Genomic DNA, 56,628 nt, shown 5'->3' on the forward strand with positions numbered 1-56,628 from the left:
GCGCCGGACGTTCGCGGGCGGTGAACTCCTGGGCGAAGAACGGGCCGGTCTCCACCACGTCGACCTCGACGAAGTCGGGCCCGAAGTAGACCCGCCGCGGCAGCAACCGGGTGGTCGGTAGGAACTGCCTCGGCACCTTGCGTACCACGTACACCACCAGGGCCGGCTCGTCCGTGCGGCGGCCGCTGACCTCCCGTCTGCCGTAGGCGAGCCCGCTGACGTTCGGGTCGCCGAGCAGCCCGGCCAGTGGTCCTCCACGGGCCGCCCGGGCCAACGCCCGGGCCTTGACGTAACTGTCGTCCTTCGGATTGGACATGGCCGCCTCCTGCCGATGGAACGGGGTGTTGGATCAGGTTCGGCGGGCCTCGAACGGCCCGGTGAGCACGAAGCGCAGCGCGACACCGTCGACGCGCTCGCTGGTGAGGGCCACCAACACGGGGTCGGTGACGTAGACGGTGATGACGTACGGTCCGGCCGGGTCCGGCCGACCGATACCGGTGCCGACGGCGGCGAACCGTCGGGTGAGGTCGGCTCGGTGCGCGGCCAGCACGGCACGGACGGCATCGAGCGAGCCAGGCTCAACCACAGCAGCCACCACGGAACGGCGGATCGGATCGGCGCGGCGGGCCGGTGGCACCAGGGTCGATCGGAACCGGGTGCGACGTGGGGTCGCCGTGTTCGTCAGCGGAGTCGTCGTCCGGCCCGGGCTCGTCGGCGTAGTCGGCGCAGAGCCGGACCAGCAGCCCTTCCGCCGACCGCCCGACGATCCGGACGGCGACGATGCCGGGACCGGTGAGAGTCACCGTCGCCGCAACCGGTGGCGAGTTCGCCGGCACGTCGACGCGGTCGAGTGGCGCACCGTCGTCGTCGAGCGCGGTCAGCTCGACCGGTTTGCCGCCCTGGTTGACCAGGGTGACGATGACCCGGTCCGCCGGGTGGGGCAGTTCGACCTGGACGCCGGCGCCGAGTTGCAGGGCCGTACCGCCGGTGGGCGGCCCGACCGTGACGACCACCCGGCCGACGCCGTCCACGGAACGGATGAGGAACTCGTGGTCCGTCCACTCGGCCGGGAACTGGGTGCCGGGCTGCCGGCCGGCGAAGTCGAGGCAGTCACGCGGCCTTGGCGGCGGCGGCTCCGTCGGGCAGTACGGCTGCACGGCCAGCAGGTCCACGTCGTCGAACCACACCCGCCCGCCGCCCCTTCGGGGTTCACGCCCGTCGGCCACCGCCTCCAGGAAGACGGTCAGGGCGGCGGCCTGGGCAGCGACGCGTACCGTCAGCGGGCTCCACCGCTGGGCGCTCGTGCCGTCGCTCCAGACGACGGCGGCGGCGGTCGGGTCGGTGCCGCCGGTGGGGTCGACGCCCAGCCGCGCCGTCGCGGGTTCGGCCTGGTCGAGGTCGTACCAGGCGGTGAGCTGGTAGGCCCAGCCCGGGTTGGCCCCGATCTGCTGCCGGACGCCGACCCGCTGCTGCGGCCCAGCCACCAGCCCCTGTGCCCGGCGACCACCGTGCACCACGAAGTTGCTCGCGGCGTGCTGGCCGGTGCCGCCGGCCGCCGAACCGGCCAGCACGTACGGCTCCCAGCCGTTGGCGACCTGTCCGGTGGTGCGCTGGGCGAACCCGTCCTCGAAATGCCGGTTGACCACGTCGACGGCCCGGACCACCAACTCGTCGACCCCGGTTCCCCCGTCGTCGTCGATCACCGTGCACCGGGTCAGGAACGTTCCGCAGTCCGGGTAACGGTGGGACAGCACGGCGGTCCCCCGGCCGGCCGGCGGCTCGTGCGTCTCGGCGACCACGGCCGGCAGCGGCGGGGTGCAGTCGCCGAAATCCCAGACCGCGGTGTGCGTGTCGCACCAACCGGGGTCGGTGAACCGGGCGGTGAGGGTCAGGACCGTGCAGGGGTAGGTGAACAGATCGGGGCCGGCATCGACCGTCGGCGGGACGTTACGCACCGTCACGGTTCGGGTGTCCGTCGCCATACCGCCGTTCTGGTCCCGGACCCGCAGGGTCACCTCGTACACACCGTTGTCGCACCAGGCGTGCCGTACGGTGCTGGTGCCCTCGGCCCGGGGTGGGGTGTTGGTCTCCACGACCGTGCCCGGTTCGGTGGTTTGGGCGTCGCCGAAGTTCCAGGTGGTCTCGTGGGTGTCGACGTACTCGACGTCGCTGAACCGGCCGACGAGCGTCACCACCTCACCCTCGTCGACGGTGAGGTCCGGGCCGGCGTCGACCGTGGGCGGCACGTTGGCGACGTACACCAGCGCGAAGTGGCGGCTGGTGGCGCCGCCGGGCTGGTTGATCGTCAACGAGTGCGCTGCCAGGTAGGTGCCGCTGGCCGCGTAGACATGGTTGACGTCCGCGGTGGCGGCCGGTGCCGCGCCGTCGCCGGTCAGCCAGGTGTAGCCGGCCGCGGCGCTGGTGTGCCCGGCGGCCAGCAGGAGTGCCGACTGGGCAGTCCCGGTGTACGGCCCGCTGCTGCGGGCGGCGAGCACCTCGGTGCTCTCGCAGGAGCTGAGCACCTCCAGGTCACCGGCGAGGAGGAGCCCGTCGGCGTTGATCACGATTGGGTCGAAGAAGACAGCCCTGACCCGCCCGATCCGGGCCAACTCGGGCGGCCACCCGGTGATGCCGCTGACCGCTCCGGTGATCGGGTCGACAAGGCGCGACCCGCCGATGTTGTTGACCACGGCCGTGATCACCGCGGCGACCACGATGATGATGATCCCGATCAGGATGCTCCCGGCGCCGAAGCTGATGATCGCCAAGATGATGGCGATGACCCAGAACAGGACCGACTCCTCGGGGTCGACGTCCGGCTCGCCGATCAGGTGGTTGTCCATCCGCTGGACCCCGTCGGGATCGAGGTCGCCGCTCGGGGTCCAGTGCAGTCCCACGTCGGCCCGGAAGCTGGCGTCGACGTCGATGCTGCCGAGGATCGCGTCGATGACTGTCAGCTCTCCGGTCATCCGGATCGACCCGTCGCGGAGTACGACGTCCAACTCACGGACGTCCGCCTTGTCGTCGCCCTGGTCGACGCGGCGCGGCAGGTCGCTGTCCGCCCAACCGTTGGTGACCCGGGCGGAGTCGATGTTCTCCTGCACGATCGTCCCGTCGAGCAGGATGGCGAAGTCCCGACCGGCCGGTACGACGTTGGTCATCGCCCCGATGTCGGCGCCCTCGCCGGCGTTGATCGCGATCACCAGCAGATCGGCGAAGACCCGGGTGGCGACGTTGTCGGCCTCGAACACCTCGCCACCGACCTCCGGCGTCCACAGTGCCAGGAAGCCCCGCCCGGCCAGGTTGTCGAAGAGCAGGTCGCCGATGGCCGTCTCGATCTGCGCCACGGTCGGCACCACGATGCTCTGCGCCCCGAAGCCGTGCACCAGCGCCGCCCCCTGCTGGTTGAGCTGGGCTTGCAGCGCGTTGTCGAGGAACCCGAAGAGGGTGGCGTTGTTTGTGGTGAAGTGGGTGCCCTCGATGCCGGGCGCCGGGCTGATCGGTCCCGCGACCACTGTCGCCGTGTCGAACCGCAACGTGTACGCCCCCGGCGGGGTTTCCAACGGCACAGTGATGGCGAGCCGGGTCTCCACAGCCATCGGGTCGGCCAGCGAAGGCGCAGCGCCACTACCCACGATGTGGAACATCCGCAGGTAGATCGGCATGCTGATGAGGACGTGCCCCGGATCGGGCTGACTGACGTCGATCCGGTGGGCCGGGTCGGCCTGGTCGTCGTAGATCTCCAGGTGGGTGTCGAGGGTGTAACTGCCGACGCCCAGGCCCAGTACCAGCCCGGTGTCGTCCTGCTCGTGCGGGATCGCCGGGATACCGGGATGCAGCACGCCCCCGAGGCCGCCGTTCTCGTAGGCGAAATGGACGTACTCGCCGAGGATCTGGACGAGCTTCGGGGCGAGAGGGTCGCCGCTGGTCAGGGTCGCGGTGACCGCGCTGCGGGGCAGGCCGTCGAAACGCAGCCCCACGTTCTTCGAGCCGGGCAGCACGCCGATCGGTGCGACGGCATGCGCGGTGGCGGTGAGGTCCAGCAGTTGCGCCGATGGCACCGGCGGGTCGGCGACGATCACCTGGATGATCAGGCCGAAGGTGAGGTCGCACCCGTCGACGTCGGGTCGTGGGGTGGCGTCGAGTTGGTCCCGGGGGATCTCCACCTGGCCGCCGGCCGTGGTGAACCCGCCGATCCCGAGGCCGGCCGGGACCGGCAGGTATTGCGGGATACGTCCTTCGTCGGTGCTGGTGTCGCCACACTCGGCCGACTTCCAGGCGCCCTGCAGGGCCTTGCGGAGAACGGGCGGGGTCGCCTCGATGACGACCTCGAAGCCATGGGTGTCGGCCATTGGTCCCCCTTCGGGGCCGGTGTGGTGGAGGCCGGAGGGTGTGGACGGCCGGATGCCGGGCCGGACGTCGGGAGTTGCTTGGGGCCGTCGCCGCGCGACGGGCCGCCTGTTGGTCAGCGGGGGTGGGTGTCGGGTTCCGTGTCCGGCGCTGGCGACTGGAGCCGGCCGGTCACGGCCGTCAACGGTGTGGTCACCGCACCGCTGAGGATCGCGGCGAAGGCCCGCGGGGGCGCGAACCTCGGCCGGCGGGCGGAAACCCTCCGGTACTCCAGCAGCGGTTCCATCACCGGGTGCCGGTCCCGGAACGGTTCCAGCGGGTCGGGTCCGGCGCCGCCGGGCTGCCAGCGCGGCGGGTTGGTGTCCGGTTCATCGCCGTCGGGGCAGGCCGGGAGCACGCCCAGGTCGGTCAGGAGCCGGCGGACGGTGGGGCCGTCGTCGGGGTCGACCTGACGATCGACAAGCCGGGCGATCGTGGTACGCAGCTCGGCGAGCTTCTCGGCGGCGGTCGGTCCGAGTCGGATGCGGTCGCCGATGCCGGTACGGGTGTCGGGGTTGAACTCGTAGCCGAGGTGCTCGACAGCGAGCAGCGGATTCGTGGCTGCCGCGATCGCGACGGCGGGGGCGGCATTCAGCCTGGCGAGGATCACGCCGGCGCGGGCCTGCAGGTCGGAGAAGGTGTTGATCTGGTCGGCCATCGGGCCTCCCACTACTGGTGGTGACGTTGCCTGAACCCTAGGCCGCCAAGTCGCGCACGCACGCTCTATGTCCGCAGGATGACACCGAGTAATCGGCGCAGGTCAACGGACTGGTGGTCGGTCCCAGCCGGCGGGCAGCCCGTCCGGTACACCCCAACCCGGCGGCGCAGTGTAGTCCCACCAGGTGCCGTCGAACGGGAACTCGCCTGCCTCGGCCAGCGCGATGACCCGCTCCCCCTCGGCGCGGACGGCCTTCTCGTCGGTCACCCAGTAGTCGGCGCCGAAGGCGAGCCGTTCGACGAACTCGCCCTCGTCCTTCCACTCCCAGCTGCGGTCCGGCCACACCACGACGTCCAGGTCCTGGTCCACCACGTCGACGCCGGCCACCGGACCGTCGTCCCAGCGGACGCCGGGCTCCTCCAGGTTGACGTACCAGTGGGTGAACCGGCCCTCGGCGTCCCGGAACCACCAGACGGAGTGCGCCGCCCCCGTGGGCAGGAACTTCAGCAGCGGCGGACCGTTCCAGCGCCCGTGCGCCATCCGGTAGTCCGAGGCGACCCACTCGGCGAACGGCATCGCCCGCATGTTGAGCCCGGCGTCGGTCACCTCGTGGGCCACCGGCGAGTCCCGGGCGATCCACACCAGCAACCCACGATCGTCGTCGCTGACCACGCGGGCCGGCCGGACCCACCCGATCCGGCCGTGCCGCACGTTCCGATGCATGATCAGCCGGCCCGGCTCGAACCGGTCGACCGGGTTGCCCGGCCGCACCTCAGTAGGCGCGGGCGAGGATCGCGACCAGGTCGGGCTCGTCCTCCGAGTCCGGTACCGACCCGTCGGCGCGCAGCAGGCAGCGCACCGTGACGCCCTGACCGTTCGCCTCCGCCTCGCCGGCCACGCCGACCGCCGACCACGGCACCCGCGCCCAGCCGGTCGCGGCGGCCTCGATCGCCTCCGCCAGGGTGGCCACCTCTACCGTGCGCGACTCGCGGTTGGCCAGCGCCTGGTCGTGCAGCACCTGCTGATCGGTCTCCAGGGCGGCCAGCACCGCGGCGACCACGTCCGCCACCGGCGTCGGGGTCTTCGAGCCGTCGGTCCGGCGCACCACCGTCGCGTTGCCCACGGCCAGGTCACGCGGGCCGACCTCGACGCGTACCGGATAGCCCCGCAGCTCGGCGTCGACGGCCCGGCGGCCGAACGGGGTGTCGGTCCGGTCGTCGAGCGCGACCCGGACACCGGCGTCGCGCAGGCCGTCGCGCAGCTTGGCCGCCGCCTCGCCGACGCCGTCACCGTCCTTGACGACCATGACGTACGCCTGGATCGGCGCCAGCCTCGGCGGCACGCGCAGGCCGTTGTCGTCGCCGTGCGCCATGATCAGGCCACCCAACATCCGGGTGGACGTGCCCCAGGAGGTGGTCCAGGCGTGCTCCCGGCCGCCCTCCTTGGAGGAGTAGCTGATGTCGAACGCCTTGGCGAAGTTCTGGCCCAACTCGTGGCTGGTGCCCAGCTGCAACGCCTTGCCGTCGCCCATCATGCCTTCGCAGGTGTACGTGGCCGTCGCCCCGGCGAACCGCTCACGCGTCGTCTTCAGGCCGACCACCACCGGAATGCCGATCACGTTGACCATCAGGTCCTCGTACGCCTCGTGCAGGATCCGCCGCGCGTACGCCCGGGCGTCCTCGCGGGTGGCGTGCGCGGTGTGCCCCTCCTGCCAGAGGAACTCGCTGGTACGCAGGAAGATCCGCGGACGGAGCTCCCACCGGACGACGTTCGCCCACTGGTTGAGCAGCAGCGGCAGGTCCCGGTACGAATCGATCCACTTGGCCATGAACTCGCCGATGACCGTCTCGCTTGTCGGACGCACCACCACCGGCTCGGCCAGCGGCTTGCCACCACCGTGCGTGACGACCGCCAGCTCCGGCGAGAAGCCCTCGACGTGCTGCGCCTCGCGCTTGAGGTAGCTCTCGGGGATGAACAACGGGAAGTACGCGTTCTCCGCGCCCGCCGCCTTGATCCGGGCGTCCATCTCGAGCTGCATACGCTCCCAGATGGCGTAGCCGGCCGGTCGGATGACCATGGTGCCGCGAACCGGGCCGTTGTCGGCCAGCTTCGCCTTGGCGATCAGGTCCTGGTACCAGCGGGGGAAATCCTCCGCACGGGGAGTGAGCACGCGTGCCATGACCGCACATCCTATGCGCCACGCGGGTGGCCACCGCGTCCGGGAGTCGCCACGCGTTGCGGTGCCGCACTCGCCGGGGGGTCCACGGCGCCCGGGCGGGTCTCCAGCGCCGGGCGGGTCACGACGAGGCCGGGCGGGTCACGACGACGCCGGGCGGGTCACGACGACGCCGGGCGGGTCACGACGACGCCGGGCGGGTCCACGACGCCGGGCGGGTCACGACGACGCCGGGCGGGTCACGACGACGCTGGGCGGGTCCACGACGCCGGACGGGTCACGACGACGCTGGGCGGGCCGAGGGCACGCCCGTAGAATTCGACCACCATGGCTACCTCGACGGACTCCCCGCGCCAGCGGCTGCGGGACACAATCGTGGACGCCGCCCGCGCGCGCACCATCGCCGCCGGGTGGGACGCGGTCCGGATGGGTGGAGTGGCCACCACGGCCGGGGTGAGCCGGCAGACCGTCTACAACGAGTTCGGTAGCAAGGCGGGCCTCGCCGAGGCGCTCGCCCGCGCCGAGGTGGACCGGTTCGTCGGCGACGTTCGCGACGCGCTGCTCGCACACGGCTCCGACGTACGGGCCGGCGCGTACGCCGCCATCGCGCACACCCTCTGCACAGCGGCGGACAACCCGCTGGTCACAGCGATTCTGACAAGCGCCCGGGGTGGGTCCGACGAGCTACTGCCGTACCTCACCACAAGGGCCGAGGTGGTGCTCACCGAGGCGTCCGGCGCGCTGATCGACTGGGCCGGCGACCACCTGCCCGGGGCGGACCGGGCCGCACTGGCCTTCGCCGCCGACACCACCGTCCGCCTGGTGGTCAGCCACATCGTGCTCCCCCGCGAACCGATCGAGCAGACCGCCACGGCCCTCGCCAACCTTGCCGTACACCTCTTCAGCGCCGCCGCCCGCCCAGCCCCCTGACCCGCACCAAGATCCGAGCAACGTCCCGGATGTTGTTGCCTCGGGTGCGCGACAGGCAGCAACATCCCCGATGTTGCGCGGATCCTTTGTTGCCCACCACACCTCCATGATCGGCGCGGTGGTGCCGGAACGACGTTGACATTCTGGTTCGAGGGCGATCCTGCGGCGCGCACGGCGCAGATTGGCGCGGCCGACACGACGCTCGCGGAGGTCAGTGGATGACGCGGCCGCGGAGGATCGTGCGGGACGGGGCGCGGACGACGCGCAGGTCGCTGCGGGGGTCTTCGGGGTAGACGGTCAGGTCGGCGAGGCCGCCCTCGACCAGGCCGGGAAAGCCGAGCCATTCGCGGGCGCCCCAGGAGGCGGCGGCGAGTACGTCGGTGGGGGCCATGCCGGCCCGTTCGTGCAACAACAGCATCTCCTCGGCGGCCAGCCCGTGGTCGATGCCGCCACCGGCGTCGGTGCCCACGTAGATCGGCACCCCGGCCTCGTGCGCGGCACGTACCACCTCGGGGAAGCCGTCGCGCAGCGCGAGCATGTGCTCGGCGTACCCGGGGAACTTGCCCCGCGCCTGTTCGGCGATGCCCCCGAAGGTGACGATGTTGATCATTGTGGGAACCAGCGCGGTGCCCTGACGGGCCATCTCGTCGATCAGGTCGAGGCTGAGCCCGGTGCCGTGCTCCACCGAGTCGACGCCGGCCCGCACCATGATCTCGACGGCCGACTCGGAGAAGGTGTGCACCGCGGCGCGTACCCCGGCGTCGTGTGCCGCCCGCACGGCGGCGGTGAGGGTGTCCGCGTCCCAGGCCGGTGCCAGGTCACCGACGCCCCGGTCGATCCAGTCGCCGACCAGCTTGACCCAGCCGTTGCCGGCCCGTGCCTGCGCGGCCACCGTGGCGGCCACCTCGGTCGCGTCGACCTCCACGCCGATGTCGCGCAGGTAGCGCTTCGGTGGGGCGACATGCTGGCCCGCGCGGGCCAGTCGCGGCAGGTCCGGCGCGTCGTCCAGTTCGGGGTACGGGTACGGCGAGCCCGCGTCGCGGATCGCCAGCACCCCGGCGTCCCGGTCGGTGTGGGCCAACTCGCGGGCCTGGTCGAGTGAGGTGATCGGGGCGCCACCTCGGGCGATGCCGATGTGGCAGTGCGCGTCGACCAGCCCCGGCAGGACGAAGCCGCCGTCGACGACGGTCTCCGCGCCGGGCACCGGGGTGAACGTCACCCGGTCGCCGACCAGCCAGAGGTCCCGGACCTCGTCGTCGGGGAGCAACACGCCGCGCACATGAAGAGCCATGCGCACAGTCCTACCCGATCAGTCCCCGTCTGGGGCGAGCAGGTCGTTCTTCCGGGAGGTCAGGGCCGGCAGGTCCACGGAGACCTTCCACGGCCGCTCGGTGACGAACAGGTCCTCGGTGTGAGCGACCTGCTCGTACTCCCGGTTGGCGCCGAGGGCGTACTCGGTAAGCGTCACGCGCTCCTGCAACGGGTCCACCACCCAGTAGGACTGGACGCCGGCGTGCGCGTAGACCTTCGCCTTGTCGTACATGTCGCGGAAGGTGGAGGTCGGCGAGACGACCTCCGCGGCGAGCAGGGCGTCCTCGACCGGGACGGGTGACCGGCCGGCGTGCTTGCGGCGGATGACCACCACGTCGGGGCGCGGCTCGTTGCGCCGGTCGACCCGCATCGACAGGTCGATGCTGACCAGGTACTCCGGCGGGCAGTTGACGCGGAGCGTGAGCAGCAACTCGACGCAGAACTCTTGGTGCACGGCAGTGGGGGACGGCACGATCAACCTTCCGTTGATCAGTTCGTACGGAAGGTTCTTCGGCAGTTCGCCGAGGTCGTCGACCGTCCACTCGTGCCGTTCGGGCAGGATCGGGGCTGCGGTCATGACATCTCCTTCCAGGGGGCACATCACCCTAAGCAAGGACGATATCGCCCGCCGTCACCGACACACCTCAGCGGGGGCGGTTGTCGCCGCCCTTGCCGAGCTTGTTGAAGTCGATCTTCGGGAGCTTGAAACCGGGCGGCAGGCCCTGGCCACCGGCGAGATCGTTCGGGTCCATCCCCGGCGGGAGCTGCGGCATGCCACCCGGGAAACCGCCCGGGAGCCCGGCGCCGGCCCCGGTACGCGGACGACCGCCGCCCTTGGTGCCCTTGCGCTTGTTCTTCGGCGACTTGGTCGCCTTGCGGCGGCCACCACCGGGCAGGCCCATCATGCCGCCCATCTGCTTCATCATCTTCTGCGCGTCGGCGAAGCGGTTGAGCAGCTGGTTGACGTCCATCACGGTGACCCCGGAGCCGTTGGCGATGCGCGCCCGGCGGGAGCCGTTGATGATCTTCGGGTTGGTCCGCTCGCCCGGGGTCATCGACCGGATGATCGCGGTGACCCGGTCGAAGTGGCTGTCGTCCAGCTCGGCGAGCTGGTCCTTCATCTGCCCCATGCCGGGCATCATGGCCAGCACGTTCGCGATCGGGCCCATCCGCCGCACCGCGATGAGCTGGTCGAGGAAGTCGTCCAGGGTGAACTGCTCACCGCCCATCAGCTTGGCGGTCATCTTCTCCTTCTGATCGGAGTCGAAGGCCTGCTCGGCCTGCTCGATCAGAGTGAGGACGTCGCCCATGCCGAGGATGCGGCTGGCCATCCGGTCGGGGTGGAAGACGTCGAAGTCCTCCAGCTTCTCACCGGTGGAGGCGAACAGGATCGGCTGCCCGGTGACCTCGCGGACCGACAGCGCGGCACCACCACGGGCGTCGCCGTCGAGCTTGGAGAGGACCACACCTGTGATGCCGACGCCGTCGCGGAACGCCTCGGCGGTGCGCACGGCGTCCTGACCGACCATCGCGTCGATGACGAAGATGACCTCGTCCGGCGAGACGGCGTCGCGGATGTCGGCGGCCTGCTGCATCATCTCGGCGTCGATGCCGAGCCGGCCGGCGGTGTCGACGATGACGATGTCGCGAGCGGCGCGCTTCGCGTGCTCGATCGACGCGCGGGCCACCTGCACCGGGTCACCGGTGCCGTTGCCGGGCTCCGGGGCGTACACCTCGACGCCGGCCCGGCCACCGAGCACCTGGAGCTGCCCGACGGCGTTGGGGCGCTGGAGGTCGGCGGCGACGAGCAGCGGCTGGTGGCCCTGGCCCTTGAGCCAGCGGGCCAGCTTGCCGGCGAGGGTCGTCTTACCGGAACCCTGGAGGCCGGCCAGCATGATCACCGTGGGCGGCTGCTTGGCGAACTGGAGCCGCCGCCCCTCGCCGCCGAGCACCTTGATCAGCTCTTCGTTGACGATCTTGATGATCTGCTGGGCCGGGTTCAGCGCCTGGGAGACCTCGGCGCTGCGCGCGCGCTCCTTGACGGCCGCGATGAAGCCCTTGACCACCGGCAGCGCGACGTCCGCCTCCAGCAGCGCGAGACGGATCTCGCGCGCGGTGGCGTCGATGTCGGCGTCGGTGAGCCGCCCCTTGCCGCGGAGCTTGGTGAAGATCCCGGACAGGCGGTCACTCAAGGTGTCAAACACGCGAACATCCCGTTTGTCAGTGTTCCGGCGGGCACAACGCGGCCGGCACTGCGGAGTCCGGCCACCGCTAGGGTAACCGCCCGGCCGTAGGGCCGCTGTCGCCCGGCCCGGGCCTCACCCCGACACCAACCCCGACTGGTACGCGAACACGACGAGCTGGGCCCGATCCCGGGCTCCCAGCTTGCCCATCGCCCGGCTGACGTGGGTCCGCGCGGTCGCCGGGCTCACCACCAGCTGTGCGGCTATCTCCTCGTTGTTCAGGCCCTCACCGACCAGGCCGACGACCTGACGCTCCCGGTCGGTGAGCGCGTCCAGCCGGGGGTGCGGACGGAGCACCCGAGACGGCCGGGTGGCGAACTCCCGCACCACCCGCCGGGTCACCGACGGCGACAGCAGCGCCTCCCCCTCGGCGACGAGCCGGATCGCGCGCAGCAGCTCGGCCGGTCTGGTGTCCTTGGTGAGGAACCCACTCGCACCGTGCCGGAGCGCGTCGAAGACGTACTCGTCCAGCTCGAAGGTGGTGAGCACCACCACCCGGGTACCGGTCAGGTCGGGGTCGGCGACGATACGGCGGGTCGCCTCGATGCCGTCGATGCCGGGCATCCGGATGTCCATCAGCACCACGTCCGGTCGTTCCCGACGCGCCAACTCGACAGCCCGCAGCCCGTCGGACGCCTCGCCGGCCAGCGCCAGGTCGTCCTCGCTCTCCACGAGCGCGCGCAGCCCGAGCCGGACCAGGTCCTGGTCGTCGGCGATCAGCACCCGGATCATGTCGCCGGCTCCACCGGCAGCCCGGCGTACACCCGGAACCCGCCGCCGGCGCGCGGCCCGGTGGTCAACCGCCCGCCCAGCGCATCGACCCGCTCCCGCATCCCGGCCAGACCGTGACCGCCCTCCTCGTCGGCCGGGGCCGTTCCGGCGCGGCCCGCCCCCATCCCCCGGTCGGTGACCTCGACGGTCACCTCGTCCGGGCGGTAGTCCACGGTCACCTCCGCGCTCGCCACCCCCGCGTGACGCAGCACGTTCGTCAACGCCTCCTGCACCACCCGGTACGCGGCGAGATCCACCGCGGCCGGCAACTCCCGGGGGTCACCGACCACGCTCACCTCGACCGCGAGACCTGCCCCGGCGAGCCGGTCGCGCAGCGCGGAAAGCCGGGCCAGGCCGGGTACCGGCTCCCGCTCGGCACCCCGCCGGACCGCGCCCAGGGTGACCCGCAGCTCGTCCAGCGCCTCGCGACTGGTCCGGCTGATCGCGGTCAGGGCCACCTCTGCCTGCTCCGGCCGCTTCGGCAGCAGGTGCAGGGCGATCTCCGCCTGCATGCTGATTGCGGCGAGCCCGTGCCCCACCACGTCGTGCACCTCCTGCGCGATGCGTAGCCGCTCCTCGTCGGCCTGCCGACGCGCCTGCTCAACTCGACTGCGGGCCTCTTCGGCACGGGTGCGCGCGGCCGCCTCACGACTCACCCGCACCACCACCCCCACCGCGAACGGTACGACCACCCAGGCCGACGCGGGCAGCACTCCCGTCCACCCCGGCGCGGGCCCCCGCCCGAAGAAGACGTGCGCCAACAACAGGACGAACGCGCCACCGGTGGCGAGCGCCGCCGGTCGCACCGGCAGCCACGCGGCCACTGTGTAGACCGCGACCAGGAACGTGACCAGAATCGGCCCGTACGGGTAGCCGATCAGCAGGTACGTCGAGGTGGCCACCGTGACCACCGCGAGGGCGACGACCGGAGCACGCCGCCGGACCAGCAGGGCGAGCGCCGCGACGGCGATCAGCACCCGACTGGCGGCGTCCACCGGCGTCGACCCCGGCTGGTTGTCCCCGGCCAGACCGGTGGCGAGCAACCCGAACCCGAGCAGCACGAGGGCGAGCGCGGCACCCGCCGCCACCTCCGGCCACCGCCACTGCCCGCCTCGTCGCATGGCCGTCATTCTGCCCGCGCAGGTGCCGCTCGACGTGCGTCCACGAGCGGCACCGCCCCTACGCCCCCGGACGTACCCGCGCACCGGGCCTCTGATTGCGCCGCGTCGGCGGCGGCGGACGCCCGCACGAGCCTGATGACACTCCCGACCGCAACCCGCAACGGCGGCGGACGCCCGCACGAGCCTGATGACCGTGCGGCATCAAGATGACTGTGGGGCATCACGCTCGTAGGAGTGACCCGGCTGGCACGCGCGGCCAACGGCCGAGCAGCACCCGACCGCGCCAGCCGGCAGGGCAGTCAGGCATCCGGGGTCCGAGCGGCCAGGCAGGCGGCCGTGCAGCGTGCCGCAGCCGGACGGCAACCGCCGACGGCGTCGTCGTCGTGGGTCAGACGGCGGCGAGGACCGCGGCCTCCAGACGGGCCCGGGTGTCGTCGTCGGGCCAACCGCCGACCAGGTAGAAGGCGTCGACCACGTCGGCGCCGAGGGTGGAGATGCGGGCCGCGCGAACCAGGGCGCCGGCCTCGTCGAGCGCACAGGCGACCCGGAAGAGCAAGCCTGCGGCGTCGGCGGCGCGCAGTTCCAGTAGTACGGCGTCGGTGGCCGCCTCGCGATGCCAGACCACTCGTGGAGCCGCGCCGCCGCCACGGCTGGCGAGCGCACGGCCGCGCAGCCGTTGGGTGACCGACACGTCGCCGGCGACCGCCCGGCGCAGGTCGGCGCGGAGGGGGACCGGGTCCGGCGGGAGGCCGTAGCGGGGCTGCACCCGGCACTCGACCAGGGCCCGGCCGTCGACGGCCGAGGCGTCCGCGGAGATCACCTCCAGCCGGTGCAGCGCCAGACAGCCGGCCACCGTGGCGAGCAGACCACGCCTGTCGGCCGCCGCGACCGACACCCGGTCGCCGGTCAGGTGGACGACCGGCAGTGGCCCGGCCAGCAGCTCCGGGTCCGGGGCGGGCGGCTCGGGGAGTACGCCGGTGTCCAGCGCGGTACGAACCCGGGCGACAAGCTCGGCGACGAGTCGGCCCTTCCAGTCGGACCAGGCCGCCGGCCCGGTCGCCGCCGCGTCGGCGCGCACCAACGCGTGCAGCACGTCGAGGGTGCCGGTGTCACCTACCGCGTCGGCCACCGAGGCGATGGTGACCGGATCGGCCAGGTCCCGGCGGGTGGCCACGTCGGGCAGCAGCAGGTGCAGCCGGACCAGCTTGCCGATCAGCTCGACCTCCTGGGCGGGCAGACCGACAGTGGTGGCCACCGCCTGGGCAACCGGCACGCCGACGGTGCTGTGGTCACCGGGGAGGCCCTTGCCGATGTCGTGCAGGAGGGCGCCGAGGAGCAACAGGTCGGGACGCTCCACCTCGCGGGCGTGCCGGCTGGCCTCGTACGCGGTCTGCACGAGGTGCCGGTCGAGGGTGAAGCGGTGCACCGGGTTGTGCTGGGGCAGGCTGCGCAGCCGGGTCCACTCGGGCAGCCAGCCGTCGACCAGCCCGTACCGGTCGCACGTCTCCCAGGCCGGGACCAGGCCGGGACCGGCGCCGAGCAGGGTGATCAGCGCGGCCCGGGCCTCGGGCGGCCAGGGAGCGGGCAGGGGCGGGCAGTACGCCGCCAGCCACTCGCAGGTGGCCCGCGCGATGGGGATTCGGGTCGTGGCCGAAGCGGCGGCCATCCGCAGCGAGAGGCTCGGGTCGGGGCGTGCGCCGATCGCCGTGCGGGCGAGCACCAGCTCGCCGTCGTGTTCGACCACGTCGCGGGCGACCGGGCGGCGAGCCGGGCGGCCGTTCCCGCCCCGGGAGCGGCCGGACCGCAGCCGGTCGGCGGCCCGGAAGGCGTCGTCCAGGGCGTGGCTGACCGTACGCGCGTCACCGGCGACCCGACGCAGCAGCGCGTCGCCATCTTCCAGGTTGAGCAGGGCGGCCACCCCGTCGCGCTCCTGGGCGACCAGACGGTCGACCCGTCGGCCGACCTGCTGGTGCAGGGCGTCGCGGGTGTCCAGCAGGCGCAGGTGGGCGGCGCGTACGGCGGGACGCAGCGCGTCGGTGATGCCGGCGGCGGAGATCGCCCGCAGCAGCCCCACGTCGCGCAACCCACCGGCGGCCTCCTTGAGGTCGCCCTCCAGCAGGAATGCCAGCTCACCGTGGGCCTGCCAGCGGGTTTCGGTGACCTCCCGCAGAGCGGGCAGGTGCCGGACGGAGGTGCGCCGCCAGTGATCGGCGGCGGTGCGGATCAGCGCGTCGGCCAGCGCCTGGTCCCCCACGACCAGCCGGGCGTCGAGCAGCCCGAGGGCGACCTTGACGTCGTCCTGAGCCACCGAGAGCGCCTCGGCGACGGTGCGTACCGAATGGTCGAGCCGCAGGCCCGCGTCCCAGATCGGGTACCAGACCGAGGCGGCCAACTCGTCGATGCCGGACACCCCGGCGTGCACCAGCACCAGGTCGAGGTCGCCGTACGGGGCGCACTGCCGCCGACCCAACCCCCCGACGGCCAGCAGTGCCACCCCGTCGCGCGCCGGCAGCAACCCGTGCAAAAAGCTGTCGTACGCGGCGGCCCGCCCCCGCCGGGCCGCTTCCCCGATCCCCCCGGGAACACCGACGACCTCGTTGATCAAGAGGTTCGCGTCGCCGTCACCGGTCTGTCCTGACGCGTTCTTCTTGATCAACGAGGTCATGTCAGTCGTGGCCGAGATCAGAGGGCGTCGAGGCCGCGTTCGCCGGTACGTACCCGGACGACCTCTTCGACACCGGTGACCCAGACCTTGCCGTCACCGATCTTGCCCGTGCGGGCCGCGCCGACGATCGCGTCCACCACCTTGTCGACGTCGATCTCGTCGGTGAGCACCTCGACCCGGATCTTGGGCAGGAACTCGACCGTGTACTCGGCACCCCGGTAGACCTCGGTGTGCCCCTTCTGCCGCCCGTACCCCTGAACCTCGCTGACGGTCAGCCCGGCCACCCCGAGGGCGTGCAGGGCCTCCTTCACCGCGTCCAGCTGGTACGGCTTGATGACTGCGGTCACCAGCTTCATGTCCAACCCCTCCATCCCAGGAACGTTAACCGGCGACCTTTTCGCTGACTGGCTCGGCGGACTCCGCCTCCGGCTTGGCGCCACTCGTCGCGCCGCCACCGGGGGTGCCGATGCCGGCCATCGCGAACGCGCTGCCCGTGCCGCCGCCGGCCGGGGACAGGTCGTAGCTGCTCTCGGCGTGCTCGCCGATGTCGATGCCCTCGACCTCGGCCTCGGCCTTCACCCGGAACCCGATCGTCTTCTCGATGACGAAGGCGAGCACCCAGGCGATGCCGAACGACCAGGCGGTGACGATCAGGCCGGCGAGGGCCTGCCGCCCCAGCTGGGCCGCGCCGCCGCCGTAGAAGAGGCCGTCGGAGGCCCCCACCACGTCGGTGATCGCGGCGTTCACCGAGTTGGTGGCGAACAGACCGAGCCAGAGCGAGCCGATCCAACCACCGACGAAGTGCACGCCGACCACGTCGAGCGAGTCGTCGTAGCCGAGCTTGTACTTGAGGCTGACGGCGAGCGCGCACACCACGCCGGCGACGATGCCGAGCAGGACGGACGCCCACGGTGCGATGAAACCACAGGCCGGGGTGATGGCGACCAGACCGGCGACGGCGCCGGACGAGGCACCGACCATCGTCGGCTTGCGGTCCTTGACCCACTCGACAGCGATCCAGCCGAGCACCGCAGCCGCCGTGGCGAGCTGGGTGTTGATGAAGGCGAGGCCGGCGACCGAGTCGACGGTCAACTCCGAGCCGGCGTTGAACCCGAACCAGCCGAACCACAGCAGACCGGCGCCGAGCGCGACGAGCGGGATGTTGTGCGGCTTCATGCCCTCACGCGGCCAACCGAGCCGCTTACCGAGGACCAGGGCCACGGCCAGGGCCGCCGCACCGGCGTTGATGTGCACCGCGGTGCCACCGGCGAAGTCCAGTGCGTGGATGTCGCCGCCGATGATGCCGCCGCCCCACACCCAGTGGGCGACCGGGAAGTAGACAAGGGTGGCCCACCCGAAGGCGAACAGCAGCCAGCCGGCGAACTTGGCCCGGTCGGCGATAGCACCGCTGATCAGCGCGACGGTGATCACCGCGAAGACCATCTGGAAGGCCATGAACACGTAGAGCGGGACCCCGATGCCGCTGGGGTTCTCCGCCGTGGCACCCCACAGGTCGGTCTCGGCGAGGAAGGTCTTGGTGCCGAGGTACGCGCCCGGGTCACCCCAGAAGCCGTTCACGTCGGTCCCGAAGGCGACGCTGAAACCGTAGAACCACCACAGAATAGAGATGAGCCCGATGGCGGAGAAGCTCATCATCATCATGTTGAGTACGCCCTTGGCCCGGTTGAGGCCGCCGTAGAACAGCGCCAGTCCGGGGGTCATGAGCAGCACGAGCGCGGTCGAAACCAGCAGCCACGTAGTATTGGCGCCGTCGATCGTCGGTGCTTCAGGCACGCTGGCCTCCTAAAGGTGAAGTCCTCCTTCGCGGCTTTCCGGGGCAGCGTCGCCCGTAGGCCGGTTGGGCGGAAGCTTCGCGGCCGGCTGTTTCACTTTGGGTCCTGTGCGGGTTTCCGTTTCGTGACGGGTTGTTTCGGACGTGTCACGAACTCCGCACAGTCAGCAGCATGGACGAATGTGGATCGCCCGGACGGCGAACGTCGATGGCTGACCGGTCAGAGGCATCGACCTGTGCGTTTGACGGGCCCGGCCGAGCATCGACCGACCGGCGCTCAGCGGAGGGCATTCTCCAGAGCGTGCCGTTCGTAGTCGAGCAGCCGCAGATCGCGCATCGGCCGGCGCAGGTGGCCCTTGTGCACGATCCGGACGAACGCCGGCTCACCGGCGGCGGCCATCCGGCGGATCCCCTCGACGTGGTCCACGATCCGTTTACGGATGGTCCGGATCAGCCGGTGCCGGTCCCGGGGGATCAGCCCGTACGCGTCGGCGAAGAGCCGGAGGCGGCGCGGCCGGTCCGGGTGCTTCCAGCCGAGCGTGATCGAGTCGCGGTCCGCGAAGATCGGCACCCAGGTCCAGGCCGCGTACGCCACGTCGTAGATCCGCGCCCCGGGCGAGGCGAGGTCGAAGTCGATCAGCCCGAGGGTGCCGTCCGGACGCCAGATCACGTTGTGCGGCGCGGCGTCGTGGTGGCAGATCACCTCGGTGTCCGGTGGTGGAGGCCCGAACGAGCGCCAGACCGCCGACTGCGGAGGGGTGAAGCCGTACTGCGCGTCGTGGAACATCCGCAGCATGGTGGCGACGGTGACCAGGGCCTCGTCGGTCACCCAGTGCGGGGCGAGCGGATATTCTCCGCACTCCCCCTCCAGGTACGACAGCACCTCACGGTTGCGCTCGTCCATGCCGAGCGCCCGGGGTGCGCCGGTGAACCCCACGTACTCCAGGTGGCGCAGCAGCGCGTGCACGGACGGGGTCCACGGTCCGGCGTTGCGCCGGACGGTGTCACCCACGCGGACAACTGTGCTCACGTTGCCGCCGTGCAGCGGGATCTCCTGCGAAGTCACGTACGGTCTCCCGAGGCGCTGCGAAGGATGGCCGGGGTCGCGCCAGCCCGCGTACGCGCGATCGTCAGTGGTCACCCGAGACTACGCGTCCCGGCCGGTGGCCTCGGTCCCCAGCAACGCGTCGACGAACTGCGCCGGGTCGAACGGGGCCAGGTCGTCCTTGCCTTCGCCGAGGCCGACCAGCTTCACGGGGATGCCGAGCTTGCGCTGCACGGCGATCACGATGCCGCCCTTGGCGGTGCCGTCGAGCTTGGTCAGCACCACACCTGTCACGTTGACCACGTCGGTGAAGACCCGGGCCTGCTCCAGGCCGTTCTGCCCGGTGGTGGCGTCCAGGATGAGCAGTGTCTCGTCGATCGGGCCCTGCTTCTCCACCACGCGCTTGACCTTGCCCAGCTCGTCCATCAGGCCGACCTTGTTCTGCAGGCGGCCGGCGGTGTCGATGAGCACGGTGTCCACGCCGGTGTCGATGCCGCGCTTGACGGCGTCGAAGGCGACGCTGGCCGGGTCGGCGGCCTCGGGCCCCCGGACGGTTTCCGCGCCGACGCGCGAGCCCCAGGTTTCCAGCTGGTCGGCCGCGGCGGCCCGGAAGGTGTCCGCCGCGCCGAGCAGCACGCTGCGACCGTCGGCCACCAGCACCCGGGCGATCTTGCCGCAGGTGGTGGTCTTGCCGGCGCCGTTGACGCCGACGACCAGGACCACCGCCGGCACGCCGTCCTTGGGGGCGGTGCGCAACGAGCGGTCCAGGCTCGGGTCGAGCGCGTTGACCAGCTCGGCGGCGAGCAGTGCCCGCAGCTCGGAGGCCGAACGGGTGCCGAGCACCCTGGTGCGCTCGCGGAGCCGGTCGACGATGTCGCGGGTGGCGTCGACGCCGACGTCGGCGGTGATCAGGCTGTCCTCGATCTCCTCCCAGACGTCCTCGTCGAGGTGGTCACGGGCGAGCAGACCGAGCAGACCCTTGCCGAACACGCTCTGTGAGCGGGACAGCCGCGAACGGAGCCGGACCAGCCGCCCGGCGGTCGGCTCGGGGACCTCCACCTGCGGTTCGAGCACCGGCGGCGGCTCGACCAGGACGCCCGTGGACAGATCGGACTCCGGTGCCTCGACCGGCGGGCCGGCGAGATCCTCCTCGGCCCTGGTGTCGACCTCGGTGCGCGGCAGCGGGGGCTCAGGCCGCCGCCGCAATCGCGGCACGACCAGCCCGACTGTGCCGGCGATCAGCACACCGAGCAGGACCAGAGCGAGGACGAGATATTCGGCCATGCCGGAATCCTGTCAGATGCGGGCGGCGGCGTCCCAGCCACCGCACCCCGAGCGGTGCCCGGAGTGTCAGCCACCGCACCCCGAGCGGTGCTTCGAGTCTCAGCCACCGCACCCAGAGCGGTGCCCGGAGTCTCAGCCACCGCACCCGGCCGGGGCCGGGCACCGGCGGTAGGCTCGGCCGCATGCCCGCCGCACACCTCCTCATCGGCCCACTTCTGCGGCGGGTGGTGGACACCCGGGCGACGATCTGGGTGGAGACGGCGGCGCCCGCCGTGGTCACCGTCCGCACCGCAGGCGGCGCCACCGGCACCGCGCCCACCTTCTCGGCGTACGACCACCACTACGCCCTCGTCGTGGTGGAGGGGCTCACTCCGGACAGCGAGACCACCTACGAGGTGCTTGTCGACGACGAGGTCGTCTGGCCGGTGCCGAGCAGCGGGTTCCCGCCGAGCGTGATCCGCACCCGGGCCGCCGACGATCGGGACCAGCCGGTCAATCTGATCTTCGGCTCGTGCCGGGAGACCACCCAGCACGCCACCACCCGCAAGTTGCCACCTGACGCGCTCGACGCGTACGCCCGGCGGTTGATGGCCGACCCCGAGTCGAATCCGCTGCCCGACCTGCTGGTGCTGCTCGGTGACCAGGTCTACGCCGACGTCACCTCACCCACCGTGCGCCGGTTGCTGCGTCGACGGCGGCGGCGGCCGAAGGGCGCCCCGGCCGACCAGGTGGTGAGCTTCGACGAGTACACCAAGCTCTACCTGGAGTCCTGGCGTGATCCGGAGATCCGCTGGCTGCTCTCCACCGTGCCGAGCGTGATGATCTTCGACGATCACGAGATCATCGACGACTGGAACACCTCGGCGGCGTGGCGAGCCGAGGTGCGCGAGCAGCCATGGTGGCAGGAGCGCATCGGTAGTGGGCTCGCCTCGTACTGGGTCTACCAGCACCTGGGCAACCTCTCTCCCGACGAGATCGTCGCCGATCCGGTCTTCGCGAAGGTCGCCGCCGCCGAGGACGCCACGAGCGTGCTGCGCGAGTTCGGCCACCGGGTCGACCAGGAGTCCGATCTGGCGCACGACACCGAGCGCTGGCGCGCGGTGCAGTACCAGTGGAGCTACGCACTGGATCTGGGCCGGACCCGACTGGTCATGCTGGACAACAGGTGCAGCCGGGTGCTCGAGTCCAACAGCCGGGCGATGCTGCCGCCGGGCGAGTGGGCCTGGTTCCTCGACCAGGCGCACGGGGTCTACGACCACCTGGTGGTGGGTGCCTCGCTGCCCTGGCTGCTGCCGCAGGGCATCCACCACATCGAGGCGTGGAACGAGAAACTGGCGGACTCGCGCCGACCGTGGGTGGCGCGCGGGGCGGAGAAGCTGCGCCGCGCCCTGGACCTGGAGCACTGGGCGGCGTTCCGGCGGTCCTTCGAGGCGCTCGCCGAGACGTTCGCCCGCATCGGCACCGGCACACCGCGTCAGTCCGGCGCGCGGATCGGGGCCGGCCCCGCGTACGCCCCGCCGGCGTCGATCAGCGTGCTCTCCGGTGACGTGCACCACTCGTACGTGGCGCGGGCCCGGTTCGCCGACCCGGCGGTGGTCACCCCGGTGCACCAGCTCACGTGTTCGCCGATCCACAACCAGGTGCCAGCGGGTATCCGTCCGCTGATGCGGCTGGGCTGGTCGCCCGGTCCGGCCGGAGCCACCCGGGCGCTGGCCCGTTCGGCGGGCGTACGCCGGCCGGGGGTGCGGTGGCGGAAGCTGGCCGGCCCGTACTTCGGTAACGCGGTCGCCACCCTGACCCATCAGGGGCGCGGGGCCGACGTGGTCATCGAGGGCACCACCAAGGACGGGCACCTACGCCCGGTGATGCGGCGTCGACTCTCCGGTCGCGGCGAGCCGAGCGCGCCGTAGTCTCTACGCCGTGGATGAGCACCTGCCGGAGCCGATCCGGGCGGTCGAGCACGAGTTGACCGCCCTGCTGCGCCGGGGCCGGGCGGTCTCCTGGGAGATCGCCCGGGAGGTGCACCCGAACCTGGAGCCGAACACCTACGGGTTGCTGCTCTGGTTGCGGCGTAGCGGGTCGATCCGGTTGACCGAGTTGGCGGCGCGGCTGGGCGTGGGCAAGGGGACGCTGAGCCGGCAGATCAACGCGTTGGAGGTCCTCGGCCTGGTCCACCGCGACCCCGATCCGAGTGATCGGCGGGCCGCGCAGATCAGCCTCACCGAGGAGGGGCAGCGTCGCTTCGACGTCGCCCGCGCGGCCCGGCTGGGCGAGTTCCTGCGCGCCCTGGACGGCTGGCCGGAGCGGGACGTCGAGGAGTTCGCCCGGCTGCTCGGCCGGTTCAACGACTCCTGGCAGTAGCGCCCGATGCGGGGGGGAATAGGACGCCGGCCGGACAAGTTGTTGCTTCAGGCAACCAAGGCATACGGTTGCCTCAGGCAACTCACAGGCGGCCCGTGCGTACCAGCCCCGCCGTTCCACCTCGACTCCGCTCGGAGGCAACAAACGATGAGCCAGGCGACAGCGCCTCCCCAGGCGACCGCCGTGACCATGACCCACCGGCAGATCCTGGAAGCACTCTCCGGCCTGCTGCTGGGCCTGTTCGTCGCGATCCTCTCCTCCACGGTCATCTCGAACGCGCTGCCGCGGATCATCACCGAACTGCACGGCGGCCAGTCCGCGTACACCTGGGTAGTGACCTCGGCCCTGCTCGCGACCACCGCGACCACCCCCATCTGGGGCAAGCTGGCCGACCTGACCAGCAAGAAGACCCTGGTCCAGCTCGCCCTGGGGATCTACGTGCTGGGCTCGGTGCTGGCCGGCCTCGCCCAGGGCACCGGCGAGCTGATCGCCTGCCGGGTGCTGCAGGGCGTCGGCGCCGGCGGTCTCACCGCCCTGGCCCAGGTGATCATGGCCACGATGATCGCGCCCCGCGAGCGCGGCCGCTACAGCGGCTACCTCGGCGCGGTGATGGCCGTCGGCACCATCGGCGGCCCGCTGATCGGCGGCGTGATCGTGGACACCTCATGGCTCGGCTGGCGCTGGTGCTTCTACGTCGGCGTGCCGTTCGCCATCCTCGCGCTGATCGTGCTCCAGAAGACCCTGCACCTCCCGGTGGTCAAGCGGAAGGCCCAGATCGACTGGTGGGGCGCCACCCTGATCACCGCGGCCGTCTCGGTGCTGCTGATCTGGGTCTCGCTCGCCGGCGACCAGTTCGCCTGGACCTCCTGGCAGACCGCCGTCATGGTCGTCGGCGCGCTGGTCCTCGGTGCCCTGGCGATCCGGGTCGAGACCCGGGCCGCCGAGCCGATGATCCCACCGCGGCTGTTCCGCAACCGCACCATCACCCTCGCCGTCGTCGCCAGCATCGCGGTCGGCGTGGGCATGTTCGGCGCGTCGATCTTCCTGGGCCAGTACTTCCAGATCAGCCGCGGGCAGAGCCCGACCATGTCCGGCCTGATGACCCTGCCGATGATCCTCGGCCTGTTGGTCGCCTCCACGGTCATCGGGCGGGTCATCAGCAAGACCGGCCGCTGGAAGCGGTACCTGGTGATCGGGTCGGCACTGCTCACCATCGGCTTCGCGCTGATGGGCACCCTCCGCGCCGACACCAGCTTCACCCTGCTCAGCGTCTACATGCTGCTGATCGGCGTCGGCCTGGGCATGACCATGCAGAACCTGGTCCTCGCCGTGCAGAACACCGTCGGCCCGCACGAGCTCGGCGCGGCCAGCTCGGTGGTGGCCTTCTTCCGCAGCCTGGGTGGCGCGATCGGCGTCTCCGCCCTCGGCGCGGTGCTCGCCCACAAGGTCAAGGACTACACCGCCGACGGGCTGGCCCAACTCGGTATCCCGGCGTCCAGCTCCGGCAGTGGCGGCACCCTGCCCGACGTGCACACCCTGCCCGGCCCGCTGCGGGCGGTGGTGGAGAGCGCGTACGGCCACGGTGCCGGTGACATCTTCCTGGCCGCCGCCCCGTTCGCGCTGATCGCGCTGATCGCGGTGGCCTTCATCAAGGAGGTGCCGCTGCGCCAGCACAACGGCAACCCGGTTTCCGCCGAGGCCGAGCGGGAATCGACAGTCGCCGCCGGCGCTGGCGCACCCGTGATCCGCACCGGCGAGCAGAGGTGAGGTAGAACCATGGGCGTGGGAGCACCGGACCGCGAGGAGTACGGTCCCCGGACCCGACCGCTGCCCTTCGAGCGCGGCACGGACGGGCCTCGGGTCATCATGGTGGGCATCGACGGCACCCGTACCTCCGAGCGGGCCGGCTCCTACGCCGCGGGCCTGGCCCGTCGGCAGAGCGCCGCCCTGGTGGTGGTCTTCGTCAGCTCGCCGAGCGGGCTGACCGCCCTGGTGCCCGGCATGGATGCCGGCGCCGTCCAGCGCACCCACGACGAGTTGGCCGACGAGCTGCGCCGGGAGTGCCGGCGCGGGGCCGAGCAGTGGGGCATTCCGGTGACCCTGCTGGTGCGGCGCGGCGACGCGTACGGCGAGCTGTGCGCGGCGGCCGACGAGTTCCAGGCCGACATGGTGGTGGTCGGGGCCTCCGAGCAGGCCGGGCACCGCCTGGTCGGCTCGGTCGCCACCCGGCTGGTCCGCGCCGGCCGCTGGCCCGTCGTCGTGGTGCCCTGACGCGCACGGGCCGGCCCGGCGGTAATGCGCTCGCCGATGTCGGTGGGTACCGACAGGATGGCCGGATGACCTGGAGAGCACCCGAGATCGACCGCCAGAACGAGCCCTACGTCGGTGACGAGCGCACCCTGCTGGAGGGCTGGCTCGACTACCACCGGCAGACGTTGCTGCTCAAGTGCGCCGGCCTGACGGCCGAGCAGCTGAAGACGCCCAGCGTGGAGCCCTCCGGGCTGACGCTGCTCGGGCTGGTGCGGCACATGGCCGACGTGGAGCGTTGGTGGTTCCGCATCCGCGCCGCGGGTGAGGACATCACCGGCCTCTTCGACGACGAGGAGGACCCGGACGCCGACCTCAACGCCGTCGCCGGGGCCGACGCGGAGGCCGCCTTCGCCACCTTCACCGCCGAGGTGGAGGCCGCCCGTAAGGCCGCCGCCGGACTGCCGCTGGACCGGACCTTCGTACGGCCCCGCCGGGACGGCACCGGCGACGAGATCAACGTCCGCTGGGTCTACCTGCACATGATCGAGGAGTACGCCCGGCACAACGGGCACGCCGACCTGATCCGCGAGCGCATCGACGGCGTCACCGGCGAGTGACCGGCGCTCAGAAGTCCAGGGCCGCCCGCAGGTAACGCAGGTCGGCGTGGCCGCCCCAGCGGTGCGCCGACAGCCCAGCGGCGCGGGCGCCCCGCACGGCCCAGTCCTCGTCGTCGACGAAGAGGACCCGGGCCGGCGGGGTGGCCAGGGCCACGCACGCGGCCTGGAAGTATTCCGGGGCCGGCTTGTGCACGCCGATCACCGAGGAGTTGACCACCACGTCCAGCTCGCCGACCAGGCCGAGCTCGGCCAGGTCGGCGTCGAGCAGGTCGGTGGCGTTGGTGCCCAGCCCGACCCGGCCACCCGCCGCACGGACCTCCCGGACGAACGCCAGCACCTCCTGGTCGACCTCTCCCCGGTAGCTCTGCCACTGCTCCACCGCGGCGCGGGCCCGTTCCGGGCTGCCCACCGATTCGGTCAGGGCGTCCGCCACGCTGTTCATCCACTCGGCGTGGTTGACCTGCCCGGTGAGCACCGGCTGGAGCCGCCCCCACTGCATCGCGATCTCCCCGAGCACCCCCTCGGAGAGGCCGTACTCCCGCTCGACAACGGCGGCCACCGCCGGGTCCCACCGGCGCAGTACGCCGTCGAAGTCCAGCAGGAGCGCCGTCGCGCGTTCCCGAGCCACTACCCGTTCTCCTCGCCGCGGCCGTGCCGCCTGTCGTCCTCGTCGGCCCGGTTGAGCCGTTGGCTGATCACCTGGGTGACCCCGCTACGCATGGTCACGCCGTAGAGCGCGTCAGCGATCTCCATCGTCCGTTTCTGGTGGGTGATGACGATCAGCTGACTCTTCTCGCGCAACTGCGCCAGCAACAGGATCAGCCGGCCCAGGTTGACGTCGTCCAGGGCCGCCTCCACCTCGTCCATGATGTAGAACGGGCTGGGTCGGGCGCGGAAGATCGCCACCAGCATGGCCACCGCGGTCAGCGACCGCTCGCCACCGGAGAGCAGCGACAGCCGCTTGATCTTCTTGCCCGGCGGTCGGGCCTCCACCTCGACGCCTGTGGTGAGCAGGTCGTCCGGTTCGGTGAGGATCAGCCGCCCCTCGCCGCCGGGGAAGAGCACGGTGAACACCTGCTCGAACTCCCGGGCGGTGTCCTCGAAGGCACTGGCGAAGACCTCCAGGATCCGCTCGTCCACGTCCTTGACCACGGTGAGCAGGTCCCGGCGGGTGGCCTTGAGGTCCTCCAACTGCTCGGAGAGGAACTTGAAACGCTCCTCCAGCGCGGCGAACTCCTCCAACGCGAGCGGGTTGACCTTGCCGAGCAGGGCGAGCTCGCGTTCCGCCTTCGCGGCCCGCTTCTCCTGCACCGGCCGCTCGTAGCGCACCGGCTCGGGCACCGGCAGACCGTCACGTTCGGCCGCCGCGACGTCGACAGGGGTCGGCGGAACGGGCTGAGCCGGGCCGTACTCGGCCACCAGCGTCTCCACGTCCAGGCCGAAGTCCTCGGCGGCCTTCGCCTCCAACTGCTCGATGCGCAGCCGCTGCTCCGCCCGGGCCACCTCGTCGCGATGCACCTGGCTGGTCAGCCGCTCCAACTCCGCGCCGAGCCGCTTGGCTGCCCCGCGTACCTCCTGAAGCTCCGCCTCCCGCGCGGCCCGCTCCAGGGCGACCGCGTCGCGGTGCTCCTCGGCCGTCGCGATCGAGGTGGTCAACCGGGTCAGCGCCTCCCGGGCGCCACCGGCGACGGACCGGGCGATGCCCGCGCCCCGGGCGCGGGCGGCCCGCCGAGCCGCCGCGCGTTCCCGGGCGGCCCGCTCCGCGGTGGCCTGCCGGGTGAGCGAGTCGGCCCGGCCGGCGATCGAGGAGACCCGCTCCTCGGCGGTACGCACGGCGAGCCGGACCTCCATCTCGTTCTGCCGGGACTGCGGCACCATGGCCGCCAACTGGTCCCGTTCCTCGGTGGAGGGCTCGGCGTCGACCGGGGTCTCCTCGGCCAACCGCAGCCGCTCCTCCAACTCGGCGAGGGCGGTGAGGTCCCGTTGCCGGGCGGCCTCGGCGCGGGAGCGGGAGTCGCCGAGCCGGTCGGTCTCGGCCTTCGCGGACCGGGCCGCCGCCCCCAGCTCGGCCAGCCGGCGAGCGGCGGCGTTGCGGTGGCTCTCCGCCTCGCGCTTCTCGGCGGCGGCGTGCTGCACGGCCTCCTTGGCGGCGGCCACCTCGGCGCGCGCCTCGACCAACTGATCACGCAGCTCCAGGCCGGCGCGTTCGGCGGTGAGCCGGTTGGCGCGGGCCTCCTCGACGGCGGCCTGCACCTCGATGTAGCTGGGGGCCTTGGCCGACCCGCCCGCCGCCGCGTACGCCCCGACCACGTCACCGTCGGGGGTGACCGCTCGCAGCTCGGGGTTGCTGGCGACCAGCTCGGCGGCGGCGGCGAGATCATCGACGAGCGCCACGTCCCGCAGGGCCCGGTGCACCGCCGGACGCAGCTCGGCGTTGCACTCCACCAGGTCGGGAGCCCACCGGGCGTCGTCCGGCAGCTTCGGGCGCAGCGCGTCCGCGGAGCCGGTCATGCCGGGCCCCGCCGGGCTGCCCACCAGCAGGCCGGCCCGGCCGGCGTCGGAGATCTTCAGCAGCCGCATCGCCTCGACGGCCTCGTCCACCCCGCTCACGGCGACCGCGTCGGCGAGGCCGCCGAGCGCGGCGGCCAGCGCGGCCTCGTGGCCGGGGGCGACGGTGAGCAGCCCGGCGAGGCTGCCGAGCAGGCCGGGCACGTCCCCGGCGCGGGCGAGCAGCGCTCCCGCGCCGTCCTTGCGGCGCAGCCCCAGGGCGAGCGCCTCCTCGCGGGCCTTCCAGGTGGCGGCGTCCTTCTCCGCCGCCCGCTCGGCGTCGACCAGCGAGCGCACGGTGGCCTGCGCCCGTTCCTGCACGGCGACCGCCTCGTCGTGCCGGGCGTCCAGGTCCGCGTTGTCCCGGTCGGCCTCGGTGGACTGGGCGGCGACCGCGTCCAGATCGGCCTGTGCCTGCTCGGCGCGACCCAGCGCGTCGGCGTGCGCGATCGCGAGGCGTTCGATCTCCTCACCGGCGCTGGTGGTCCTGGCCCGGGCGGAGTTGACCTGCCCGGTGAGCCGGGCCATCCCCTCCCGCCGGTCGGCGATGGCCTTGGCCGCGGCGACCAGTTCGCGCTCGGCGGCGGCCAGCTGCCGCTCCAACTCCTGGCGGTGCTCGACCGCCTCTGCCAACCGGATCTGGTCGTCGGTGAGCGCGCCGCGCAGCTCCTCCTCCTGCTCGCGGACGCGTTCCGCCTCGGCCTCCAGCTGGTCCGGGTCGCGGCCGGGCCGCTCGTCGTCGCCGGTGGCGCTGAGGTGCCGCAGCCGCTCCCGGGCCAACTGCTCGATCGAGCGGAAGCGTTCCTGGAGGGCGGACAGCTTGTACCAGGTGTCCTGGGCGGCGGCCAGCAGCGGCGCGTCCTCCGCGAGGGCGGCCTCCAACTCGCCGAGCCGGCCCTGCACCTCGGCGTGCTCACCCTCGATCTGCTCGCGCCGCTCACGCAGCGCGGTCTCGTCGGCGATCTCCCGGTCGAGGGTGGTCCGCAGGGTGGCCAGGTCGTCGGCGAGCAGGCGCAACCGGGCGTCGCGCAGGTTGGCCTGGATGGCGGCGGCGCGCCGGGCCACCTCGGCCTGCCGCCCCAGCGGCTTGAGCTGACGACGCAGCTCGGCCGTGAGGTCGGTCAGGCGATTGAGGTTCACCTGCATCGCGTCGAGCTTGCGCAGCGCCTTTTCCTTGCGCTTGCGGTGCTTGAGGACGCCGGCCGCCTCCTCGATGAACGCCCGACGGTCCTCCGGCTTGGCGTGCAGCATGCCGTCGAGGCGGCCCTGCCCGACGATGATGTGCATCTCCCGGCCGATGCCGGAGTCGGACAGCAGCTCCTGGATGTCGAGCAACCGGCAGGAGTTGCCGTTGATCTCGTACTCGCTCTCGCCGGAGCGGAACATCCGGCGGGTGATGGAGACCTCGGTGTACTCGATCGGCAGCGCGCCGTCGGTGTTGTCGATGGTGAGGGTGACCTCGGCGCGACCCAGCGGCGCCCGGCCGGCGGTGCCGGCGAAGATGACGTCCTCCATCTTGCCGCCACGAAGCGCCTTGGCGCCCTGCTCGCCGAGGACCCAGGCGATGGCGTCGACGACGTTGGACTTGCCCGAGCCGTTGGGACCCACCACACAGGTGATCCCCGGCTCCAGCTTCAACGTCGTGGCGGAGGCGAAGGACTTGAACCCCTTCACCGTCAGGCTCTTGAGATACACCTACTCGATCCTCGTCCGGTGGCCGCCGTACCGTCGCCGGCTGTGGGGACCTGGGTGAACTCGCAGACTAACCCGGCGGTGCGAGCGGGCCGGCACGCGACCCGCCCCGCGTTCCGTCGACCGTGGGCGCGCTGTTGTTTGGTCGAGCGCCAGAAAGACAAGCGCCTTTCATGATCGGCTTATCCGTCGACGCGCTTTTCGGTAACTGTGCGGCGCGCTTCCCGCACGATCGGCTGCAAGATCATGAATCGTCGGCGACGAAAAGGTGCCGGACAGTGTTACGCGCCGGCACAGAGGTGTCGGCGCGCATTTTTGCGATGGTGCGATTCAGTTTTTAACGACCTGAAGATCAGGTCAGCGCCGGCTCGGCCAGACGGAGCAGATCGTCCGCCTCCGCCGCAGCCGCCGCGAGCCGATCATTGTCGGCACGCAGACGCGTGATCTCGAACTCCAGTGCCTGAACCCTGGAACGCAGTCGGGTGACCTCGTCGAGCAGACGCCGGTCGGGCGCTGCACCTACGTGGCCGTAGAGGGCCTTCGCCATGCTGACTCCTTGATATGCGCTGCCGGAAAGGCCGGCCAACGCGCGCCCATTCATACGCGGCTGTCATTCCAGGCTGTATCTGGGCATGACCGGGCGCGACTGGCGACACCTATATATTGAGCCGCAAACCCCTCCTTCGTCAAGTTCTCGCAGGCCGTAGATCATCTCTACGTCGACCTGTCCACTTGTCGGGGGGGCTGCCGCAAGGCACGGACACTCTCTGTCCGGACGCCTTTACTGTACGCCCGGATCTGCGGAAGTCCGCACCCTGGCGTCCGACTTCCCCTTAACTCTTTCTTAGCCACGTTGCCGCAGGTCGTAGGCGCGCCGTAGCGTCACCCCGGCCCGCAACCAACCCCTGGAGGCATAGGCGTGCACGGCTGGACCGATCCGATGGACCCGAACGGCGCCCCCCGGCGCGCCGGGGGACCGACCGACGAGCCGGCCTGGCTGCACGACCGCCCGGAGCCCCGCTCGGCCTATCTCTTCGGCGACGAGCCCGGTCAGCCGGGCGACGAGTGGCACCGGGAGCAGCCCTCCGGCGGCCGGCAACCGGACCCGGCGAGCCCCGCCGAGCCGGCCGACGCCCACACCGCCGCCTGGCCGGCGCACCAGCCGGAGGGCGAGACCGGCGGCTGGGGCGACAGCCGCCCGGCACAGGACACCACCGGCGGCCGGCGCGCCGAGACGCCAGGTGGCTGGCACACCGACACCGACCCGGAGACCACCGACGGCTGGCGGGGCGCCGCCGAGACCGGCCGGCCCGGCGAGGGACGGCACCGCTCCCCACGCCGCTGGCGCCGGCCGCTGATGATCGGGGGCGCCGCCGCGGCCGCCACCCTCGTGGTGAGCTTCGGCGTCGGCGCGCTCACCCTGCCCGGCGGTGACGACGGCGCCGCCCAACCGGCGGCCGTCGACGACTCCTTCGCCGCGTCGGCCGCGCCGACCGAGGAGCCGGCGCTGGACACCCTCGCCGCGCCCTCCCCGTCCACCGTCCCCAGCCCGGCGTCTCCGAGCCCGTCGCCCAGCAAGGTCGTCAAGCCCACGCCGGCGACGTCGCGGAGCACCGCCGCGTCGCGCCGCAGCGTCGAGCGCAGCACCGCGCCCAGCAACACCGGCAGCTCCACCGGCTCCAATGGCTCCAGCGGTTCCAGCGGCTCCGTCAGCGCCCAGGCCCGCGAGGTGGTGGACCTGGTCAACGCCGAGCGGGCCAAGGCCGGCTGCAAGGCGCTGAGCATCGACGACAAGCTGATGACGGCCGCCCAGCGGCACAGCCAGGACCAGGCCGACAACCAGAACATGTCCCACACCGGCAGCGACGGCAGCAACGCCGGCACCCGACTGGACCGGGTCGGCTACGCCTGGCGCACGTACGGCGAGAACGTGGCCTGGAACCAGAAGACCCCGGCCGCGGTGATGGACGCCTGGATGAACAGCTCCGGCCACAAGGCCAACATCCTGAACTGCGCGTTCACCGAGATCGGCGTCGGCATCGCCAGCAGCAACGGGCCGTACTGGACGCAGGTCTTCGCGGCGCCGCGCTGACCGCGCGTCGTTCCCGCCCCCGCGCTCGTTTGACCCGGTGAGGTACGTCGGGCCGGAGCGTGGGGGCCGCGTACCGGTGCGGACGGCGACCGGCCGTCCGGGACCCGGGAGCTGCCGATGCGGATCCGGCCGCGGCGACGCGTCGCCGTACGCCCGCTGCGCCGCGCCCTGTCCGCCAGCGTCGCTCTCGCGCTGGTGCTGCCGGCGTTCGGGTGCCGGCCCGCGCTGACCCCGCCCGGCGCCCCCACCGCGTGGCCTGCGGAACAGGCTCGGCACTGGCAGTGGCAGTGGCAGCTCAGCGGCCCGCTCGACCCGACGGTGGACGCCGACGTCTTCCTGCTCGACCCGGTGGCCACCACGGCCGCGCAGACCGCCGAGCTGCGCTCCCGGAACCGCAGGTTGATCTGCCAGGTGAACGTGGGGTCGGTCCGCTCCACCGATCCGGACGCCAGCCGGTTTCCGGAGATCGTCAGGGGTGCGGCCGGGCGACGACCCGACAGTCGGTGGCTGGACGTCCGGAGTTGGGACGCGCTCCGGCCGGTGCTGGCCGACCGGTTCCGGCTCTGCCGGGGCAAGGGCTTCGGCGCGGTGGCGCTCTTCGACGCCGACGGGTACGCGGCGCACAACGGCTTCCCGCTCGACTTCGACGACCAACTGCTGTTCAACCGCCGGCTGGCCGAGCTGGCCCGCTCGCTGAGCCTCTCCCCCGGGCTGGCCAACAACGTGCCGCAGCTCGCCGCGCTGGCCCCGGATTTCGACTTCGCGGTCAACGAGGAGTGCGTCCGGCTGGCCCAGTGCGCCAAACTGCTGCCGTTCAGCGACGCCGGCAAGCCGGTCTTCCACGTCGAGTACACCGCCTCGACCGACGACTTCTGTGTCACCACAGTCGGCTACGGCTTCGCGTCGATCCGCAAGGACCGGACGCTGGACGCCTCCCGAGAAGCCTGCCCCCTCCCCTGACCGATCCCACCCCGCCCCCGCCCCCGCCCCGCGATCTTGCACTTTCCGCCGTCGACTTGCCCGGGTTAGCCCAGTTTGTCGCAACAGAAACTGCAAGATCGGCGGGGGTGGGGTCGGGGTGCGGGGGTTAGGGGACTGGCACCAGTTCCGGGGCGGGGGCTGGCGGGTCGGCGGGGGCCGGCGCCGGGCGGGCGCGCAGGAAGCGCGGGGCCCACCAGTTGGCGTCGCCGAGCATGGTCATCAACGCTGGCAGCACCACGCCCCGGATGATCGTGGCATCCAGCAGGATCGCCGCCGCCAGGCCGATGCCGAGCTGCTTCATGTCGATGGTGCTCAGCGTGGCGAAGATCGAGAAGACCCCCACCATCACGACGGCCGCGCTGGTCACCACCCCGGCCGACGAGGTGATCCCGTACGACACCGCGTCCCGGTTGGACATGCCGGCCCGGACCCCCTCGCGGATCCGGCTGACCACGAAGACGTGGTAGTCCATCGAGAGGCCGAAGAGCACCACGAAGAGGAACAGCGGCAGCCAGGACATGATGGCGCCCATCGAGGTGAAACCGAGCAGCCCCTCGGCCCAGTCACCCTGGAACACGAGCACCAGCAGCCCGTACGCGGCCCCGACGGAGAGCAGGTTCAACGCGATCGCGCTGGCGGCCACCACCACCGACCGGAAGGTGAGCACCATGACCAGGAAGGTGAGCACCAGCACGAAACCCATCACCAGCGGCAACTTGTCCCGGACGTGCTGTGCGTAGTCCTCGCTGCCGGCCACGCCGCCGCCGACCGCGTACTCGATCCCGGGGACGCCCCGCAGCTCGGCCGGGACCAGGTCGGCGCGCAGCTTCTCCAGCGACTGCACCGACCGGTCGTCCCGGCTGGCGTACGGGGTGGCGATGTCCAGCACCGACACCCGTCGGTCTGCCGACACCTGGATCTTCGGGCCGTTCGCCTCGACCGGGGCGAACAGCGGATCGGCGGCAGCCCGGGCGGACAGGTCGGTGAGGGCGGCGCGAACCCGGTCGGCCTGCTCGGCGGGCGCCCGGACGGCCACCACGTGGTTGGTGCCGTTGCTGGGAAAGGCGGCGGTGAGCCGGTCGTACGCCTGCATGGCCGGAGTGGTGCGGGGCAGGTCCTCCATGCCGATGAACTTCAACTTCATACCGAGCGCCGGCGCGGCGAGCGCGAGCAGCAGGCCAACCGAGATGATCAGCGTCACGACCGGTGCGCGCAGCGCCGGCCGGAGCAGCGCGGGCCAGAGCCGGGGCGAGCGCGGTTCGCCGTGCCGACCGGTACGCGGCGCGGTCAGCCGCCAGAGCAGCGGCACCCGGGGCCGGTCGACCCAGCGGCCGAGCTTGACCAGCAGGGCGGGCAGCACGGTCAGTGAGCCGGTCACCGCGACCGCGACCACGAGAATCGAGCCGACCGCCAGGGACGAGAAGACCACGTCGCCGGCAAGCAGCAGCCCGGCCATCGCGATGATCACGGCGAGACCGGAGACCACCACGGCGTGCCCGGAGGTTTCCGCGGCGATCTCCACCGCGTCCAGACCGGACCGGCCCTTGGCCCGTTCCTCCCGCTCCCGGCGGATGTAGAACAGCGAGTAGTCCACCCCGACCGCCATACCGATCAGCAGGATCACAGGTGCCGTGGTGTCGGTGGCCGGTACCAGGTGCGAGGCGAGAGTGGACAGACCCATCGCGGCGGCGACCGAGGAGAGCGCCAGCAGCACCGGGACGCTGGCCGCGATCAGCGCGCCGAACGCGATGATCAGGATGGCCAGGGTGACCGGCAGGCTGAGCAGCTCGGCACGCTTGAAGTCCTTGTCGAGGGTGTCGTCGAGGGCCTGGCCGATCGACGGCCCGCCGACCTGCTCGACGCGCAGCTGCGGATGCGCCGCCTGGACGCTGGCGGTGACGTCGCGCAGCGGCTGCACCCGGTCCGAGGCGGTCTCCGGGTCACCCGACATGGTGATCGGCAGCAGCAGCGCCGAGCCGTCCCGGGCGGTGATCGGCTGGCCCACCTCGGCCACCCCGGTGACCGTACGCAGCCGGGCTGCGGCGTCGTCGGCCGCCGCCTTCGCCGCGGCCTGGTCGAGCGCACCGCCCCGGGAGGTGATGAGGACGTTGTCCACGGCCGGGTCGTCGAAGTCACCGGCGTCCACGATCAGGTCGGCCCGCCCCGCCTCGCCGATCGCCTGGTCGCCGCTGGTGGCCTCGTTGAGACCGGCGGCACTGCCACCGACGAAGCACACCGCCACGAACACGACCCACAGCGCGATCGCTCGCCACGGGTGCTCGGCGCTCCACCGTGCCATCCGCACCGTCACCGGTCTGCTGCCCATCTCGCGTCCCCCTGTCACGTCAACCCCCTGTCAACGGTGCTGACGCTAGGTGCGTGACGAGGCGGTCACATCGGGGATCGACCCCGGTCCACCCTGGAACCGACAGACCGGGGGCGGGGGTGCGTTCATCGGGCGTAAGCCCGCGATCCGGACGTACACCGGGGGGCAGCCCGGAGCGACCCGCCGCGACCCGCCGGCATCCCCCCGAGCCGGCTCCGGGTCATCCCCGAAGGGAACCCCGGGGCCGTGGCTGACAGTGCGGGCAACTGTACGAGGAGCGGTTCATGAACGCCTCGCGGCGGATCGGCGCGCCGCACCGGCGGCACGGCTCGCCCTCGCGCCCGTAGGCGTTGAGCGCCCGGTCGAAGTAGCCACTCTCGCCGTTGACGTTCACATAGAGGGCGTCGAAGCTGGTGCCGCCCTCGCTGATCGCCTCGGCCAGCACGTCGCGGACGTGGCCGAGCAGGCGCTGCGCGGCCGGGCCGGTCAGCGCGTCGGTGGGTCGGCCGCCGTGCAGCCGGGCGCGCCAGAGCGCCTCGTCGGCGTAGATGTTGCCCACCCCGGAGATCAGGGTCTGGTCGAGCAGGGCCCGCTTCACCTCGGTGTGCCGGCGGCGCAGCGCCGCGACGAACGCCTCGTCGGAGAACTCCGGGTCCATCGGGTCGCGGGCGATGTGCGCGATCTCGTCCGGTAGCTCGGCGCCGCCCTCGCTCACCGAGAGCCCACCGAACGTACGCTGGTCGACGAAGCGCAGCTCCGGGCCGTCGTCGGCGAACCGGAACCGGACCCGCAGATGGGTCTCGTCCGCCGTGCCGGGTGGTTGGAGCAGCAACTGACCCGACATGCCGAGATGCCCGACTATCGCGTCACCGCTGTCCAGTGGCAGCCACAGGTACTTGCCGCGACGGCGGGCGTCCAGCACCGTGCGGCCGGCGAGCACGTCGGCGAAGTGCACGTCGCCCGGAGCATGCCGACGGACCGCACGCGGGTGACGAACCTCGACCGAGGCGATCCGACGGCCGACGACCCACTGGGCCACCCCCTGTCGGACGGTTTCCACCTCGGGCAGCTCAGGCACGCCGCGGGCCCGTCTCGTGGCCGTCGGTGCCCCCGGCCGGCAGCGCCTGCGCCAGGTGGTCGGCCTGCTCGGACTGAGCAGCCCGCTCCGCGCGCTCCAGCGGCCCGAACGGCTCGTCCCGGTCCCCCGAGTCGTCCCGGTCGGTCGGCTGATCCCGGCGGTCGTCGCCGGCCCGACCATCCTGGCCGTCGTCGCCGTTCTGGCCGTTCTGCTCGGCGAGCGTCCGCCAGGCGGCCTCGGCGGCCCGCTGCTCCGCCTCCTTCTTGCTGCGCCCCTCGGCGCCGCCGTACCGGTTGCCGGCCACCACCACCCAGGCGGTGAACGTCTTCAGGTGATCCGGGCCGGTGCCCTCGATCCGGTACTCCGGCACACCCAGCCCGAGCGCGGCCGTCAGCTCCTGGAGACTGGTCTTCCAGTCCAGTGCGGCTCCGCGACCGGCCGACTCGGCCATCAGCGGATCGAAGAGCCGGTGGATGACGATCCCCGTGGTGTCCAGGCCGTACTGGAGGTAGATCGCGCCGAGCAGCGCCTCCAGCGTGTCGGCGAGGATGCTCGCCTTGTCCCGGCCACCTGTGGTCTCCTCACCCTTGCCGAGCAGCAGGTACGCGCCGAGCCCGTCCGGGCCCAGACCACGGGCCACGTCGGCGAGCGCCCGCATGTTGACCACGCTGGCACGCAACTTGGCCAACTGCCCCTCGGGCAGGTCCGGATGGTTGTGGAAGAGCGCCGTGGTGATCACCACGCCGAGCACCGAGTCGCCGAGGAACTCCAGCCGCTCGTTGGTCGGCAGCCCGCCGTTCTCGTACGCGTACGACCGGTGGGTCAACGCGCGCTGGAGCAGCTCGGGTTCCAGGCTCACTCCGAAGGCGGCTTCCAGGTGACTGACGGACGCCCGCCGCCGCTTGTCGTTGCTCATGTGCGTACCTCGGTGTCGGTGGAGCGATCGGTGCGATCGGTGCGATCCGTCGCGGCGTCGCGGTCGAGCAACGCGGAGACCAGATCGGTGGCGCGCCGCCGCCACAGGTGGGCGGCGAGAGCTATGCCGGAGGCGACGTCGTCGGCGCGGGCGGACCCGTGGCAGACGACCACCGTCCCCGCGACGCCCAACAGGGCGGCCGCACGGGGCGCGCCGCCCTCGGCGGGTGGGCCGCCGGCCATTGCGTACGCGCCCTCAATGGCCTTGAGCAGCACGTTACCGGTGAACCCGTCGGTGACGACCACATCGGCGCGCGCGCCGAGGGCCACGTCGTACCCCTCGACCAGGCCGACGTAGCGCGCCCCACCGGGCAGCGGTTCGACGGCGAGCAGAGGGTCGGTGGCGCGGCGGACCCGGTCGCCCTTACCGGCCTCGGTGCCGACCGAGAGCAACCCGACCCGTGGCGCGGCGATCGAGTGGGCCACCGCCGCGTACGCGGCGCCGAGCACGGCGTGGCGGGCGAGGGTGGCCGGGCGGGGTTCCAGGGAGCCGCCGACATCGAGCAACACGACAGGCCCCGCCACGGCGGGCAGGGTGGCGGCCAGGGCAGGTTGGCGGATCTCCGGCGAGCGGCCGAGGCCGAGCACGGCCGCGGTGACGGTGGCGCCGGTGGCGCCGGCGGAGACCAGGGCGTCGGCGGTCCCGTCCCGGACGGCGGTGACCGCGGCCCGGACGGTGCTCTCGGCGCGGGCGGCGCTGGGATGGTCGGCCATGCCGACGACATCGCGGACCGGCCGCACCGTGATCCGGGCGCGTTGCGCCGGATCGAGGGCAGCAATCAGCTCGTCGGCGACCTCGGTCGGACCGACGAGAAGCAGATGCAGGTCAGGGTCGGCGCGCATGGCCCGCAGAGCGCCGTCAACCACGACGGCGGGAGCGTCGTCCCCGCCGAGGAGGTCAACGGCGATCCGCGCGGCGCCCGGCTCCACCGGAACGCCGGCCGGAGTGGGCCGGCCGGCGTCGGAGGGAGCCGGAGCACCGGGCGAATGCCAGGATGCGCGCGCCGCCCGGCCTGGGGTCGGGGGCGTCACTCGGCGTCCAGGTCAGACCTCGAGAACCTGGCGGCCGTTGTAGGTGCCGCAGACGGAGCAGGCGGCGTGCGGCAGCTTCGGGGACTTGCACTGCGGGCACGCAACGGTCGCGACCACTGTCGCCTTCCAGTTCGCCCGGCGGGACCGGGTGTTGCTGCGCGACATCTTGCGCTTCGGGACGGCCACGGTTCTTACTCCTCTGTAACGGTCAGTTGCGACAGGCCCGCCCAACGCGGGTCGATCTGCTGGTGACTGTGGTCGGCCGGCAGATCGTCCCAGTGCGCCCCGCATTCGGGGCACAGTCCTGGGCAGTCCTCCCGGCAGAGCGGGTTGGTCGGCAGCGTGAGCACCAACGCGTCCCGCAGCGCCGGCTCCAGGTCGATCAGATCGCCCTGCATCCGGCCCACCTCGTCCTCGTCGGTCGTGGCGTCCGTGGTGCTGTCCTCGTACGCGTACAGCTCCTGGATCGTCACGCCCATCGAGTCGTTGATCTCGCGCAGGCAACGGCCGCACTCGCCCCGGACAGGACCGGTGATGGTCCCGGAGACGAGCACGCCCTCGGACACCGACTGCAACCTCAGATCGAGGTCGAGGTCCGCGCCCTCCGGCACGCCGATCAACTCCACACCGAGGTCCGCCGGTGCCGGCACGACCCGCTGGACCTCACGCAACGCGCCAGGGCGACGCGGCAGGTCCCTCGTGTCGAGGACCAACGGCGACCTGGGGTTGAGTGTCGATGGCGAGTGCTTGGGCATAGTTAGACTCCGGCCGGTGAGAGGCCGACAAAAAAGGTTACCTGGACGACCGCCGGACCGTCGAACCGGGGGCGACGCCCGCCTGAGAAGTCGGCTGGTGAGGTGCCGCTCAGAAGGGTAGCGGGCGTTCCGCCTCATCCCCAGCGAAGGTGCCGATCTCCCGCAGCGCGTGCATCTTGTCCCGGCCGCGCTCTATCGAGGCCAGCGCCCTGGTGAGGAACTGCTCGAAGTTGGCCAGCGCGGTGTCGACGTAGTCGTCGACCTCCTCACGCAGGCGCTGCGCCTCGGCGCGGGCCTCGCCGATGATCCGGGCACCCTCGTGCTCGGCCGACACGGTGATCTCGTTCACCGAGACCAGGCGGGCGTGTTCTGCCTCACCCTCACTGATGATCCGGTCCGCCTCGCGCTTGCCGGCGTCCATGATCTTGTCGCGCTCCTCCAGGAGCGCGGCGGCACGACGTAGATCGGCGGGGAGATCGGCGCGCATCTCATCGAGGGCGGCGATCATCTCACCCCGGTCGACCATGCAGTTGTTGCGCGACATCGGGACGGAGCGGGCCTGCTCCAGGATGGCGATCAGTTCGTCGATGCGATCGAGCGGGTCCACCGGCTACCTCACTCCTGTCGTTCGTCGGCCGACCTCCATGATGCGGGCTACGGCCGTTCCCCGCGCCACCAATCATGTCCTGCCCGCCCCACCGCCGCCCCACTCACCCCAACCCGGCGAGTCGCGACATAGTCACCCCCCGCCAATCTTGCACTTTCGGTTGCACCAAACCATTCCAAAAAGGGCTGGTTCGGGCACCGTGAGTGCAAGATCGCGGGGGTACGGGGGAGATGAGGGCGGGTCAGCGGCGGGGGCCCAGACGGGCCTGGAGGGCCTCGCGGACCGGGTCGGGGACGTGGGCGGAGATGTCGCCGCCCCACTTGGCCACGTCCTTGACCAGGCTCGACGAGAGGAACGAGTAGAGCGGGTTGGTAGGCATGAAGAGCGTCTCGACACCGGCCAGACCGATGTTCATCTGGGCCATCTGCAACTCGTAGTCGAAGTCGCTGACCGCCCGCAGACCCTTGATCAGCACACTCGCCTGCTGGGCCCGGCAGAAGTCCACCAGCAGCCCTCGGAAGGACTCGACCCGCACGTTGCCGTACGACGAGGTCACCTCGCGGAGCATCTCGATGCGCTCCTCGACGGTGAACAGGCCACTCTTCGACTGGTTCACCAGCACACCGACGATCACCTCGTCGAAGAGCCGACTGGCCCGCCCGATGATGTCGAGGTGTCCGTTGGTGACCGGGTCGAACGAACCGGGGCACACCGCACGTCTCATGATCGGCGACCGTACCAAAGGGTGGTCTCGCCGTAACGGCGACTGCGCTCGGCGGTGATCCCCTCCACCCAGTCGAACTCCCTGGTACGGCGGGACCGCTCCACCACCACCAACGCGTCGGGCGCCAGCCACCCGCCGTCCACCAGCGCGGCCAACAGCGCGGTGATCTCCTCGTCCGGCACCGCGTACGGCGGGTCGGCGAAGACCACGTCGTACGGCTCGCCGTCCGGTCCGGAGGCCAGCACCGTCGCCACCTTGCCGGTGACCAGACGGGCCGCCGGACCGGCGCGCAGGGCCGCCACGTTCTCCCGGATCACCCGGGCCGCCCGCGGGTCGGACTCGACAAGCAGCACGTGCCGCGCGCCCCTGGAGAGCGCCTCCAGGCCGACCGCGCCGGAGCCGGCGTACAGGTCGGCGAAGCGGGCGCCGTCGAGGTCGACCTCGGCCTGGACGGCACTGAAGAGTGCCTCCCGGACCCGGTCCGAGGTGGGTCGGGTGCCGGCGCCGGGCGGCGCGGCGATCCGCCGGCCACCGAGCGTCCCGGCCACGATCCGGGTCACCGTTTCCTCCTGCTCATGCCCGCGACGCTACGCGATGCGGCGCGAACCCGGTCAGGACGGCGCGGATCCGAGCGGCCGGCCAGCCGGCGACGACGCGGAGCACCTGAGCTGCCCCGACGGCGCGGCGTCCACCGTGGAGCCCCGGCCGGCGGTCCGTCCCCAGTGACCGGACCAACACCTTCGGTGTATCAAAGATCACGAATCAACTACATTGCCGGATGGCAATGATCTGAACTCCCCTCATTAACCACCCATCAGTACAGTCTCCCCCTGTCCCCGCTTTCGCTGCGGGAACACCACCGCGTCGCGCGACGCCCCGGTGAGCAGGTGACTCCCCGGTCACGATGTCTCCCGGCCTCCCGCCACGCGATCCGTACCCCCCTCACCAGGAGCAGGCGTGAACCCTCCCAAGTCTCCGTTCCGGCGCGTAGCGGCCATCGCCGCGGGCGCGCTGATCGGCCTCGCCGGCGTCGTGACCTTCGCCGCACCCGCCAGCGCCCACCACAGCGAAATCCAGGTCAAAGCCGACTGTGACACCGCCGCCGGCGAGTGGGTGGCCACCTGGACCGTCAAGACCTTCGCCCCGGGCGACGTCACGAGCTACAAGTTCAGCGAGGTCTCGGCGAAGACGTACGTCGGCGAGACCGCCAGCGACGCCACCATCGACGGCATCGCGGTGACCGAGGGCAAGGTCTACCCGCACGCCGTCAGCGACGCGGTGACCGCCACCCAGCGCCTGGACGCGAAGACCACCAAGGCCACCCTGTCGGTGCGGGCCATGTGGAACAACGAATTCGAGGACAAGGAGCTGCGCTCGGCGGCGATCGAGTTCAGTGGGACCTGCACCAAGGAGCAGCCCCCGGTTCCGACGACCCCCAAGCCGACCGCCAACGTGGCCTCGGACTGTGACGGCGACGTCCTGGTGAAGCTCGGAAACGCCAAGGACGCCACCGCTCCGGCGAAGTTCACCATCACCGGTGCCGACGGCTTCACCAAGGGCGCCACCGTCGCGGCCGGCGAGAGCAAGTCGGTCAAGGTGCCGGCCAAGAACGCCACCACCATCAAGGTGGTTGCCGACGGTCTGGACAAGCCGCTCTTCGAGGGCACGCCCGCCGCCGCTGAGAACTGCGTCGAGCCCGGCGAGCCGGCCGGCAGCTACAAGTCGACCTGCACCGAGCTGATCTTCGACATCGCCAACCCGGCCGACGGTAAGACGATCACCATCACCTTCACCCCGAACAAGGGCAAGGCCCAGACGCTGACCGTCGAGCCGGGCAAGAGCGGCACCGTCACCTTCAAGGCGTTCGAGGGTCTGACCGTGACGCCGGCGGCCGAGGGCCTCGACGACACCACCCCGATCGCCTGGGAGAAGCCGGCCGACTGCACCACGGGTCAGGGTGGTGGCGACAAGGACGAGCCGTCTCTGCCGCTGACCGGTGCTGCCACCGGCGGCATCATCGCCGGCGCCGCGGTCCTGCTGGCCGCCGGTGTCGCGCTGTTCATGGTGGCCCGTCGTCGTCGGGTTCGCTTCACCGCCTGAGACAACCCGCTCTGACACCTGAGGGCGCGTCGACCACCCGGTCGACGCGCCCTCAGCCATGTAACGACCTACGTGATCGACTCGACATCATTGAAACCGGGGTGTCCCGCCGACGCGGACACCCCGGTTTCAGGAAAGCCGAGTGGATCACCGGCGCGGCCGGACGCGTGGTCAGCCCTTTTCCAGGTACTCCGCGCGGTCCTCGTCCACGAGTGCGGCCACCGAGGCGGCCAGCGCCGGATTGCGGGTCAGCTCCGGGTCGTCCTCGATCAGGGTGATCGCCTCGGCGCGGGCGTCGCGGATCAGGTCGGCGTCGCGTCGCAGGGACAGCAACCGCAGGTGCGAGCGACGCCCAGACTGGGTGGCACCCAGCACGTCGCCCTCACGGCGCTGCTCCAGATCGAGTTCGGCGAGCTTGAAACCGTCGCTCGTGGACGCCACCGCGTCCAGCCGCTCCCGAGCCGACGAACCCTCGGCCGCCTCGCTGACCAGCAGACAGAGCCCGGCGGCGGCGCCCCGGCCGACCCGGCCCCGCAACTGGTGCAACTGGGAGACACCGAACCGGTCGGCGTCCAGCACGATCATCACTGTCGCGTTCGGCACGTCCACGCCGACCTCGATCACCGTGGTCGCCACCAGCACATCCAGGTCGCCGGCCGCGAAGGAACGCATCACCGCGTCCTTCTCGTCGGCCGAGAGGCGACCGTGCAGCACCCCGATCCGTAGGCCGCGCAGCGGGCCCTCGGCCAGCAGCGGAGCCACCTCGGTCACCGCCACCGGCGGCCGTCGGCCGTTGTCGTCCTCGGGTGGCGGTTCCTCGTCGCTAGTCGGTCCGTCGCCGATCCGCGGGCACACCACGTACGCCTGGTGGCCGGCGGTCACCTCCTCGCGCAGCCGACGCCAGGCCCGGTCCAGGTAGGCCGGCTTCTCGGCGGCCGGCACCACGTGCGAGGCGATCGGCGACCGCCCCCGGGGCAGCTGGGAGAGGGTGGAGACCTCCAGGTCGCCGTAGACGGTCATCGCCACCGTGCGCGGGATCGGGGTGGCCGTCATCACCAGCACGTGCGGCGGCTGGTCGGCCTTGGCCCGCAGGGCGTCGCGCTGCTCGACGCCGAAGCGGTGCTGCTCGTCGACGACCACCAGGCCGAGGTCGGCGAAGTCGACCCCCTCGTAGAGCAGGGCGTGGGTGCCGAGCACGATGCCGGCGGCGCCGCTGGCCACCTCGCCGAGCGCCCGACGGCGGGCCGCCGCGCCCAGCGAGCCGGTGACCAACTCGACCCGGGTGGCGTGCTCGGCGGAGCCCAGCTCGCCGGCCCGCCCGAGTGGCCCGAGCAGGTCGAGCATGCCCCGGTGATGCTGGGCGGCCAACACCTCGGTGGGTGCCAGCAGCGCGGCCTGCCCGCCCGCGTCGACCACCTGGAGCATCGCCCGTAGCGCCACCACCGTCTTGCCCGAGCCCACCTCGCCCTGCAACAGGCGGTGCATGGGGTGTGGGGTGGCCAGATCCGCAGCGATCTCCACACCCACCTCACGCTGACCGGCCGTCAGCTCGTACGGGAGTCGGGCGTCGAAGGCTTCCAGCAGCCCGCCCGGGGCCGCCGGGCGAGGCCGGGCCGGCCAGTCGGCTGCCCGGTGCTTGCGCTGCACCAGGGTCACCTGGACGGCGAAGGCCTCGTCCCACTTGAGTCGCCGCCGCGCCTGGTGCAGCGCCTCCTTGCTGGACGGCCGGTGGATCTCGGTCAGCGCGGCGCCCAGCCCGACCAGCTTGCGGCCGGCCCGCACGGCGCTCGGCAGTGGATCGTTCGGCGGGGTGAACGTGTCCAGTACGACACGCACGCAGCGCGCGATCACCCAGGTCGGCACGGCCGCGGCGGCCGGGTAGACGGGGATCAGCGCCCCGGCGAACTCCTCGATGTCGTCGCTGACCGCCGCCTCGCCGTCGCCACCCTCACCGAGCAGGACGTACTCCGGGCCGTTGAGCTGCCGTTTGCCCCGGAACTCGGTGACCTTGCCGGCGAACAGGCCCCACCGGCCGGGGCGCAGCTCCCGCTCACGCCACGCCTGGTTGCCGAAGAAGGTCAACGTCAGCACCCCGCCGGAGCCGTCGCCGACGGTCACCTCCAGCAGGTTGCCCCGCCGCTGACGCATCGGGCGCACCGCGGTGCGCTGCACCTGGGCCAGCACGGTGACCTGCTCACCGACGTCCAGTGCGCGGATGTCGGTGTGCTCACCGCGCTCGTCGTAACGGCGCGGGAAGTGGTAGACCAGGTCACCCGCGGTGTGCAGGTCGAGGTGCGAGGCCAGCGCCTTGGCTGTCTTGTCCCCGACCAGCTTCTTCAGTGGAGTGTCCACCGTGGCTGGTTCGCTCATTCGATCCCTACCAGGAGCGGATAAAACGGTTGGCCGCCCGGGTACGCGTGCACCTCGACGAACGGCCAGCGTCGCGCGACGTGCGCGCGGACGGCGTCGGTGAGCCCGGCCGGAGCGTCCGCCCCGGCCAGCAGGGTGACCATCTCGCCGCCACCACCGAGCATCCGGTCGACCACTGCCGCGCAGGTGTCGGTGAGATCGGCGCCGATCAGGTGCACCTCCCCCTCCACCAGCGCCAACACGTCGCCGGGGCGGCACGGACCGGCCACGGTCAGCGCCTCCCTGCTGGCATGGCAGACCTCGGCGTAGCGGCAGGCGCCAGCAGCCTCGGCCATCGCGATGACGTCGTCCTCGAAACGGCGGTCACCGTCGCGGACCGCGAGGGCGGCCAACGCCTGCACGGGCGAGCGGGTCGGCACCACGCTCACCTTGATGCCGTACCGGTGGGCCTCGCGGGCGGCCGCGCTCGCCACCGCCTCGGTGTTGGCGTCGTTGGGCAGCACCACCACCCGGGCCGCGCCGGTGCTGCGGACGGCGTCCAGCAACTCGCCCGTGGACGGGTTGCCCGGCACCACCGTGGCGCCCTCCGCGGCGAACAGGTCGGCGATGCCGCCGCCGGTGGCCACCACCACAGCGGCCCGGCCGGCCACCACCGGGCCGGAGGGCGACTCCGACTGGTCGGCGAAGCGGGTCACCGAGATCCGGTACGGGCGGCCGGCCGCGACACCGGCCTCGACCGCCGCGCCCACGTCGTTGACGTGCACGTGCACGTTCCACGTGCCTTCCGGCTCACGGCCGTCGCCGACGACGACGAGCGAATCCCCCAACGCGTGCAGGGCCTGCCGCAACCCGGCGACCGCCTCGGCACGGGCATCGAGCAGGAACTGCACCTCGTACGCGTACTCGTCGGAACCGGTCTCGCGGGCGACGGTGGCCGCCGGGCGGGCGGAGCGCGGCATCGGCGCGGGCCGGGCCGTGCTCTCCCCGGTCAGCACCTCGACCAGGGCGTCGAGCAGCACGCAGAGCCCTCGGCCACCGGCGTCGACCACCCCGGCGCGGGCCAGCGCCGGCAGTTGCTCCGGGGTCCGGGCGAGTGCCTCGGCCGCCGCCCGGGCCGCGACGCCGGCCACCGTCGGCAGGTCGTCGCTGTCCGCGCCGTCGGCCGCGGTGGCGGCCGCCGCGACCACGGTGAGCACTGTGCCCTCGACCGGCCGGGAGACCGCGGCGTACGCGGCGGCGGTGCCGGACCGCAGCGCGGCGGCCAGCTCCCGGCCACGGATCGCCGGCACCCCGGCGACCTGGTCGGCGAAACCGCGCAGGATCTGCGAGAGGATCACCCCGGAGTTGCCCCGCGCCCCGAGCAGCGCGCCCTGGGCCATCAGCCGCAACGCGTGCCCGTGCGCGGTCGGCCCGCTGTCGGGGAGAGTGTCCAGATCCATGGCGAGGGCCTGCTGGGCCGAGGTGAGGGTGAGCACCAGGTTGGTGCCGGTGTCGCCGTCGGGCACCGGATAGACGTTGAGCTGGTCGATCTCGCCCTGGTGACGCTTCAGCGCGGCCAACCCGCTCGCGCACCAGCGGCGGACCGCGGCGGCGTCGAGGGTGTCCAGCACGGGCAGAAGCCTACTGGCGCGCGCCGACACCCGTCGGACTCGTCCGGCGTGTCCCCCGCGCCGCACGCCGGCGCTGGCCGCGGCGGAAACCACCGTCTCCGGTACCCTTGCCGCCGGGCCGGCCCGCCGTCGGGCGGACAGGCCCACGACCAGGCGCGAGCCGGGGCACGGGCGAGCGCCGGACCGGGCCGGTTGGCCGGGTCGGCGAGTCATCGGGTAACCTGACCAGGTTGCCCGGGCAGCACCTGCCGGCGACCTCATGAACGTATCAATCCCAGGAGTATCCCGTGGCTAGCGTGTGCGACGTCTGTGGCAAGGGACCGGGCTTCGGCCACAACGTGTCCCACTCGCACCGGCGGACCAACCGCCGCTGGAACCCGAACATCCAGTCGGTGCGTACCCCGGCCGGTGGCGGCAACACCAAGAAGTTGAAGGTCTGCACCTCGTGCATCAAGGCCGGCAAGGTCACCCGCGCCTGACGCGGTAGCACCCACCTTCTCGTACGGCTCAGCCGGCGGACCCCGAGGGTCCGCCGGCTCTGTCATGTCCGTGGCGGCCGCCGCACACGAGCCCGCCGGGCCTCTGGTGCGCCGGCCAGGCACGGCAGACCCGGGCCGGGCGCGCAGGTCAGAGGGTACGGCCGAAGGAGACGACGCCCTCCGCGTCCTTGTAGAAGCCGAAGTTCGGGATCCGCTCGTACCCGGCGGAGCCGTACATGGCGATCGCCTCGGGCTGCTTGTCGCCGCACTCCAGCACCACTCGCTTGCGGCCCTGCTCGCGGGCTGAGCGCTCGACGGCCGCCAGCACCGCGCGGGCCACTCCCCGCCCCCGCGCCGCCGGCGCCGTGTACATCCGCTTCAGCTCCGCGGCGTCCGCGCCGTGGCTGCGCCAGCCACCGCAGCCGACCGGCTCGCCGGCCAGGTAGGCGACGAGGAACGCGCCATCGGGCGGCTCGAACTCGGCCGCGTCCACCGGGGTGTCGTCGCCGGTACCGCCGTAGCGGGCACCGAGGTCGGCCAGTGCGGCGTGGATCAGGCGCTGCGCCACCGGCGCGTCGAACCGAACCACCCGGATCTCGATCTCACTCACGGTATCCAGGGTACGGCGGCGCGTGGGCCTCACCGGAAGTGGTCCCAGCCGGTCGGGCCGTCGTGGGCACGGCCGTCGACCGTCACGCCGGCACCATCCGTGACCAGGCCGATCGGCCGCCAGCCCGGCGGCAGCACCACCGCCGGGGGGAAGGTCGCGGCCAGTGCGTGGTCGTCGCCACCAGCGAGGATCCAGGTGTACGGGTCGACGCCGAGCGCCTGCGCCGCGTCGGCCATCTGCCGGGGCACCTCGAACCTGTCCCGGCGTACGTCGATCGCCACCCCGCTGGCCGCCGAGACGTGCCCGAGGTCGGCGAGGAGCCCGTCCGACACGTCGATCATGGAGGTGGCACCGAGTTGGGCGGCCTCCGGGCCGGCCCGGTAGGGCACCTGCGGCCGCCGGTACGCCTCGACCAACAGCCGGGGCGTCCGGAAGCCACGGGTCAGTACGGTCAGACCGGCTGCCGCGTACCCGGTGCGCCCGGCCAGGGCGAGCACGTCCCCGGGTCGGGCCCCCGAGCGCAACACCGGCGGACGGCCCGCCAGGTCGCCCAGCGCGGTGACCGCGACGGTCAGGGTGGGGCTGGCCGACATGTCCCCGCCGACGACACTCGCGCCGACCGTGGCCGCCTCCGCGGAGAGCCCGTCGGCCAACTCCTCCGCCCAGCCGGTGTCCAGGTCCGCCGGCATGCACAGAGCGACAAGCAGGGCGGTCGGCGTGGCACCCATCGCCGCGATGTCCGCCAGGTTGGCCGCCGCCGCCCGGTGGCCGACGTCGCGGGCCGAGGACCAGTCCCGCCGGAAGTGCCGCCCGTCGACGAGCACGTCGGTGGAGGCCGCGACCCGGCCGTCCGGCGCGGCCACCACCGCCGCGTCGTCCCCCGGGCCGAGCAGGGTCGTCGGCCCGTACGACAGCCGGGCGGTGATCTTCCCGATCAGCCCGAACTCCCCGATACCGGACACACCGTGGCCGCCGCGGGCGTTCCGCCCGTGCTGCCCGGCTCCGCCGTGCTCGCTCACCGCTGCTCCTTGACCACCGATAGGGATCAGACCTGGTCCGTAAGGTAGTTTCACCCTTCGGGCCGCTCCCGGGCGGCGACGGACGGAGGTCGAGTCGTGGTACAGGCGTACATCCTCATCCAGACCGAGGTCGGCCGCGCACGTGACGTGGCGGGTCTCATCGCGGACATCCCCGGCGTGGTACGCGTCGACGCCGTCACCGGCCCGTACGACGTGGTCGTCCTCACCGAGGCGAACACCGTCGACGAGCTCGGCAAGCTCATCGTCAGCAAGGTGCAGATGGTGCCCGGCATCACCCGCACCCTCACGTGTTCGGTGGTGCGGCTGTAAGTGGACGAGATGACGACCTCCTCCTCTGCCCTGGACGACGACGCGGCGCGCGACGCGGCCGATGGCACGCCCGAGCCGGCTGACGGTATCGGCGAGTCGACCGATCCCGCCGCCGCCGCGCCGGCCGGCCGCGACCGCACCATGCGCGGCGCGGCCCTGCTGGCCACGTTGATCGCGCTGCCGATCACGCTGCTGGTGGCCGTGCTGGCCTTCAGCAAGCTCAGCCCGGACGCGCCGGCCGCCGCGCCGACACCATCCGCGACAAGCGCCCGGGTGCAGTCCACCGCCCCGGTGGAGATGGCCGCCCCGGCGCTGGCCGCCCGCCCGGCCACGGTCTGCCGGGCCCTGCTCTCCCAACTCCCGGCGAGCATCCGCGACCTGGCCCAGCGACCGGTCACCGCCGGTCCGGAGCAGAACGCCGCGTACGGCGACCCCGCGCTCACCCTGGCCTGCGGCGGCACCGAGCCGACCTTCCCCAGCACCGACGAGGTCTGGACGGTCAACCAGGTCTGCTGGCACCTGGCCGAGCAGGCCGACGCGGCGGTCCTCTCCACGGTCGACCGGGAGACGCTGATCACCGTGCGCGTCCCGCGCTCGTACGAGCAGCCGTTGCAGTGGTTGCCGACGATCTCCAGCACGATCGTGGCGAGCGTGCCGTCCGGCGGCGCCGTCCCGTCCGGCTGCCAGCACTGAGCGCGAACCGACTCCGCCCGCGCCGGCTGACAGGCGCGGGCGGGATCGGGCGGGTCAGTGCAGGCCGACGCCGCGCCGCTGGGCGGTACGGATCAGCCGGTTGACCAGCTTCGGGTACTCCAGGCCGGAGGCCGCCCACATCCGCGGGAACATCGACGTCGGCGTGAAGCCCGGCATCGTGTTGATCTCGTTGAGGTAGACGTCCAGCTCGGGGGTGACGAAGAAGTCGGCCCGGGCCAGGCCGGCGCAGTCCAGCGCGGTGAACGCGCGGACCGCGTACTCCTGCACCTGGCGGGTCACCTTCTCCGGCAGGTTGGCCGGAATGTCGTACTCGCAGGAGTCGTCGAGGTACTTCGCCTCGAAGTCGTAGAAGTCGTGGTCGGCGACGACCCGCACCTCGGCCAGCACCGACGCCTCGGGCGCGCCACCGGCCTCGCCCTCCAGCACACCGCACTCGATCTCGCGGCCGACGATCGCGGCCTCGATGATGACCTTCGGGTCGAACTGCCGGGCGGCGGCGACGGCCGCGTCCAGTTCGGCCCAGTCGGTGACCTTGCTGACGCCGAACGACGACCCGGCCCGGGACGGCTTGACGAAGACCGGCAGGCCGAGCCGCTCCTTGTCCTGCTCGCTGAGCGTCATGCCGTTGCGCAGCACCGCGTACGTGCCGACCGGGATGCCCTCGACGGCGCAGAGCTTCTTGGTGAACTCCTTGTCCATGGCCGCCGCGGAGGCGAACACGTTCGCTCCGACGTAGGGGATGCCGGCCATCTCCAGCATTCCCTGGATGGTGCCGTCCTCCCCGTACGTGCCGTGCAGCACCGGGAAGACCACGTCCACGTCGGCCAGCGCCCGGGGGCCCTCGGTCGGGTCGAGCACCATCAGTCCGTTGCCGGTGGGGTCGGCGCGCAGCACGATGTCGTCGCCGGAGTCGGCGGTGATCTCCGGCAGCTGACGGGCATTGATCGCGAGCTGGGCGGGATCCCCGTTGGTCAGCACCCACTGGCCGGCCCGCGTGATGCCCACCGGCACCACCTCGAACTCGTCCGGGTCGAGTGCGCCGAACACGCTGCCGGCGCTGACGCAGGAGATGCCGTGCTCCGGGCTGCGGCCGCCGAAGACGATCGCCACGCGGGTCTTGCCTGGGGTGGTCACTCCGGTCACCTCTTCGTACGCGGCTGCGGCTGGTCGTGCTCGCCGGTGGCGCTCACCCGGTTGACCTTACTGTGCGTGGCCACAGGGCGAGGCGATACCCGGCGAGCCACGGTGCGACACGGCATTCGGTCATCACAGGATATACGGTGCGTAATTGGTGGGTAGCGGCGTCGCGGGACGCCGACCTGGGTCCGCTCAGTCCCGGGAGTGTCGGCGGCCGACCGCGATCACCTTCACCCGCTGCCGGCCGGCCCGCACCATGCCCAGCGCCATGAACGCTCCGGCGATGCGGTCGGCGGCCTCCCGGCTGCTGGCGCCGACGACCTGCCGGCGCCGTTCCGGCGCGACCCGCTCGTTGCGGTTGACGCCCTCGGCGGGACGCACGTCGGTGAGCACGACGAGGAAGCGGGTCATCACGCGCCGCCCGAGGGTATGGCGGAGGGCTCCGGACGGGTTCGCACGTCGTCTCCTTCCGGCAGGCCGGGGTGGAGGGGCGGCACGCGACGATCGGGTACGGGGGAGAAACCCGATCGCCGCGCGCCCCATCCCCTCCGGTCGCTCACCACCACCGTCGCCACGACAACCGGCGGTGAGGACGCGATAACAGATTGACACGTGGACAGCCGTGAATGCAACTCTCATCGACGTTCTCTCATGCAGACGTTCCCGCAAATGTGTGCGACCATCGATGCATGGCCCCGAAGACCGCCCGTGCCCGCCGGCTCGGCATCGCCCTGCGCCACCACCGGGAAGCCGCCGGGCTGACGCTGGAGACCGCGGCGGACGAGATCAACAGCACCCGCAGCACCCTCTCCCGGTACGAGAACGGCCAGACCCTGATCACCCCCGCCACCGTGCGCGCCCTGCTCACGTCGTACGGGGTGGGTGCCGAGGAGGTGGCCGCGGCGGTGCAGTTGGCCAAGGACGCCCGCAAGCCGGGCTGGTGGGTGTCGTACTCGTACCTGCTCGATCCCCGCACCATCGACTTCATCGCGTTGGAGGCCGAGGCGACCGCCATCGCCAACTTCGAGCCCTCGGTGGTGCCCGGCCTGTTGCAGACCGCGGACTACGTCCGCGCCGTGATGCGCGGCGGGCCGCACACTCTCGGCGACGACCTGGTGGAGCAGCGGGTCAAGATCCGGCTCGACCGGCAACTGCGGCTCACCGCCGACAAACCGCCCATCCTCGACGCGATCATCGACGAGGGCGCGCTGCTCCGCCCGGTCGGCGACCAGTCGGTGATGAACGGGCAACTGCGGCACCTGGTCAAGATGGCCGAACTGCCGAACATCAGCGTTCAGGTGATCCCGCTCTCCGCCGGCTACCACCGGGGCACCCGGGGTTCCCTGCACATCCTCGAGTTCGCCGACCCGGAGGACCCGATCATCGCGTCGGTGGAGACCGTCGCCGGTCAGATGATCCTTGACCGCGCCGGCGAGACGCGTACCTGCACCAAGATCATGGAGCATCTCCGAAGCGTGGCGCTCAGCCCGGCGGACAGCCGCGAGATGCTCCTGACAGCCCTGAAGGGACGGTAGGACCGATGACACCGATGATCACAGCAGCCTTGGCCGCAGCGCCGTGGCGCAAGAGCAGCCGCAGCGGCGACGAAGGCGCCTGCGTGGAGGTGGCCGCGATCCCGCAGCTCGTGGCCGTCCGCGACTCCAAGGACCCGGTCGGCCCGGCCCTGCTGTTCCCACCGGCGGCCTGGGCCGCCTTCGCCCAGGCGCCACCCCGGCGCTGACCAGACGTGCCGAGCCGGCGCGGGTCGAGGCCCGCGCCGGCTCAGGCAACCAGCGGGCGGGGCTCCGGAACGGCGCGTAGCGCCTCCAACGCGGCGATCGCGACGCCTCGGGCGCCGGCCATGTCCCGGTCCGGCACCAACGCGAAGGTGGCCACCGCCGCCTGCTCCTCGCGGAGCACGGTGTGCTCGCGAACAGTCGCCAGGAACCAGTCGCGGAACTCCGGCGCCGCCTCCACCACCCCACCGCCGACGAAGTACGCGTGCGGGTCGGTGAAGTTCGCGGCGACGGTGAACAGCCGCCCCAACGCCATCGCCTGCTGGGTGAAGAGGTCCCGGGCGAGGGCGTCCGCGCGCTCGCCGTACCCCCGGACGAGCTTGGCCGCACGGGCCACCGGCTCGGCGGCGAGCGGGTGGTCGGGGTAGCGGGTCAACCAGTACGGCAGCAGGTTCCGTTCGATGCCGGTCAGCGAGGCGACGCTCTCGACATCCCCGGTGAAGCCGCAGGCGCAGGTGGGCTCCGGCTGACCGGGGCCGAGCAGCCCGTTCAGCGGGATGTGCACGTGGCCGAGCTCCCCGGCCATCCCGGCCGCGCCGGCGATCACCCGACCGCCCTCGACCACACCGCCGCCCAGGCCGGTGCCGACGATCGCGGACACCGACGAGCGGTTCATCGCGTCGGCGCCGAAGTGGACGTGGTGGGCGTAGAGCGCGGCCGCGTTGCCGTCGTTGTGGTAGATCACCGGCAGGCCGAGCCGTCGCTCCAGCGCCCCTCGCACGTCGAAGCCGCGCCAGGCCGGTTGCGAGAAGTTGGTGGAGCCCCGGGACGAGATGACACCCTCGGCGCTGGCCGGACCGGGAGTGTCCAGCCCGACCGCCCGGACCAGGTCACGCGGCACACCTGTCTGCGCCAGGGCGCCGTCCAGCGCCCGGGCCAACGCCTCGATCGCCGCCTCCGGCCCGGACCGCACCTCGCTGGGAATCTCCAACAGGCCGTCCACCAGGAAGCGGCCGTCCACCGTCAGCACGGTGGCGTTGTTGCTGGTGCCGCCGTTGTCCAGCCCGACGACCACCGGCACCCCTGCGCTGCCCACCGAAAACCGCCTCCCGCCGTCGTAAGTGTGAGCCGAGGCTAGTGCCAACCCCCCTCCCCCGCCATGCCCGGGCGGCCCGAGCAGCCTCCACCGGACCGTTCGGCAACTCCCAGCCATCGATCAAGGAGTTGTGCTGGGAGACGAAGTACCCGTTATGGCGCTCAACGGGCACCACAACTCCATGATCGTCTCGGGTCAGGGGCGGCGGGCGGTCAGCGCGGTGGCGTCCAGGTCTTCGTTGTGGTGGACCGTTGGGGTTAGGCCGGCTTCCGTCAACGCCGTGTGGAGGGCTTCTAGCTGCGTCGTGCCGGCTTCGACCACCAGGTGGCCGCCGGGGGCCAGCCAGTCCGCCGCGGCGACACCCACCCGGCGCAGCACGGAGAGCCCGTCCGGGCCGCCGTCGAGCGCCACCGGGGCCTCGTGCAGTCGCGCCTCCGGCGGCATGAGCGCGACCGCGTCGGTCGGCACGTACGGGGCGTTGGCGACCACCAGGTCCAGCCGACCCCGCCACTGCCGGGGCAGTGGGGCGAAGAGGTCACCCTCGTACACCTCGACGTCCAGCCCGACGACGTTGCGGCGCGCGCATGCCACAGCCGCCGGGTCGATGTCGGCGGCGGCCAGCCAGCGCGGCGCGAGCCGGTGCGCCAGCGCGACGGTGGTGGCCCCGGAGCCGCAGCAGAGGTCGACCACGGCCGGCGCCACGCCTGTCAGTTCGGCCGCCAGGTCGACCAGCAGGGCGGTCCGGGCACGGGGCACGAAGACGCCCTCGTCGACGGCGATCCGCAGGCCGCAGAACTCCGCCCAGCCGAGCAGGTACTCCAACGGTTCGCCAGCCACCCGACGGTCGGTCAGGTCGGCCAACGCCGCCGGGCTGTGCGCGGCGGCCAGCAGCAGCTCGGCCTCGTCCTCGGCGTAGACGCAGCCGGCGGCCCGCAACCGGCCCACCAGAGCGGCCCGATCGGAGCGGGAAGAAGGCGCCATGGGAGACGTCAGACCGCCCCGGCCACATCCAAGGCGGCGGCGATGTCGGCCACCAGGTCGGCGGTGTCCTCCGCGCCGCAGGACAGCCGGACGAAGCCGGGAGCGGTGTCGTCGCCCCACTGCGCCCGCCGGTCCGCCGTGGTGTGCAGGCCGCCGAACGAGGTCGCCGCCGCCACCAGCCGGGCGGCCTCGACGAACCGGCCCACCCGGTCGGCGTCGCCCAGGTCGAACGAGAGCACCCCCGGTATCCGGCGCATCTGCGCCGAGGCCACCGGGTACGCGGGGTCGTCCGGCCGCCCCGGCCACCGCAGGCCGGTCACGTCCGACCGGCCGGCGAGCAGGTCGACGACCGCGGCGGCGTTCGCGCTCTGCCGGGCCAGCCGCAGGTCGAGAGTGGCAAGTGACCGGTGGGCCAACCAGGCGTCGAACGCGCCCGGCACCGCCCCGGTGGTGGTACGCCAGGTCGTCACCGCGTCCATCAGCTCGGTGGACCGGCCGGCCAGGTAGCCCAGCAGCAGGTCGGAGTGGCCGGTGAGCGCCTTCGTGCCGGAGGCGACCACCAGGTCGGCACCGAGATCCAGCGGGCGCTGACCGAGCGGGGTGGCCGTGGTGTTGTCCACCGCGAGCAGCGCGCCGGCGGCGTGCGCCCGCTCAGCCAGGGCCGCCACGTCGACCACGTCCAGGCCCGGATTGGCGGGGGTCTCCACCAGCACCAGCCGGACGCCCTCGAACGACGGGTACGGCCCGACGGTCGGCACGAAGAGCACCCGGACGCCGATGGCCTCCAGGACTCCGGTGGCGAACGCCCGGACCGGGAAGTATCCGTCGGTGGGGAGCACCACGGTGTCCCCCGGCCGCAGCAGGGTGAGCAGCAGGCCGGTGATGGCCGCCTGACCGGTCGCGAAGACCCGGCAGTCACCGCCCTCCAACTCGCCGACCGCCGCCTCCAGCAGCCGCCGCGTCGGGTTGTCGGGGCGACCGTAGCCGTTCGGCGACGTGCCCTGACCCTGGAACGGGTCGAGGTGGTACGGCGCGGCGAAGACCGGGCCGGGCAGGAACGGGTCCCCCGGTGCCGGTTCGGGCAGGCCGGCGCGTACGCAGCGGGTGCCGTCCCCCCACTCGGTCATCGGGTTCCTCACTCGTACGACTCGGGTTTGGCGGTGCGGCTCATCAGGGTCTCCACGGCGAGGCGCGGGTCCATCCCCTCGTGGCAGATCCGCTCGACGTGCTCGGTGATCGGCATCTCCACGCCGTGCGCCCGGGCCAGGTCGCGGATCGCCAGGCAACTCTTCACGCCCTCGGCGGTCTGCCGGGTGGCCGTCTGGGCCTGCTCCAGCGTCTCCCCCCGGCCCAGATGTTCGCCGAAGGTGCGGTTGCGGGCCAGCGGGGACGAGCAGGAGGCGACCAGGTCGCCCATGCCGGCGAGGCCGGCGAAGGTGATCGGGTCCGCGCCGAGCGCCACGCCCAGCCGGGCCGTCTCGGCCAGCCCTCGGGTCATCAGCATGGCCCGGGTGTTGTCGCCGAAACCCATCGCGGTGGCGATGCCGTACGACAGGGCGATCACGTTCTTCACCGCCCCGCCCAGCTCACAGCCGATCACGTCGTCGTTGGTGTAGGGGCGCAGGTACGGCGTCCGGATCGACGACTGGACGAGCGTGGCGCGGGCGCTGTTCGTTCCGGCGACCACTGTCGCGGCGGGCTGCTCGGCGGCGATCTCCGGGGCCAGGTTGGGGCCGGACACGACGACCACCCGGTCCGCGGCGACCCCGGCGGTCTCCACGATGACCTCGCTCATCCGCTTGGTGGTGCCCAGCTCGATGCCCTTCATCAGCGACACCAGGGTGGAGTCCGGGTGCAGGTGCCCGGCCCATTCGGCGAGGTTGCCGCGCAGGGTCTGCGACGGCACGGCCAGCACCACCACCTCGGCGCCGGTGATCGCCTCGGCGGCGTCGGCGGTGGCGGTGACGCGGGCCGGCAGCAGCAGGTCGGGCAGGTACTCCGGGTTGCGGCGCTCGGTCCGGATG

52 protein-coding genes (2 of these 52 running past the window's edge) are annotated in these 56,628 nt (G+C 72.2%); 14 read left to right on the forward strand and 38 right to left on the reverse strand.

What is annotated here, in order from left to right; genetic code table 11:
* The 6 genes from ACLQ3B_RS17185 to proS form a co-directional block, all read right to left on the reverse strand.
* On the reverse strand, positions 1 to 316 hold the start of the coding sequence (locus tag ACLQ3B_RS17185; RefSeq protein ID WP_425781757.1) for a hypothetical protein. Its footprint begins 1,223 nt before the window's first position; only the first 316 of its 1,539 coding nucleotides appear in the window; its start codon is at positions 314 to 316; the stop codon falls past the left edge of the window.
* Positions 317 to 349: 33 nt separating this feature from the next.
* A complete protein-coding gene (locus ACLQ3B_RS17190; protein WP_425781758.1) occupies positions 350 to 586 on the reverse strand; it encodes a hypothetical protein in 237 nt (78 codons plus the stop codon).
* On the reverse strand, positions 579 to 4,352 hold the full coding sequence (locus ACLQ3B_RS17195) for a PKD domain-containing protein (protein WP_425781759.1): 3,774 nt from the start codon (positions 4,350 to 4,352) through the stop codon (positions 579 to 581). The genes ACLQ3B_RS17190 and ACLQ3B_RS17195 overlap by 8 nt, the downstream gene beginning before the upstream one ends.
* Positions 4,353 to 4,465: 113 nt before the next feature.
* Entirely contained in the window at positions 4,466 to 5,047 is a 582-nt protein-coding gene (locus tag ACLQ3B_RS17200) for a hypothetical protein (RefSeq protein WP_425781760.1), read from the reverse strand.
* Positions 5,048 to 5,149: 102 nt separating this feature from the next.
* Positions 5,150 to 5,770 carry a DUF402 domain-containing protein gene (locus ACLQ3B_RS17205; protein ID WP_425782135.1) on the reverse strand — a complete coding sequence of 207 codons (621 nt, stop codon included), beginning with the start codon at positions 5,768 to 5,770 and terminating at the stop codon, positions 5,150 to 5,152.
* 49 nt (positions 5,771 to 5,819) lie between these two features.
* Positions 5,820 to 7,226 (reverse strand): proline--tRNA ligase, encoded by a 1,407-nt coding sequence (proS, locus tag ACLQ3B_RS17210; RefSeq protein WP_425781761.1) that lies wholly within the window; start codon positions 7,224 to 7,226, stop codon positions 5,820 to 5,822.
* Positions 7,227 to 7,550: 324 nt separating this feature from the next.
* On the opposite strand from proS, the gene ACLQ3B_RS17215 reads away from it, so the two are divergent.
* Complete coding sequence (locus ACLQ3B_RS17215) at positions 7,551 to 8,153, forward strand: TetR family transcriptional regulator (RefSeq protein WP_425781762.1); 603 nt, start codon at positions 7,551 to 7,553, stop codon at positions 8,151 to 8,153.
* A 211-nt stretch (positions 8,154 to 8,364) separates the two neighbouring features.
* On the opposite strand, the gene ACLQ3B_RS17220 is transcribed toward ACLQ3B_RS17215, so the two are convergent.
* The 10 genes from ACLQ3B_RS17220 to ftsY form a co-directional block, all read right to left on the reverse strand.
* Positions 8,365 to 9,444, reverse strand: a complete 1,080-nt coding sequence (locus ACLQ3B_RS17220) for an amidohydrolase family protein (protein WP_425781763.1) — start codon at positions 9,442 to 9,444, stop codon at positions 8,365 to 8,367.
* A gap of 18 nt (positions 9,445 to 9,462) precedes the next feature.
* Positions 9,463 to 10,041, reverse strand: coding sequence for a Uma2 family endonuclease (locus ACLQ3B_RS17225; RefSeq protein WP_425781764.1), 579 nt, complete (start codon positions 10,039 to 10,041; stop codon positions 9,463 to 9,465).
* 67 nt (positions 10,042 to 10,108) lie between these two features.
* The gene (ffh, locus tag ACLQ3B_RS17230) at positions 10,109 to 11,668 is read right to left on the reverse strand and encodes a signal recognition particle protein (RefSeq protein ID WP_425781765.1); all 1,560 of its coding nucleotides are present in this window, start codon (positions 11,666 to 11,668) and stop codon (positions 10,109 to 10,111) included.
* Positions 11,669 to 11,782: 114 nt separating this feature from the next.
* On the reverse strand, positions 11,783 to 12,439 hold the full coding sequence (locus ACLQ3B_RS17235) for a response regulator transcription factor (protein WP_357190120.1): 657 nt from the start codon (positions 12,437 to 12,439) through the stop codon (positions 11,783 to 11,785).
* Positions 12,436 to 13,599: a sensor histidine kinase gene (locus tag ACLQ3B_RS17240; RefSeq protein WP_425781766.1), complete on the reverse strand. Its 1,164-nt coding sequence runs from the start codon at positions 13,597 to 13,599 to the stop codon at positions 12,436 to 12,438. Before ACLQ3B_RS17240 ends, ACLQ3B_RS17235 begins: the two co-directional genes overlap by 4 nt.
* A 388-nt stretch (positions 13,600 to 13,987) precedes the next feature.
* Positions 13,988 to 16,264, reverse strand: coding sequence for a [protein-PII] uridylyltransferase (locus ACLQ3B_RS17245; RefSeq protein ID WP_425781767.1), 2,277 nt, complete (start codon positions 16,262 to 16,264; stop codon positions 13,988 to 13,990).
* 17 nt (positions 16,265 to 16,281) lie between these two features.
* Positions 16,282 to 16,620 (reverse strand): P-II family nitrogen regulator, encoded by a 339-nt coding sequence (locus ACLQ3B_RS17250; RefSeq protein ID WP_172862163.1) that lies wholly within the window; start codon positions 16,618 to 16,620, stop codon positions 16,282 to 16,284.
* A gap of 25 nt (positions 16,621 to 16,645) precedes the next feature.
* The gene (locus ACLQ3B_RS17255) at positions 16,646 to 18,058 is read right to left on the reverse strand and encodes an ammonium transporter (RefSeq protein WP_425781768.1); all 1,413 of its coding nucleotides are present in this window, start codon (positions 18,056 to 18,058) and stop codon (positions 16,646 to 16,648) included.
* Between the two features lie 275 nt (positions 18,059 to 18,333).
* Complete coding sequence (locus ACLQ3B_RS17260; protein ID WP_196921516.1) at positions 18,334 to 19,197, reverse strand: aminoglycoside phosphotransferase family protein; 864 nt, start codon at positions 19,195 to 19,197, stop codon at positions 18,334 to 18,336.
* A 6-nt stretch (positions 19,198 to 19,203) separates the two neighbouring features.
* Positions 19,204 to 20,385, reverse strand: coding sequence for a signal recognition particle-docking protein FtsY (ftsY, locus tag ACLQ3B_RS17265; RefSeq protein WP_425781769.1), 1,182 nt, complete (start codon positions 20,383 to 20,385; stop codon positions 19,204 to 19,206).
* Between the two features lie 182 nt (positions 20,386 to 20,567).
* Between ftsY and ACLQ3B_RS17270 the strand changes: the two genes are divergently transcribed.
* The 5 genes from ACLQ3B_RS17270 to ACLQ3B_RS17290 all read left to right on the forward strand — a co-directional run bounded on the left by ACLQ3B_RS17270 (position 20,568) and on the right by ACLQ3B_RS17290 (position 25,613).
* Positions 20,568 to 22,295: an alkaline phosphatase D family protein gene (locus tag ACLQ3B_RS17270; protein ID WP_425781770.1), complete on the forward strand. Its 1,728-nt coding sequence runs from the start codon at positions 20,568 to 20,570 to the stop codon at positions 22,293 to 22,295.
* Between the two features lie 10 nt (positions 22,296 to 22,305).
* Positions 22,306 to 22,746 (forward strand): MarR family winged helix-turn-helix transcriptional regulator, encoded by a 441-nt coding sequence (locus ACLQ3B_RS17275; RefSeq protein WP_238661343.1) that lies wholly within the window; start codon positions 22,306 to 22,308, stop codon positions 22,744 to 22,746.
* Between the two features lie 147 nt (positions 22,747 to 22,893).
* Complete coding sequence (locus ACLQ3B_RS17280; protein WP_425781771.1) at positions 22,894 to 24,513, forward strand: MDR family MFS transporter; 1,620 nt, start codon at positions 22,894 to 22,896, stop codon at positions 24,511 to 24,513.
* Positions 24,514 to 24,522: 9 nt separating this feature from the next.
* Positions 24,523 to 25,017, forward strand: a complete 495-nt coding sequence (locus ACLQ3B_RS17285) for a universal stress protein (RefSeq protein WP_425781772.1) — start codon at positions 24,523 to 24,525, stop codon at positions 25,015 to 25,017.
* Positions 25,018 to 25,082: 65 nt separating this feature from the next.
* On the forward strand, positions 25,083 to 25,613 hold the full coding sequence (locus tag ACLQ3B_RS17290) for a DinB family protein (protein ID WP_425781773.1): 531 nt from the start codon (positions 25,083 to 25,085) through the stop codon (positions 25,611 to 25,613).
* A gap of 7 nt (positions 25,614 to 25,620) precedes the next feature.
* Here ACLQ3B_RS17290 and ACLQ3B_RS17295 read toward each other — a convergent pair whose 3' ends face one another.
* The 3 genes from ACLQ3B_RS17295 to ACLQ3B_RS17305 form a co-directional block, all read right to left on the reverse strand.
* Complete coding sequence (locus ACLQ3B_RS17295; RefSeq protein ID WP_425781774.1) at positions 25,621 to 26,241, reverse strand: HAD family hydrolase; 621 nt, start codon at positions 26,239 to 26,241, stop codon at positions 25,621 to 25,623.
* Complete coding sequence (gene smc, locus ACLQ3B_RS17300; protein WP_425781775.1) at positions 26,241 to 29,855, reverse strand: chromosome segregation protein SMC; 3,615 nt, start codon at positions 29,853 to 29,855, stop codon at positions 26,241 to 26,243. Before smc ends, ACLQ3B_RS17295 begins: the two co-directional genes overlap by 1 nt.
* Positions 29,856 to 30,204: 349 nt before the next feature.
* A complete protein-coding gene (locus ACLQ3B_RS17305; RefSeq protein WP_030487463.1) occupies positions 30,205 to 30,399 on the reverse strand; it encodes a hypothetical protein in 195 nt (64 codons plus the stop codon).
* 372 nt (positions 30,400 to 30,771) lie between these two features.
* Here ACLQ3B_RS17305 and ACLQ3B_RS17310 point away from each other — a divergent pair, with 372 nt between their 5' ends.
* The gene (locus tag ACLQ3B_RS17310) at positions 30,772 to 31,944 is read left to right on the forward strand and encodes a CAP domain-containing protein (RefSeq protein WP_425781776.1); all 1,173 of its coding nucleotides are present in this window, start codon (positions 30,772 to 30,774) and stop codon (positions 31,942 to 31,944) included.
* Between the two features lie 117 nt (positions 31,945 to 32,061).
* Positions 32,062 to 32,904, forward strand: coding sequence for an endo alpha-1,4 polygalactosaminidase (locus ACLQ3B_RS17315; protein ID WP_425781777.1), 843 nt, complete (start codon positions 32,062 to 32,064; stop codon positions 32,902 to 32,904).
* A gap of 127 nt (positions 32,905 to 33,031) precedes the next feature.
* Here ACLQ3B_RS17315 and ACLQ3B_RS17320 read toward each other — a convergent pair whose 3' ends face one another.
* The 9 genes from ACLQ3B_RS17320 to rsmD all read right to left on the reverse strand — a co-directional run bounded on the left by ACLQ3B_RS17320 (position 33,032) and on the right by rsmD (position 40,982).
* Complete coding sequence (locus tag ACLQ3B_RS17320) at positions 33,032 to 35,251, reverse strand: MMPL family transporter (protein WP_425781778.1); 2,220 nt, start codon at positions 35,249 to 35,251, stop codon at positions 33,032 to 33,034.
* Between the two features lie 220 nt (positions 35,252 to 35,471).
* Positions 35,472 to 36,329, reverse strand: a complete 858-nt coding sequence (mutM, locus tag ACLQ3B_RS17325) for a bifunctional DNA-formamidopyrimidine glycosylase/DNA-(apurinic or apyrimidinic site) lyase (protein WP_425781779.1) — start codon at positions 36,327 to 36,329, stop codon at positions 35,472 to 35,474.
* Positions 36,322 to 37,245 (reverse strand): ribonuclease III, encoded by a 924-nt coding sequence (gene rnc, locus ACLQ3B_RS17330; protein WP_425781780.1) that lies wholly within the window; start codon positions 37,243 to 37,245, stop codon positions 36,322 to 36,324. The genes mutM and rnc overlap by 8 nt, the downstream gene beginning before the upstream one ends.
* A complete protein-coding gene (locus ACLQ3B_RS17335; protein WP_425781781.1) occupies positions 37,242 to 38,234 on the reverse strand; it encodes a phosphate acyltransferase in 993 nt (330 codons plus the stop codon). Before ACLQ3B_RS17335 ends, rnc begins: the two co-directional genes overlap by 4 nt.
* Before the next feature lie 114 nt (positions 38,235 to 38,348).
* A complete protein-coding gene (gene rpmF, locus ACLQ3B_RS17340; protein WP_030335284.1) occupies positions 38,349 to 38,522 on the reverse strand; it encodes a 50S ribosomal protein L32 in 174 nt (57 codons plus the stop codon).
* Positions 38,523 to 38,527: 5 nt separating this feature from the next.
* The gene (locus ACLQ3B_RS17345) at positions 38,528 to 39,091 is read right to left on the reverse strand and encodes a YceD family protein (protein WP_110562455.1); all 564 of its coding nucleotides are present in this window, start codon (positions 39,089 to 39,091) and stop codon (positions 38,528 to 38,530) included.
* A 109-nt stretch (positions 39,092 to 39,200) separates the two neighbouring features.
* Entirely contained in the window at positions 39,201 to 39,698 is a 498-nt protein-coding gene (locus ACLQ3B_RS17350; protein ID WP_196921503.1) for a hypothetical protein, read from the reverse strand.
* Between the two features lie 241 nt (positions 39,699 to 39,939).
* Positions 39,940 to 40,422, reverse strand: a complete 483-nt coding sequence (gene coaD, locus ACLQ3B_RS17355) for a pantetheine-phosphate adenylyltransferase (protein ID WP_030335289.1) — start codon at positions 40,420 to 40,422, stop codon at positions 39,940 to 39,942.
* The gene (rsmD, locus tag ACLQ3B_RS17360) at positions 40,419 to 40,982 is read right to left on the reverse strand and encodes a 16S rRNA (guanine(966)-N(2))-methyltransferase RsmD (protein ID WP_425781782.1); all 564 of its coding nucleotides are present in this window, start codon (positions 40,980 to 40,982) and stop codon (positions 40,419 to 40,421) included. Before rsmD ends, coaD begins: the two co-directional genes overlap by 4 nt.
* Before the next feature lie 397 nt (positions 40,983 to 41,379).
* Here rsmD and ACLQ3B_RS17365 point away from each other — a divergent pair, with 397 nt between their 5' ends.
* Positions 41,380 to 42,522 carry an LPXTG cell wall anchor domain-containing protein gene (locus ACLQ3B_RS17365; protein WP_425781783.1) on the forward strand — a complete coding sequence of 381 codons (1,143 nt, stop codon included), beginning with the start codon at positions 41,380 to 41,382 and terminating at the stop codon, positions 42,520 to 42,522.
* Positions 42,523 to 42,693: 171 nt separating this feature from the next.
* Here the strand turns inward: ACLQ3B_RS17365 and recG are convergent, their stop codons facing one another.
* The gene (recG, locus tag ACLQ3B_RS17370) at positions 42,694 to 44,892 is read right to left on the reverse strand and encodes an ATP-dependent DNA helicase RecG (protein WP_425781784.1); all 2,199 of its coding nucleotides are present in this window, start codon (positions 44,890 to 44,892) and stop codon (positions 42,694 to 42,696) included.
* A complete protein-coding gene (locus tag ACLQ3B_RS17375) occupies positions 44,889 to 46,502 on the reverse strand; it encodes a DAK2 domain-containing protein (RefSeq protein ID WP_425781785.1) in 1,614 nt (537 codons plus the stop codon). The genes recG and ACLQ3B_RS17375 overlap by 4 nt, the downstream gene beginning before the upstream one ends.
* 287 nt (positions 46,503 to 46,789) lie before the next feature.
* Between ACLQ3B_RS17375 and rpmB the strand changes: the two genes are divergently transcribed.
* Positions 46,790 to 46,981: a 50S ribosomal protein L28 gene (gene rpmB / locus ACLQ3B_RS17380; protein WP_011905179.1), complete on the forward strand. Its 192-nt coding sequence runs from the start codon at positions 46,790 to 46,792 to the stop codon at positions 46,979 to 46,981.
* Positions 46,982 to 47,129: 148 nt separating this feature from the next.
* On the opposite strand, the gene ACLQ3B_RS17385 is transcribed toward rpmB, so the two are convergent.
* On the reverse strand, positions 47,130 to 47,591 hold the full coding sequence (locus tag ACLQ3B_RS17385) for a GNAT family N-acetyltransferase (protein WP_425781786.1): 462 nt from the start codon (positions 47,589 to 47,591) through the stop codon (positions 47,130 to 47,132).
* Between the two features lie 29 nt (positions 47,592 to 47,620).
* Positions 47,621 to 48,610 carry a thiamine-phosphate kinase gene (locus tag ACLQ3B_RS17390; RefSeq protein WP_425781787.1) on the reverse strand — a complete coding sequence of 330 codons (990 nt, stop codon included), beginning with the start codon at positions 48,608 to 48,610 and terminating at the stop codon, positions 47,621 to 47,623.
* A gap of 96 nt (positions 48,611 to 48,706) precedes the next feature.
* Here ACLQ3B_RS17390 and ACLQ3B_RS17395 point away from each other — a divergent pair, with 96 nt between their 5' ends.
* Both ACLQ3B_RS17395 and ACLQ3B_RS17400 read left to right on the forward strand, forming a co-directional pair.
* Entirely contained in the window at positions 48,707 to 48,940 is a 234-nt protein-coding gene (locus ACLQ3B_RS17395; RefSeq protein ID WP_030487446.1) for an Lrp/AsnC ligand binding domain-containing protein, read from the forward strand.
* Positions 48,941 to 49,633 (forward strand): DUF3515 family protein, encoded by a 693-nt coding sequence (locus ACLQ3B_RS17400; RefSeq protein WP_425781788.1) that lies wholly within the window; start codon positions 48,941 to 48,943, stop codon positions 49,631 to 49,633. It abuts the gene before it with no gap.
* A 54-nt stretch (positions 49,634 to 49,687) separates the two neighbouring features.
* Here ACLQ3B_RS17400 and ACLQ3B_RS17405 read toward each other — a convergent pair whose 3' ends face one another.
* Positions 49,688 to 50,788, reverse strand: coding sequence for a D-alanine--D-alanine ligase family protein (locus ACLQ3B_RS17405; RefSeq protein WP_112603452.1), 1,101 nt, complete (start codon positions 50,786 to 50,788; stop codon positions 49,688 to 49,690).
* Positions 50,789 to 50,983: 195 nt separating this feature from the next.
* The gene (locus tag ACLQ3B_RS17410; RefSeq protein ID WP_425781789.1) at positions 50,984 to 51,202 is read right to left on the reverse strand and encodes a hypothetical protein; all 219 of its coding nucleotides are present in this window, start codon (positions 51,200 to 51,202) and stop codon (positions 50,984 to 50,986) included.
* A gap of 278 nt (positions 51,203 to 51,480) precedes the next feature.
* Between ACLQ3B_RS17410 and ACLQ3B_RS17415 the strand changes: the two genes are divergently transcribed.
* Together ACLQ3B_RS17415 and ACLQ3B_RS17420 are read left to right on the forward strand one after the other, a co-directional pair.
* Entirely contained in the window at positions 51,481 to 52,326 is an 846-nt protein-coding gene (locus tag ACLQ3B_RS17415) for a helix-turn-helix domain-containing protein (RefSeq protein ID WP_425781790.1), read from the forward strand.
* Positions 52,327 to 52,331: 5 nt separating this feature from the next.
* Positions 52,332 to 52,532: a DUF397 domain-containing protein gene (locus tag ACLQ3B_RS17420; RefSeq protein WP_425781791.1), complete on the forward strand. Its 201-nt coding sequence runs from the start codon at positions 52,332 to 52,334 to the stop codon at positions 52,530 to 52,532.
* Positions 52,533 to 52,573: 41 nt separating this feature from the next.
* Here the strand turns inward: ACLQ3B_RS17420 and ACLQ3B_RS17425 are convergent, their stop codons facing one another.
* The 4 genes from ACLQ3B_RS17425 to ACLQ3B_RS17440 form a co-directional block, all read right to left on the reverse strand.
* Positions 52,574 to 53,623: an ROK family protein gene (locus tag ACLQ3B_RS17425; protein ID WP_425781792.1), complete on the reverse strand. Its 1,050-nt coding sequence runs from the start codon at positions 53,621 to 53,623 to the stop codon at positions 52,574 to 52,576.
* Between the two features lie 195 nt (positions 53,624 to 53,818).
* Positions 53,819 to 54,604, reverse strand: coding sequence for a putative protein N(5)-glutamine methyltransferase (locus tag ACLQ3B_RS17430; RefSeq protein ID WP_425781793.1), 786 nt, complete (start codon positions 54,602 to 54,604; stop codon positions 53,819 to 53,821).
* A gap of 8 nt (positions 54,605 to 54,612) precedes the next feature.
* Positions 54,613 to 55,731 carry a cystathionine gamma-lyase gene (locus ACLQ3B_RS17435; RefSeq protein ID WP_425781794.1) on the reverse strand — a complete coding sequence of 373 codons (1,119 nt, stop codon included), beginning with the start codon at positions 55,729 to 55,731 and terminating at the stop codon, positions 54,613 to 54,615.
* An 8-nt stretch (positions 55,732 to 55,739) separates the two neighbouring features.
* Positions 55,740 to 56,628 carry the 3' portion of an NAD(P)H-dependent glycerol-3-phosphate dehydrogenase gene (locus tag ACLQ3B_RS17440; RefSeq protein WP_210786417.1) on the reverse strand. 119 nt of this gene lie beyond the right edge of the window, so 889 of the gene's 1,008 nt are visible here — the last part of the coding sequence; the start codon falls outside the window, past its right edge; its stop codon occupies positions 55,740 to 55,742.

This window comes from Micromonospora sp. DT53, from assembly GCF_049841535.1.
In the GTDB taxonomy this organism is placed as follows: Bacteria; Actinomycetota; Actinomycetes; order Mycobacteriales; family Micromonosporaceae; genus Micromonospora.

What these genes read in the sequence shown, in the direction of transcription:
- ACLQ3B_RS17305 (WP_030487463.1), bottom strand. Translation starts at nt 30,399, where the DNA reads ATGGCGAAGGCCCTCTACGGCCACGTAGGTGCAGCGCCCGACCGGCGT.
- ftsY (WP_425781769.1), bottom strand. Translation starts at nt 20,385, where the DNA reads ATGGCCGAATATCTCGTCCTCGCTCTGGTCCTGCTCGGTGTGCTGATC.
- recG (WP_425781784.1), bottom strand. Translation starts at nt 44,892, where the DNA reads ATGAGCGAACCAGCCACGGTGGACACTCCACTGAAGAAGCTGGTCGGG.
- ACLQ3B_RS17345 (WP_110562455.1), bottom strand. Translation starts at nt 39,091, where the DNA reads ATGCCCAAGCACTCGCCATCGACACTCAACCCCAGGTCGCCGTTGGTC.
- ACLQ3B_RS17285 (WP_425781772.1), top strand. Translation starts at nt 24,523, where the DNA reads ATGGGCGTGGGAGCACCGGACCGCGAGGAGTACGGTCCCCGGACCCGA.
- ACLQ3B_RS17240 (WP_425781766.1), bottom strand. Translation starts at nt 13,599, where the DNA reads ATGCGACGAGGCGGGCAGTGGCGGTGGCCGGAGGTGGCGGCGGGTGCC.
- ACLQ3B_RS17205 (WP_425782135.1), bottom strand. Translation starts at nt 5,770, where the DNA reads ATGCATCGGAACGTGCGGCACGGCCGGATCGGGTGGGTCCGGCCGGCC.
- ACLQ3B_RS17410 (WP_425781789.1), bottom strand. Translation starts at nt 51,202, where the DNA reads ATGACCCGCTTCCTCGTCGTGCTCACCGACGTGCGTCCCGCCGAGGGC.
- ACLQ3B_RS17225 (WP_425781764.1), bottom strand. Translation starts at nt 10,041, where the DNA reads ATGACCGCAGCCCCGATCCTGCCCGAACGGCACGAGTGGACGGTCGAC.
- ACLQ3B_RS17280 (WP_425781771.1), top strand. Translation starts at nt 22,894, where the DNA reads ATGAGCCAGGCGACAGCGCCTCCCCAGGCGACCGCCGTGACCATGACC.
- ACLQ3B_RS17290 (WP_425781773.1), top strand. Translation starts at nt 25,083, where the DNA reads ATGACCTGGAGAGCACCCGAGATCGACCGCCAGAACGAGCCCTACGTC.
- ACLQ3B_RS17270 (WP_425781770.1), top strand. Translation starts at nt 20,568, where the DNA reads ATGCCCGCCGCACACCTCCTCATCGGCCCACTTCTGCGGCGGGTGGTG.
- proS (WP_425781761.1), bottom strand. Translation starts at nt 7,226, where the DNA reads ATGGCACGCGTGCTCACTCCCCGTGCGGAGGATTTCCCCCGCTGGTAC.
- ACLQ3B_RS17415 (WP_425781790.1), top strand. Translation starts at nt 51,481, where the DNA reads ATGGCCCCGAAGACCGCCCGTGCCCGCCGGCTCGGCATCGCCCTGCGC.
- ACLQ3B_RS17420 (WP_425781791.1), top strand. Translation starts at nt 52,332, where the DNA reads ATGACACCGATGATCACAGCAGCCTTGGCCGCAGCGCCGTGGCGCAAG.
- ACLQ3B_RS17430 (WP_425781793.1), bottom strand. Translation starts at nt 54,604, where the DNA reads ATGGCGCCTTCTTCCCGCTCCGATCGGGCCGCTCTGGTGGGCCGGTTG.
- ACLQ3B_RS17320 (WP_425781778.1), bottom strand. Translation starts at nt 35,251, where the DNA reads ATGGGCAGCAGACCGGTGACGGTGCGGATGGCACGGTGGAGCGCCGAG.
- ACLQ3B_RS17195 (WP_425781759.1), bottom strand. Translation starts at nt 4,352, where the DNA reads ATGGCCGACACCCATGGCTTCGAGGTCGTCATCGAGGCGACCCCGCCC.
- ACLQ3B_RS17250 (WP_172862163.1), bottom strand. Translation starts at nt 16,620, where the DNA reads ATGAAGCTGGTGACCGCAGTCATCAAGCCGTACCAGCTGGACGCGGTG.
- ACLQ3B_RS17215 (WP_425781762.1), top strand. Translation starts at nt 7,551, where the DNA reads ATGGCTACCTCGACGGACTCCCCGCGCCAGCGGCTGCGGGACACAATC.
- coaD (WP_030335289.1), bottom strand. Translation starts at nt 40,422, where the DNA reads ATGAGACGTGCGGTGTGCCCCGGTTCGTTCGACCCGGTCACCAACGGA.
- ACLQ3B_RS17235 (WP_357190120.1), bottom strand. Translation starts at nt 12,439, where the DNA reads ATGATCCGGGTGCTGATCGCCGACGACCAGGACCTGGTCCGGCTCGGG.
- rnc (WP_425781780.1), bottom strand. Translation starts at nt 37,245, where the DNA reads ATGAGCAACGACAAGCGGCGGCGGGCGTCCGTCAGTCACCTGGAAGCC.
- ACLQ3B_RS17245 (WP_425781767.1), bottom strand. Translation starts at nt 16,264, where the DNA reads ATGACCTCGTTGATCAAGAAGAACGCGTCAGGACAGACCGGTGACGGC.
- ACLQ3B_RS17315 (WP_425781777.1), top strand. Translation starts at nt 32,062, where the DNA reads ATGCGGATCCGGCCGCGGCGACGCGTCGCCGTACGCCCGCTGCGCCGC.
- ACLQ3B_RS17200 (WP_425781760.1), bottom strand. Translation starts at nt 5,047, where the DNA reads ATGGCCGACCAGATCAACACCTTCTCCGACCTGCAGGCCCGCGCCGGC.
- ACLQ3B_RS17220 (WP_425781763.1), bottom strand. Translation starts at nt 9,444, where the DNA reads ATGGCTCTTCATGTGCGCGGCGTGTTGCTCCCCGACGACGAGGTCCGG.
- ACLQ3B_RS17435 (WP_425781794.1), bottom strand. Translation starts at nt 55,731, where the DNA reads ATGACCGAGTGGGGGGACGGCACCCGCTGCGTACGCGCCGGCCTGCCC.